General features: G+C 26.8%; 35 protein-coding genes and 1 pseudogene. 16 read left to right on the top strand and 20 right to left on the bottom strand.

Annotated features, from left to right (window positions below; genetic code table 11):
* The 5 genes and pseudogenes from F811_RS0106035 to F811_RS0106055 form a co-directional block, all read right to left on the bottom strand.
* A pseudogene (locus F811_RS0106035) lies at positions 1 to 693 on the bottom strand (glycosyltransferase); the annotation flags it as partial.
* Positions 694 to 701: 8 nt separating this feature from the next.
* Entirely contained in the window at positions 702 to 1,703 is a 1,002-nt protein-coding gene (gene gmd / locus F811_RS0106040; RefSeq protein ID WP_020004378.1) for a GDP-mannose 4,6-dehydratase, read from the bottom strand.
* A gap of 26 nt (positions 1,704 to 1,729) precedes the next feature.
* Positions 1,730 to 2,671, bottom strand: a complete 942-nt coding sequence (locus F811_RS0106045) for a GDP-L-fucose synthase family protein (protein ID WP_020004379.1) — start codon at positions 2,669 to 2,671, stop codon at positions 1,730 to 1,732.
* Between the two features lie 30 nt (positions 2,672 to 2,701).
* On the bottom strand, positions 2,702 to 4,372 hold the full coding sequence (locus tag F811_RS0106050; RefSeq protein WP_020004380.1) for a Na/Pi cotransporter family protein: 1,671 nt from the start codon (positions 4,370 to 4,372) through the stop codon (positions 2,702 to 2,704).
* Between the two features lie 127 nt (positions 4,373 to 4,499).
* Positions 4,500 to 4,703 (bottom strand): TM2 domain-containing protein, encoded by a 204-nt coding sequence (locus F811_RS0106055; RefSeq protein ID WP_013115149.1) that lies wholly within the window; start codon positions 4,701 to 4,703, stop codon positions 4,500 to 4,502.
* A 272-nt stretch (positions 4,704 to 4,975) separates the two neighbouring features.
* Between F811_RS0106055 and F811_RS0106060 the strand changes: the two genes are divergently transcribed.
* From F811_RS0106060 to F811_RS0106080, 5 genes are all read left to right on the top strand, one after another.
* Positions 4,976 to 6,580 (top strand): tetratricopeptide repeat protein, encoded by a 1,605-nt coding sequence (locus F811_RS0106060; protein WP_020004381.1) that lies wholly within the window; start codon positions 4,976 to 4,978, stop codon positions 6,578 to 6,580.
* 177 nt (positions 6,581 to 6,757) lie between these two features.
* Complete coding sequence (gene gyrB, locus F811_RS0106065; protein ID WP_020004382.1) at positions 6,758 to 8,671, top strand: DNA topoisomerase (ATP-hydrolyzing) subunit B; 1,914 nt, start codon at positions 6,758 to 6,760, stop codon at positions 8,669 to 8,671.
* A 97-nt stretch (positions 8,672 to 8,768) separates the two neighbouring features.
* Entirely contained in the window at positions 8,769 to 9,731 is a 963-nt protein-coding gene (locus F811_RS0106070; RefSeq protein WP_020004383.1) for an NAD(P)-binding domain-containing protein, read from the top strand.
* A 51-nt stretch (positions 9,732 to 9,782) separates the two neighbouring features.
* Positions 9,783 to 10,214: a PTS sugar transporter subunit IIA gene (locus tag F811_RS0106075; RefSeq protein ID WP_020004384.1), complete on the top strand. Its 432-nt coding sequence runs from the start codon at positions 9,783 to 9,785 to the stop codon at positions 10,212 to 10,214.
* A gap of 10 nt (positions 10,215 to 10,224) precedes the next feature.
* Positions 10,225 to 10,527 carry a PTS sugar transporter subunit IIB gene (locus F811_RS0106080; RefSeq protein WP_020004385.1) on the top strand — a complete coding sequence of 101 codons (303 nt, stop codon included), beginning with the start codon at positions 10,225 to 10,227 and terminating at the stop codon, positions 10,525 to 10,527.
* A 69-nt stretch (positions 10,528 to 10,596) separates the two neighbouring features.
* On the opposite strand, the gene F811_RS0106085 is transcribed toward F811_RS0106080, so the two are convergent.
* Positions 10,597 to 12,438 carry a bifunctional metallophosphatase/5'-nucleotidase gene (locus F811_RS0106085; protein ID WP_020004386.1) on the bottom strand — a complete coding sequence of 614 codons (1,842 nt, stop codon included), beginning with the start codon at positions 12,436 to 12,438 and terminating at the stop codon, positions 10,597 to 10,599.
* A gap of 57 nt (positions 12,439 to 12,495) precedes the next feature.
* On the bottom strand, positions 12,496 to 12,861 hold the full coding sequence (locus F811_RS0106090) for a hypothetical protein (protein WP_020004387.1): 366 nt from the start codon (positions 12,859 to 12,861) through the stop codon (positions 12,496 to 12,498).
* Positions 12,862 to 13,323: 462 nt separating this feature from the next.
* On the opposite strand from F811_RS0106090, the gene pepF reads away from it, so the two are divergent.
* Together pepF and F811_RS0106100 are read left to right on the top strand one after the other, a co-directional pair.
* On the top strand, positions 13,324 to 15,144 hold the full coding sequence (pepF, locus tag F811_RS0106095; RefSeq protein ID WP_020004388.1) for an oligoendopeptidase F: 1,821 nt from the start codon (positions 13,324 to 13,326) through the stop codon (positions 15,142 to 15,144).
* A 382-nt stretch (positions 15,145 to 15,526) separates the two neighbouring features.
* A complete protein-coding gene (locus tag F811_RS0106100) occupies positions 15,527 to 15,730 on the top strand; it encodes a TM2 domain-containing protein (RefSeq protein WP_013115159.1) in 204 nt (67 codons plus the stop codon).
* A gap of 96 nt (positions 15,731 to 15,826) precedes the next feature.
* Here the strand turns inward: F811_RS0106100 and F811_RS0106105 are convergent, their stop codons facing one another.
* The 3 genes from F811_RS0106105 to F811_RS0106115 all read right to left on the bottom strand — a co-directional run bounded on the left by F811_RS0106105 (position 15,827) and on the right by F811_RS0106115 (position 18,050).
* Complete coding sequence (locus tag F811_RS0106105; RefSeq protein ID WP_020004389.1) at positions 15,827 to 16,642, bottom strand: pyridoxamine kinase; 816 nt, start codon at positions 16,640 to 16,642, stop codon at positions 15,827 to 15,829.
* A gap of 11 nt (positions 16,643 to 16,653) precedes the next feature.
* A complete protein-coding gene (locus F811_RS0106110; RefSeq protein WP_020004390.1) occupies positions 16,654 to 16,878 on the bottom strand; it encodes a hypothetical protein in 225 nt (74 codons plus the stop codon).
* 125 nt (positions 16,879 to 17,003) lie between these two features.
* Complete coding sequence (locus F811_RS0106115) at positions 17,004 to 18,050, bottom strand: hypothetical protein (RefSeq protein ID WP_020004391.1); 1,047 nt, start codon at positions 18,048 to 18,050, stop codon at positions 17,004 to 17,006.
* A 463-nt stretch (positions 18,051 to 18,513) separates the two neighbouring features.
* On the opposite strand from F811_RS0106115, the gene F811_RS0106120 reads away from it, so the two are divergent.
* From F811_RS0106120 to F811_RS0106140, 5 genes are all read left to right on the top strand, one after another.
* Positions 18,514 to 21,150: a calcium-translocating P-type ATPase, PMCA-type gene (locus tag F811_RS0106120; RefSeq protein WP_020004392.1), complete on the top strand. Its 2,637-nt coding sequence runs from the start codon at positions 18,514 to 18,516 to the stop codon at positions 21,148 to 21,150.
* 229 nt (positions 21,151 to 21,379) lie between these two features.
* Entirely contained in the window at positions 21,380 to 22,786 is a 1,407-nt protein-coding gene (locus tag F811_RS0106125; RefSeq protein ID WP_026364368.1) for a tetratricopeptide repeat protein, read from the top strand.
* A 128-nt stretch (positions 22,787 to 22,914) separates the two neighbouring features.
* Positions 22,915 to 23,496, top strand: coding sequence for an SAM-dependent methyltransferase (locus F811_RS0106130; protein WP_020004394.1), 582 nt, complete (start codon positions 22,915 to 22,917; stop codon positions 23,494 to 23,496).
* Positions 23,497 to 23,519: 23 nt separating this feature from the next.
* Positions 23,520 to 23,942 (top strand): SoxR reducing system RseC family protein, encoded by a 423-nt coding sequence (locus F811_RS0106135; protein WP_020004395.1) that lies wholly within the window; start codon positions 23,520 to 23,522, stop codon positions 23,940 to 23,942.
* A gap of 19 nt (positions 23,943 to 23,961) precedes the next feature.
* The gene (locus F811_RS0106140) at positions 23,962 to 24,411 is read left to right on the top strand and encodes a hypothetical protein (protein ID WP_020004396.1); all 450 of its coding nucleotides are present in this window, start codon (positions 23,962 to 23,964) and stop codon (positions 24,409 to 24,411) included.
* A gap of 42 nt (positions 24,412 to 24,453) precedes the next feature.
* Here the strand turns inward: F811_RS0106140 and F811_RS0106145 are convergent, their stop codons facing one another.
* On the bottom strand, positions 24,454 to 26,754 hold the full coding sequence (locus F811_RS0106145) for a DUF3536 domain-containing protein (RefSeq protein WP_020004397.1): 2,301 nt from the start codon (positions 26,752 to 26,754) through the stop codon (positions 24,454 to 24,456).
* A 188-nt stretch (positions 26,755 to 26,942) separates the two neighbouring features.
* On the opposite strand from F811_RS0106145, the gene F811_RS0106150 reads away from it, so the two are divergent.
* Entirely contained in the window at positions 26,943 to 28,451 is a 1,509-nt protein-coding gene (locus F811_RS0106150; RefSeq protein ID WP_020004398.1) for a hypothetical protein, read from the top strand.
* 23 nt (positions 28,452 to 28,474) lie between these two features.
* On the top strand, positions 28,475 to 29,197 hold the full coding sequence (locus F811_RS0106155) for a TlyA family RNA methyltransferase (RefSeq protein WP_020004399.1): 723 nt from the start codon (positions 28,475 to 28,477) through the stop codon (positions 29,195 to 29,197).
* Here F811_RS0106155 and F811_RS0106160 read toward each other — a convergent pair.
* The 9 genes from F811_RS0106160 to trxA all read right to left on the bottom strand — a co-directional run bounded on the left by F811_RS0106160 (position 29,194) and on the right by trxA (position 39,906).
* Positions 29,194 to 30,399 (bottom strand): cyclic nucleotide-binding domain-containing protein, encoded by a 1,206-nt coding sequence (locus tag F811_RS0106160; RefSeq protein WP_020004400.1) that lies wholly within the window; start codon positions 30,397 to 30,399, stop codon positions 29,194 to 29,196. The genes F811_RS0106155 and F811_RS0106160 overlap by 4 nt on opposite strands.
* Positions 30,400 to 30,450: 51 nt before the next feature.
* Complete coding sequence (locus F811_RS0106165; RefSeq protein WP_020004401.1) at positions 30,451 to 31,611, bottom strand: cyclic nucleotide-binding domain-containing protein; 1,161 nt, start codon at positions 31,609 to 31,611, stop codon at positions 30,451 to 30,453.
* A gap of 182 nt (positions 31,612 to 31,793) precedes the next feature.
* Positions 31,794 to 32,948, bottom strand: coding sequence for a cyclic nucleotide-binding domain-containing protein (locus F811_RS0106170; protein ID WP_020004402.1), 1,155 nt, complete (start codon positions 32,946 to 32,948; stop codon positions 31,794 to 31,796).
* A gap of 109 nt (positions 32,949 to 33,057) precedes the next feature.
* Positions 33,058 to 34,212 carry a cyclic nucleotide-binding domain-containing protein gene (locus F811_RS0106175; protein WP_020004403.1) on the bottom strand — a complete coding sequence of 385 codons (1,155 nt, stop codon included), beginning with the start codon at positions 34,210 to 34,212 and terminating at the stop codon, positions 33,058 to 33,060.
* A gap of 85 nt (positions 34,213 to 34,297) precedes the next feature.
* Complete coding sequence (locus F811_RS0106180) at positions 34,298 to 35,455, bottom strand: cyclic nucleotide-binding domain-containing protein (RefSeq protein WP_020004404.1); 1,158 nt, start codon at positions 35,453 to 35,455, stop codon at positions 34,298 to 34,300.
* Between the two features lie 167 nt (positions 35,456 to 35,622).
* Complete coding sequence (locus F811_RS0106185; RefSeq protein WP_020004405.1) at positions 35,623 to 36,810, bottom strand: cyclic nucleotide-binding domain-containing protein; 1,188 nt, start codon at positions 36,808 to 36,810, stop codon at positions 35,623 to 35,625.
* A 79-nt stretch (positions 36,811 to 36,889) separates the two neighbouring features.
* On the bottom strand, positions 36,890 to 37,582 hold the full coding sequence (locus F811_RS0106190; protein WP_020004406.1) for a hypothetical protein: 693 nt from the start codon (positions 37,580 to 37,582) through the stop codon (positions 36,890 to 36,892).
* A gap of 36 nt (positions 37,583 to 37,618) precedes the next feature.
* On the bottom strand, positions 37,619 to 39,436 hold the full coding sequence (locus F811_RS0106195; RefSeq protein WP_026364369.1) for a glycoside hydrolase family 10-like protein: 1,818 nt from the start codon (positions 39,434 to 39,436) through the stop codon (positions 37,619 to 37,621).
* A 152-nt stretch (positions 39,437 to 39,588) separates the two neighbouring features.
* Complete coding sequence (trxA, locus tag F811_RS0106200; RefSeq protein WP_020004408.1) at positions 39,589 to 39,906, bottom strand: thioredoxin TrxA; 318 nt, start codon at positions 39,904 to 39,906, stop codon at positions 39,589 to 39,591.
* Between the two features lie 172 nt (positions 39,907 to 40,078).
* On the opposite strand from trxA, the gene F811_RS0106205 reads away from it, so the two are divergent.
* The gene (locus tag F811_RS0106205; protein ID WP_020004409.1) at positions 40,079 to 40,789 is read left to right on the top strand and encodes a hypothetical protein; all 711 of its coding nucleotides are present in this window, start codon (positions 40,079 to 40,081) and stop codon (positions 40,787 to 40,789) included.
* A gap of 18 nt (positions 40,790 to 40,807) precedes the next feature.
* Positions 40,808 to 42,028, top strand: coding sequence for an HsdM family class I SAM-dependent methyltransferase (locus F811_RS0106210; RefSeq protein ID WP_020004410.1), 1,221 nt, complete (start codon positions 40,808 to 40,810; stop codon positions 42,026 to 42,028).
* Positions 42,029 to 42,182: the final 154 nt, after the last annotated feature.

Genomic DNA, 42,182 nt, shown 5'->3' on the forward strand with positions numbered 1-42,182 from the left:
AGGGCAGCTTATATTATCTATTTTTGATATTTTATTATACATTTGTGTTCTTATATTGGTTGCATCATGACTAGCCACTAATGAAGCAAATTTATTTTTTTTGGATTTAGCACTATTAATATGATCTATAACTTTTTTAATATCATCTTTAGTATAATTTTTATTATCTAATATTCCAGGAAAATTATAAGATATCCAAAGAGGAAAACGCACATAATTGTTATATTTATTTTCATCAAGTCTGTCAAAACTGATAGATAAGTCAACATCATTAATACAGTTATCAGAATATTGTGCCCAAGTTTTATCAATAGCATTTTTAGATACGCATTCCCCAGTATAAAATATTTTGATTTTAGCTTTAGAATGCTCTAAAAAATATCTTTTTCCAACAGGTCCGAAATATTCTATATCTGGATTATAACCTATTTCTAAATCACTAATATAATATTTTTTTATTAAATTATAAAAACTATTTTGACTAAACTCTTTTTCATTTACAGACCAATCATTTCTGACAAAAAAAGTTTTTTTGTTTTTTATATAATTTTTATAATGATTATAATTTATTCTGTATCCAAAATCTTTTAAATAAATAGAATCTATTCTTATTTTGTTTCTTATACTTCTTATTGGAATAGGCCAAACTAAATACTCAATTAAATTCTTTTTTAATAATAATTTATCACTCATAAATAACTTTATTTTTTTAATTTATCTAAACTTAATCCCACACTATTTAAATCATATTCAAGCATTATCTTCACTAATTCTTTAAATGTAGTTTTTGGTTTCCAGCCTAGTTTTTCTTTAGCTTTTGTAGGATCTCCCAAAAGTAAATCAACCTCTGCAGGTCTGTAATATCTAGGATCTATCTCTACATATTTTTTCCAATCAAGACCAACAAGTCCGAAAGCTTCATCTAGGAATTCTCTTACAGAATGTGTTTCTCCAGTAGCTATAACATAGTCATCAGGATTTTCCTGCTGCAGCATTAGCCACATAGCTTCTACATAATCTTTAGCATATCCCCAGTCTCTTTTTGAATCCAAATTACCTAAATATAATTTATCCTGTTCTTTATTAAGAATTCTAGCAATGGCATGTGTGATTTTTTTGGTTACAAAAGTCTCACCGCGTCTTGGACTTTCATGATTAAATAGTATGCCATTACATGCATACATATTATAGCTTTCTCTGTAATTTACAGTAATCCAATAAGAATATAATTTAGCACATGCATAAGGACTTCTAGGATAGAAAGGTGTTTTTTCTGTTTGAGGAGTTTCAACAACTTTTCCGTATAATTCGCTTGTTGAGGCCTGATAGAATTTAGTTTTTATCTGTGTTTCTTTTATGGCATCAAGTATTCTTAAAGTACCAAGCCCTACTACATCAGCAGTATATTCTGGCATATCAAAACTTACTCTTACATGGCTTTGGGCTGCTAAATTGTATATTTCATTAGGCTGTATTTTTTCTAATAGTCTTGATAAATTAGAGCTGTCTGATAAATCTCCATAATGAAGGAACATTTTTACATCATTAATATGCGGATCTTTATATAAATGGTCTATTCTTTCAGTATTGAATGATGAACTTCTTCTTATTATGCCATGTACTTCATATCCTTTTTCTAATAAAAGCTCTGCCAAATATGAACCGTCTTGACCTGTAATTCCAGTTATAAGTGCTTTTTTCATTATTATGTCCTCATATATGCTAAAATCTATTTATTATAATTTTGCAAAAAATCATTGTACGCTGTTTTTAATCCGTCTTTAAGTTCTATTTTATATTTCCAGCCTAGAGCGTTTATTTTACTAACATCAAGCAGTTTTCTCATAGTTCCATCTGGTTTAGAACTGTCTAATTTTATTTCACCTTCAAAACCAACAGTTTCCTTTATCAATTGTGCAAGCTCTTTAATAGTAACTTCTTTTCCAGAACCTATATTAATAAACTTGCCTATGTTCTTGGCATTTTTATTTTCCATTAAATAAATGCAGGCCTCTGCTAAATCATCGGAGCACATAAACTCTCTTAAAGGAGTACCGCTTCCCCAGATAGTAGTTTCTTTTAAATTATTTATTTTTGCCTCATGAAAACGTCTGATGAGCATTGGTATAACATGAGCATTTTCAGGGTGATAATTGTCATTTATACCATAAAGATTGCATGGCATAACAGCAATGTAGTTTGTATCATACTGTCTATTGTAAGCATCGCATAATTCTATGCCTGCAATTTTTGCTAATGCATAAGGCTGGTTTGTACTTTCTAAATATCCAGAAAGCAGATATTCCTCTTTTATAGGCTGAGGGCATTCTTTAGGATATATACAGCTTGAACCTAAAAACATCAGCTTTTGAACATTATATTTATATGATGCTTCTATAATATTATTTTGTATTTGAAGATTATATAATAAAAAATCAACAGGGTAGGTGTTGTTTGCATATATTCCGCCTACTTTGGCTGCTGATAAAAATACCCACTCTGGTTTTTCTTTTTCAAAAAAATTAAATACCTTTTCTCTATCTCTTAAGTCTAGTTCTGAGTGAGTTTTTCTTATTATATTGTTATATCCATTTTTAGTTAGCACTCTGTCTATAGCACTTCCTACCAAACCTCTATGACCAGCTATGTATATTTTTATATTTTTATCCATAACTTAATTATGTCCTTTGAATTATAAAAATTATCTATCTTTTCCTGTTATAGCTTCTACTATATTTACAAGATTAGAAATTGAACGGTTAAAATATACTAATACATCTCCGTATAAATGAGCATTTAAAGCAGGTATTAATGATTTATCAACATTGTCATAATGTCTTTGTCTTGCTTCATAATAGAATGCTTTTATTTCATGATATTTCTGCATAGCTTCATCATATGTTTTTTCTTTGTTTAAAGAATAGTACTGAAGTATTAGTTCTGATAAATAGTCTATAAATTTTTTATTATTGTCTATCATTTTTAATATATCTGCTTTTTGTGTTTCATTAAACAAGGTCTTTTTTTCGCTTCCCTTTATAATTGCTTTGCCTAAATCTTTTAAATTATCTCCTAGATTTTCATAGTATGTGCTTATATTTATAAGAGAAGCGATATTTGCTGAGTTTAAAGTATTTTTTCCAAGCAGTTTAAGAAGGAATGAATGTATTTCCTGATCCGTATTATCAAGCATTTTTTCATGATCTCTTATTTTAGTAAGAAGTCTTTCGCTAGGGTTTTCAAATAGCTGTTCTATTCTTGAAAGCATTTTTTTAGCAATTTCGCCCATATAAGTTACTTCTTTTCTTACCTCTATTTCTGCGGATACTGGCATATTAAGTAATTTATCAGAAAGCACACTAACATGTTTTTCATCTTCTTTGTCTTTGATTAGGAAGCATACGATTTTTTCTAGTTTTTCTGTTAGGAAATAGAATACTATAACATTTATAATATTAAATATAGTATGAGCAGCTGCTATATAGAATGATATATTTATATATTTATTATTTACTACAAGATTAGGGTCTCCTATGTTCATAAGTCCTACAACTATATCAACCAATTTTATATAATACGGGAATAGGAAGAACATATATATAACACCGAATATATTAAATAAACAGTGAACTAAAGCAGCTCTTTTAGCATTTGTAGAAGCTCCCAAAGTTGCTAATACAGCTGTAATTGTAGTACCAATATTTTGTCCTAGTATTAATGCCACACCAGTAGGGTAATCTATTAAACCAACTGAAGCTAATGATATTGTAACACCTAAAGCTGCACTGCTTGACTGTATTATAGCAGTAACAATCATACCAATCATTACACATAAAAATCTGCCGTATATAGTATTAGCATTCGCTATTAAGAAAACTTTTTCAAAATCTTCAGATCCTCTTACTCCTTCAAAAGCCATTTTCATAAGAATAAGACCGTAAAATATCATACCAAAACCCATTAGTATTTCACCAAAGAATCTTAATTTTCTATTTTCTGAACCAAATATGACTATAATAGATCCTATTCCAAGAGAAGGCAAAGCTAGAACATCTATATTTAATGATATTATCCAGCCTGTAACTGTAGTACCTATATTGGCACCAAGTATGATATTTATTGCCTGAGAAAGAGTTAGAATATTAGCATTAACGAAACTTACAGTCATTACAGTAACAGCACTGCTCGACTGAACTATTGCCGTTATTAAAAAACCTAAAGCTATTCCGAATATTTTATTTTGAGTTAATTTGTGGAGGATTTCTTTTAGGGCATTTTCTGTACTTTCCTGAAGTCCGTCTGAAAATACCTTAAGACCATACATAAAAAGTCCGAATCCGCCGATTAAAGAAAAAGCTAGGTTTAAAAACATATGGCATATCCTACTATTTTATTAAGCTAGGCGTGCTTAGTATATTATAAATGTAAAAAAAGTCAATAAAAATAAATTATTAAGTTAATTGATTTTTATTGACTTTTAAGTTAATTTAATTAAAGCATTATTTTTTTAATTTTCTGCCTTCTTTATCAGTGAACTTATCTAATAGTATCATTACTATATCTACTATGTACCATATTCCAAAACCTCCAGCTGTTATCCAATATAATATACCAGTACCGATTTTACCAACATAAAATCTATGAACAGGTAAAAATATGGCTAATAGTAGAGTTATAATCCAACTTCTATCTGATACTTCCATAAAAAACCTCCTATAAGTATATAATTTTTGATAATTATAAATTATATGTAAAAAAAGTAAACAATTATTTTTTATAATAATAATTTTTTATAAAAAAATTAAAAAACTTTTTTAATATATTGAACTATTTTATTATTGTTTAATTAAAACTAGTTTTAAATTTATTAATATACTGTTTTTTACAAAATAGTTATATTTTGGTATTTATATAAAAAATAAGTAATATTATGTACTAATAGTTTTTCAAAACAGATATAATATAGGAGTTTATCATGTCATTATTATCAAAAGAAGATATAGAAACGTTAGAGTCATTTCATATCGGTAACGGCGGATATTTTTATAAAATGTTAAACTATTTGGAAGAGTTTATTGAAAATGGTATAAAAGAAAATAAATTTACATTAGAAGAGGCTAGGGAAGATTTGGATATAGCATTATGGTATTCTTATGCCTGCAATAATATAGGCGATTATGAACATTATTATATGTCTAAAGAGTTTATGAAATATTCTGAAAAAAATGCCAAAGGATGCGGAACTTGGTACTACAGATACACTGTTGCTCTTATATACTGCGGTAAACTGGAAGAGGCATTAAAATATTCTGAACGAGGTGTTATAGAGGAGCCTAATTATCCTTGGGGCTGGCTTGAGCTTGCTAAACTTAGACTTCATTTTGGAAATAAAGAAGGTGCTGTGGAAGCAAATAATAAAGGTCTTGAAATAGTGCCTAATGATTATGAGTTTTTAAGACAGGCTGATGAGATAGAGAATTATTATTCATTAGAGGCTTTGGAGTACCATTATATAAATGAAGAGAGTGATAAGAATTTACTGGAAGGGCTTGATTACGGAGAGGATAAACTGAATGCTATAGCTTATATATTATGTGATGAAGAAAAATTAAAAGCAATAAAAGATATTATTAATCCTACAGAATGGGAAGCTGATAGTCCGTATTGTAATTTTAAGTTTTATGTTGGAGATAAACTTATAGATGGTGTATTTACTATGAATGAAGCGGCTGTATCAAAATTAGATAAAGAGATGATAAAAAAATCTTTAGATGAACTCAAAGAAGTAAAAGAAATATTTAAAAATAATGAGAATGCTGAATTAATATCTGTAAAATTTGATATTGATTATACTATTGAAGCTGCATTTAAAAATAATGAAACAGAAAAGACTTTTTCTATTAGAAAAATGTTTAATGAAGATTCTGAATATAAAAAAGTTGCAGATGAAATTTTTGATTCCTACGGCATGCCTTTAGATCCTTATTTGGAAGAACTTCCGAATATTGTTACTATATACAAAAAAGAAGATAATTGTTTATATTATGCTGAATGCTGGATTAATGATGAGTTTATAGTAAAACATACTGGCATAGTAGGCGATAGAGGAAAAACTGAAGAATACAAATATGATAATCCAAGAGATTATAAAAAATTTTTAGACAGTTTTTATGAAGAATATAGTGACTATACAGAAATATCAAAAGAAGAATATTTTTATTTAATTTTGCAGTTTGAGATAGAGCCGTTTGAAGGTGAATTGCCTAACAAATATCATGATGCAGTGAATAATATAGGTAACACTTTACACTCTGTTTTAACTTGGAATGCTGTTGGAAGTCTTAATTCTTGTAATGTAGGAGAAACTGAAAATATAAAAGGAAAATATGTTATTAATTTCTTTTGTATTGTTATTAATACAGATATAGCATTTAGACTTATATTAAACGAGGTAATAGAAAATATAAAAGATGATATTGATTTATCTCATGTAAAAATAGCATCTATACCTTATATAGATAATGGAGAGGATTATAATTTATTGTATTCTTCAGATTCAAGTACAGATTTTTCTATATAATTATTAAAATATAAAGTATAACAATATAAACTATAAAAATTAGATAATTCTAACATTTTTATAGCTAAATACTGTAATTTAAATTTGTAATATTTAGTTATTCATTGTATAATATATACATTAAAATTTAAAAATATTATTAATAAATATTTAAGATAAAAGAGGAAAATTACAAATATGGCTGCTGCAGAAAAAACATATAGCTCGAAAAACATTCAAGTTTTGGAGGGGTTAGATCCTGTTAGAAAGCGTCCTGGTATGTATATAGGTTCTACAGGTGATCAAGGTTTGCATCACTTAGTATATGAGGTTGTAGACAATAGTATAGATGAGGCTATGGCAGGATATTGTAAGAATATAACTGTTACTATAGAAAAAGATAATATAATAAAAGTAGAAGATGACGGAAGGGGTATACCTGTTGATATGCATCCAAAGTTAAAAATTTCAGCTTTGGAAGTTGTTATGACTAAACTGCATGCTGGAGGTAAATTCGATAACGAAACATATAAAGTATCAGGCGGTTTGCATGGTGTAGGTGTATCTGTAGTTAATGCTTTAAGTACCGAGCTTATTGCCGAAGTTAGAAAAGACGGCAAATTGTACAGACAGGTATATCATAGAGGAGTTCCAGAAGAGCCTGTAAAAGAAGTAGGAACAAGCACAAAAAATGGAACTACTGTAATATTTAAAGCTGATGCTGATATATTTGAAACTACAATATATGACTATAAAATTCTTGCAAACAGATTAAGAGAATTAGCTTTCTTAAATAGAGGTATAAGAATAACTCTCACAGATAAAAGAGAAGCTGAAACTGTAAGCAATGAATTCTACTATGAGGGCGGTATAGAGATGTTTATTACTCACCTCAATGAAAATAAAAAAGCATTGCATGATAAACCTATTTATCTTCATAAAACAGAGGATAAAACTGATGTAGAAGTGGCTATGCAGTATGTTGATGCTTATAATGAAAATATATTTACATACTGTAATAATATTAATACAACAGAGGGCGGTACCCATTTAGTGGGATTTAGAACTGCTTTAACAAGAGTTTATACTGATTTTGCCAAAAAACTTGAATTAGATAAAAAAAATAAAATAACATTTATGGGTGAAGATACAAGAGAGGGACTAGTTGCTGTAGTATCTGTAAAAATACCTAATCCTCAGTTTGAAGGGCAGACAAAAACTAAGTTAGGTAATACAGAGGTTCGTGCTGTAACTGAAAAACTTGTAGTAGAAGGATTAAATGACTATTTCTCACAAAACCCAAAAGTTATAAAGGCTATATTAGAAAAAATAATATCTGCAGCAAATGCGAGAGAAGCTGCCAGAAAGGCTAGAGATTTAGCAAGAAGAAAAAATGCATTAGAAAGTGATTCACTACCGGGAAAATTGGCTGACTGTTCAGAGCAGGAAGTTGATAAATGTGAAGTATATCTTGTAGAGGGAGACTCTGCAGGCGGTACTGCTAAAGGCGGAAGAGACAGACATTTCCAAGCTATACTTCCTCTTAGAGGTAAAGTTTTAAATGTTGAAAAAGCTAGACTTGATAAAATTATAGATAATGAAAGTTTAAAACCTATAATTGCGGCATTAGGCTGCGGAGTAGGGGCTTCATTTGATATATCTAAAATAAGATACGGCAGAGTTATTATAATGGCAGATGCTGATATTGACGGCTCTCATATAAGAACTTTGCTTTTAACATTCTTCTTTAGATATATGCGTCCTCTAATAGACTTGGGACATATATTTATAGCGGTTCCTCCTCTATATAAAATAAGTTTTGACAAGAAAAATTTTGTATATGCTTATTCTGATGAGCAAAGAGACAAAATACTTGAAGAGAATAAGGATAAAAAATCTGATATACAGAGATATAAAGGTTTGGGTGAAATGAATGCTGATCAATTATGGGAAACTACTATGAACCCTGAAACTAGGCTTATGTATCAGGTATTAACAGAAGATGCTGAAAAAGCAGATCAATTATTCTCTATGCTTATGGGTGATGAAGTTAAGCCTAGACGTGATTTTATTGAGGCTAATGCAAGATACGTTAAAAATTTGGACGTTTAATCAATATTTTTTAATTTTATATTTGTATTTTTCTTAAATATTTTTATTTTTAATATAGGATAATTGTATAATTTTTTGAAAATAAGGAGTAAAATTTATGGATAATAAATATAATTTAATTATAGTAGGCGGAGGTCCGGGGGGTATTGCTGCTTCTGTTGAGGCTTCTATATTAAAAATGGACAAGGTGCTTTTAATAGAAAAAGGCGATAACCACTCAACTACTATTAGAAAATTTTATAAAGATGATAAAAGAGTAGATAAAGATTATAAAGGTGAAGCTTTAGATTTGAAAGGCAATATCAAATTTGAAACAGCAACTAAAGGTGATGTATTAGATTTATTTAGTGAATGTTTGTTCGGTAATTATATAGAGGCTATGTTTAATACTGAAGTTGAATCTATCAAAAAAAATGGTGAATATTTGGAAGTGACTACAGTTGACAATAAACAGTATCTAGCAAAATATGTTGTAGCTTCTATAGGCAAAATGGGAAGACCAAACAGACCTGATTATGCTATACCTGCAAGTCTTAATGCTGTTGTAAACTTTAATATCTATAAATGTAAAGAAAATGAAAAAATATTAGTAGTAGGAGGCGGAAACTCTGCTGTTGAATATGCTTACCTTTTGGGAAAAGATAATGATGTTACTATAAACTATAGAAAAGCAGAGTTTACAAGACCTAATGAAAAGAATTTAGAAACTATCAAAGAAGATATTGCAAGCGGAAAAGTGAAGGCAAGATTAGGGGTTGATATAAAATCTATAGAAGATAAAGAGGGTAAAGTATTAGTTCATTATACTGACGGTGTTGATGAAGTGTATGACAGAGTAATATATGCTTTGGGAGGAGTTGCTCCTATAGACTTCTTAAAAAGATGCGATATAGAATTAGATGAAGGCGGTGTTCCTATAGTTAATGATAAGCATGAAAGCTCTGTTAAAAACTTATTTATAGCTGGAGATATACTTTATAAATCTGGCGGTTCTATAGCTAAGGCTTTGAATGCTGGTTTTGATATAGTTGAACATATAGATAGTTTAATGAAAAAATAAGATATAGTTTTTTATAAGGGGCTTTTTATAAAGCTCCTTTATATAAATAAAATGTTAAAAGAGTTATTAAAAGATAATATACACATAATAGACAGTGTTTCTGATTGGCAGGAAGCATTATGTATAGGAGCTGACTGCCTGCTTAAAAAAGGCTTTATAAAGGAAGAATATATTAAGGCAATTATTAATGATGTTTATAAGTATGGTCCTTATATTGTTCTTACTGATTATGTTGCTATGCCTCATTCAAGACCTGAAAATGGTGTTATAAAAAAATCTATGAGTTTGCTTAAAGTAAGAAACGGAGTAGATTTTTATAAAACAGAAAAAAAAGTATATTTATTTTTTACTTTAGCAGCAGAAGATTCCAACAGTCATCAGGACGCTGTGCTTGAACTTGCTGATTTTTTATGTGATAATGAAAAGTTAAATAAACTTATAACAGAAGATTTAAATGAAAAAGAAATCTTAAATTTAATATAAGGAGTTAATTATGTTAAAAGTATTAGTTGCTTGTGCTAATGGAGCAGGTACTAGTTTAATGATGAAAGAGAAAGCTCAAATGGCTTTAATAACATTGGGAATAAATGATTTGCATATTGATCATTGTGATTTACATAGCTGTAAAATTGATGATTATGATTTGATATTTTGTCCTGTTGCTTTTATTGATGATTTTAAACATGCAGAAGAAAAAGGCATAAAAGTTATAGCTATAAAAAATATTCTTTCTCAAGATGAGTTTAAACAAAAACTTGAAAGTTCTGGATATTTAGAAGAGTTAAAAAAGAAATAAATTATAGTTTTAATAAAAAAGCAGAAGCTATTTTTTACTAGCCTCTGCTTTTTTGTTATTCACTATATTTTAGTTATTCGGATATAAAAGTTTATAGTCTTTTTTTATCCCACTTTGAAGATAATCATCAGGTATTACTTTCCAGTTATTGAGTTTCTCTACTGTAATAGCTCCATTCTGTGCTTCAAACCAATTTATTATATAATATCTTAAATCTTTATCAGTAGATTTTAAAACTAAATCCATGTTCTGTAAAGTTTTTAAATCTATCCCAGCACCTTGTGTAAGATGTCCTCCTCCTCCGCTTCCTCTGTATGAATTGATAGCAACTTTATATTCTTTATCTAATTCAAAATCTCTTCCATCGCTTAATGATTCTATAATAACTTTTTCTCCTCTTGGTTTTGTTACATCAACGGTATAATTTAGTCCTCCTACACTGTCATAGTTATATGTAGGTGTGAGAGTGTCATAAGAGTTGTATCTGCTATTAAAAATTAATTCTCCGTCTGAATCTTTTTTGAAAAATATTATATGATCATTAATATTTGTCATAGTATTAAACCATCTGCCATAAGAATATTCCATAATATCTTTTATCTGTTTTCCTGTTAATTTAATCACATAGAAGAAATTTTCATAAGGATATAAATTGAACATATCTCTTACTTTTATAGTACCGCTATTTAAAACAGCGTCTTTACTTAAAGGAGCTGCAAATGAAAGATCTGCTTTTTCTCCTAATTCTTTTTGAGCTATTTCAAATTGAAGTTTATGTATGAAACTTAAAAAATAACTGTCGCCGAATATTGCTTCATCGGAAGTGAGTTTTGTATTTAAAGTTCCTATATCTCTTGACACCCATTTAATTATACTCTCTTTAGAATTATTAAATTTGTCTAAAAACTCTTCATCAGGCTCAAAAGAAGAAGGATCTAATAGTTCTCCATCTAGTTTCATATCCCATTCTTTTTTATCTTTATTATACTGCATACTTACATCAATAGAAACTATAGCTCTGGCTGCATTAATGCCCCCATATATAGGAACTATCTTTCCGCTTGGACTTTTTACTTCCTTAGTTTTTTGTCTTGTTTTTTCATCATAGCCCAATCCAGACCAGCCTTGATGATCATGCCCTACAAGTATAATATCAAAACCATCTACCTGCTCAGCTACTAACTGACTTGCATTTTCATTTTTATATTTTTCTTTATCTTCTGTATAATTAGCTCCAGAATGAAAAAGCCCTATAATAATATCTGGTTTTTCTTTATCCTTTATAACCTTTATCCATTTTTTAGCTGATTCAACCATATCTTCTGCTTCTAAACCTTCATATAATACTTTAGGAAGTTGTCTTTCTATAGCAGGTTCAGTAAGTCCGAGTACTGCTATTTTTATATTATTTTTTTCTATTATGGTGTATGGTTTGAAATAAGGTTCTTTTGTATTTTCATTTACTATATTTGCAGATATTAGAGGAGATTTTAATTCTTTTGATAATCTGTCATAAACACTATGTCCAGCCTCTATATCATGATTTCCAACTCCTACAGCATCATAATTCATATAGTTTAAAACTTCTGACCATATATGAGGTTCATTAGTAGCAACAAAATTATAATAGTATACTGTAGGCTGACCTTGAAGTGAATCTCCATTATCAAGAAGTAAAATAGTTTTTCCTTCATTTTTAAGCTGTTTTAAATATGAAGATACATGTGCCATAGATGTACTTTCTTCTTCATCTGTAATAAAATTATATGGAAAAATCATTCCATGAATATCAGTTGTTTGTACTATAGTAAAGTCAATTTTACCTTCTGGGTAAACTCTATCTTTATTAGCATTACAGGATACAAGTAATGTTGATAAAAAAATACTCATTATTATATAACCCCTTCTCATACATTCCCCAATATTTAATTTAGTTATTATCAAGTAAGTATAACATATATATTACAACTATTCAATTTTTAAAACTTTTTTTACTATATCAATATTGGCAATCATAAAATTAATAGAGTTAAATATATAATATAATGTAAATACAATGAGAACTATAAGAAAACCTCTTTTAAATATTGTTCTTCCTTTACTGTCTTTATCTTCAGTCCAAAATAAATCAATTATATCTTTCTTTTTTCTTTTATTTTTTGATTTATTTTTTTTGTTATTTGTTTGATTTGTATTATCTGTTTTTTTATTTTTTGATAATATTCTAAATATTAAAGAAATAATTATATATATAATACATGCAAATATTACAAAATTAAATATTAAATAAAAGGTCATTATTTGTTCTATATCGTTTAAATTTAAATTTTCCATTTTTTATTCTCCTTAAATCTTTAACTAATATATACCTAAACAACTATAATTTGTCAAAAATTAGTTTTTATATTTCGGGGACTAGCCCTGCGAAGCACACAGTCGTGCCGAACCCCAACTTCTTTTCCTGCGGCAGCGAAAGCTAAATTTAGTAATTTATTCTAAATGTAAAATATAAATTACTACTATTTAGAATTATTTTTATACTTGCACTTTTTGGTTCTTTGACGCTGTCGGCGGGAAAAAGAACAATAAAAAATTTACAAACTAAAAATTTTTGGTATATTTATAAATTCCGCTAAATTATAGTTATTAAGTTTTATTAATAATAAATACTATTAAATTATATAATTATTTTTTATTTTGTAAAATATAATATTATGTTATAATTTACAAACATTGATTATATATGTTTTTATATACGTTTTAATAGAAAATATTATTTTAAGGAGAAAATATTATATGAGTAATGAAAATAAATTAAACACTCTAATAGAAAGAAAGGATGTAAAAATAGATGATACTTGGGATTTGAGTTTATTATATAAGACTGATGAAGAGTTTGAAAAAGATTTTAAGTTAATGGAAGAGTTTTCTAAAGACGTTTCAAAGTTTAGAGGAAAATTATCAGATTCTGCAAATGAATTAAAAAATATATTAGATACCATAATGAAAGCCTCTATAACTTTAGAAAAATTAGGCTCTTATGCTTTTTTAAGACAAACAGAAGATTTAACTAATAATGATTCTAATGTGAAAGTTGCTAGATTTGCAAAACTCTCTTCAGAAATTTCTGCAAATATGAGTTATTTTGAACCAGAGCTAATGAGTATAGATGATGAAAAAATGAATAGTTTTTTGAAAGATGAAGTATTAAAAGATTATTTAATTTATTTAAATAAAATACTAAAATACAAACCTCATACATTATCAGAAAAAGAAGAGAGAATATTGGCACTTCAAAGCGAATTATCTTCAACTGCTTCAAATGTATTTGATACTTTAAATGATGCTGATTTGAATTTCGGGGAAATTGAATATAACGGAGAGAAAACTCCATTAACACATGCAACATTTTCTAGTTTTCAGGAAAGTGATAATAGAGAATTAAGAAAAAATAGTTATGAAAAATTTTATAAAGAATATGATGAGCACAAAAATACTTTAGCAGAACTTTATGCAAGTCAAATCAAGCAGGATATATTTGATGCTAGAATAAGAAATTATAATAGTGTACGTGAAATGGAATTATTCGGCGATGATATACCAGTGAGCGTTTATGATAGCTTGATTGAAAGTGTGCATAATGCTTTGCCTGCAGTACATAGCTATTATAAATACTGTGCAGATAAATTAGGAATTACTGATTTCAGACAGTATGACAAATATGCTCCAGTAGTAAAAGATATTAAAATAAATCATACATTTAATGAGGCAGTAGAAGTTTTAAAAAATGCTTTATCTCCATTAGGTGATGAATATGTATCTACTCTTGTAAAAGGTCTTAATTCAAGATGGGTGGATAAATACGAAAATAAAGGCAAATCAAGCGGGGCATTTTCTGCTGGCTGTTATGTATCAGAGCCTTATATATTGATGAACTTCAGAGATGAAAGTATTGAATCAGTATTTACATTGGCACATGAGGCTGGACATAGTATGCATAGTTATTACAGCAGGAAAAATAATCCTTTTCAGCATCATGATTATAGTATATTTGAGGCGGAAGTGGCATCCACTTTTAATGAAAAACTTTTATTTCATTATTTAATGCAAAATGAAAGTAAGAAAGAAGTTAAGGCATTTTTACTTAATAAGGATATAAACGGATTTGTTGCTACAGTATTCAGACAGACTATGTTTGCAGAGTTTGAGCATATTATTCACAAAGAAGCTGAAGAGGGTAATCCTACAACATTAGAGCTTATAAGAACAGTTTATAAAGATTTGCTTAAAAAATATTTTGGAGATAATGCTGTACTTGAAGATACAAGTGATTTAGAGGCTTTGAGAATACCTCATTTTTACCGTTCATTTTATGTTTATAAATATGCTACTGGTATGTCAGCTGCTGTTGCTTTATCTAATGGAGTGCTTGAAGGCAATGCTAAGAATGATTATACAAACAGAGATAATTATTTGAAATTCTTAAAAAGCGGAGGAAGCAGAACTCCTATAGAGAATTTAAAAGTTGCTGGCGTTGATATGACAAAACCTGAAGTAGTGGAAAGTGCTTTAAAACTTTTTGCTAAAGAGGTTGAGGAATTGAAAGCATTGAACTAATTAATTATTAGTTATTAAAATTGCAAAGGCTGGTATTATAGACTTTTTTCAAAAGTACTTGACAAACAATTTTATAAATTTATTATTTTATGCTAAATTAAATAATTTAATTATTTTTAAAATACATGTTTTATATGTTGTATAAAATATGTATTTAAGTTATAAAATGCAGTTTTTTTGGTTCTTTTATACCAATAAAAGAACTGGGGTTTGGGGCAAAGCCCCAACTATAATTAAAAAATATTAAATAAAAAATTGTAAATATTAAGAAATTGAGTTTTGAAACAAGTCTTATATTTGATACTAGCCTTTTATTTTAGGTATTGCATTTTTTTATAATATAGTATACACTGGTATGGTAAATAAATTTTAAGGAGAGTTTATGGAAGTTTCAGAAAAGAGCTGGGTTGTTACATTAATTTTAGCAATATTTCTACCAGTTCATAGATTCTATGTAGGAAAAATAGGAACAGGTATATTATATCTGATTACTGCAGGCGGATTTGGTATATGGTACATTATAGACATTGTAATGATAATATTAGACAAATTCACCGATAAGGAAGGCAGGAAATTAAAAAGATAATGTAAAAATGGTAATTGAAGGAGAGAGTTAATTATTTTTTGACTCTCTTCTTTTTTTATATACATATTTTAATACTAATCAATATTATATTATTTTTTAATCGTCAAGCAAATGAAGTCTTTTTTCTATAGATATGCCGTAGAGTCTGTCATCATTATCTTTTACTGATAGTTCTACCGCTTTGTATATAAATTTTGTAGCTTTTTCTAATGCTTCTTTTATTGAATACCCTTTAAGTATATATCCTAATAAAGAAGAGCCAAAAGCATCTCCAGTACCAGGTATCATTATATTTATTTTAGGGTAATAGCTTGTAATGAAATTATTATTGTCATAGCATAGGCAGCCTACATATTCATCTTTTAATACGCTTGTAACTATTACAGTTTTTGGTCCCATTTTTGAAATATCTTGAGCCATTTGTTTTACTTCATCTTCTGAGTATTTATTTGAAGGGTCTTTATCTAGTAATACAGCTAACTCTGTTATATTCGGTGTTATTATATCAGCATGCTTTATTATGTTTTTCATAGATACAACATGCTCTTTTGACATAGAAGGGTATAATTTACCATTATCTCCAAGTATAGGGTCTATTAAAATAGTGTTTATATTAAAATGCTTTATAATATCTATTACAATATCAGGCTGTTTTCCAGAAGATATCCAACCAACATAAAAAGCGTCGAATTTTGGATTTCTTAATTTTAATTGTTCTATTATTTTTTCTAATTGATCTGTTAAATCAAAAGCACAGAAAGATTCAAAAGCAGTATGATTTGAAAGAAGAACACTTATAAGCGGCGAAACTTTTATTCCAAAATATGATAATACTGGTATATTAACAGTTAAAGAAGCCTTTCCATATGAACATAAATCATTAAGAAGAAGTACATTAAAATCTTTTTTCATAATACTATTTATTATTTAAATATTATAAGCGATTTGCTGTCAGCAAGCACTTTGTAACCTGCAACTTGAGCAAAATATGCAAACTGGTCCAGAGTTATATCGTATCTATCTTCTATTTCTTCTTTAGTAACTTTCATTTTCTTAGTTCCAGATAAGAAAGAATTAAGTTCAAATCCGCTGCTTCCAAATTTTCTTTCTACTTCTTTTTGAAACGGATTTTTTTTACCTCTTCTCATTTATTACTCCAAAAAGAATATTATTATTTAGGATATCATATAATAAATTTTTTTTCAATTATAAATTTTATTAAAAAACCTATACATATTAATTTATGAATAGGTTTTATTTAATAATTTATTTATTATTCTTGTTTTGTTAATACTATAGTTCCACCTCCGTCTGGTTTGGTATATACGGCTTGAGTTTTATCATCGCTAAATACTATTTTATGTTCTTTAGTAGGGTATCTTGAAGAGTATTGATATATGGTTAAAGTATTTCCAATAATTACAGGGGTATCATATCTGCTTAAAGTACTTAATGTTATTTGTTCTGCTTTAACAGTTAATGTAGTATTTTTGTCATCAGATACATATGTTCCAGTATATGTGCTGAATAAATCATGTTTTATCAATTTTTCATACTGAAGTTCATTATTTATATAAGTATTTCCGTATATTAATTTATTATTATAGAAATATAAATCTTGTTTACTGGTTATACCTCCAAACTGAGTATATGTTATTGTTAAGACGTTTCCATTAGTTAATGAAGCTCTTGAATAATTTATACCAAAGTTATCGTCCATATATATTTGCCCAGATGTATCTATAAGTATATAGTATTTTTTACTGTCATCGTAGTCATAATAGTAATAATTGGCAGAATATGTTTTTAATCCATCTATAGGCTCTCCAATAGTTGTTTTATATCCTTCTGTTGCTAAATATGTTTCACTATCAAATACCGCATTTGCAAAAAGATAAATATTTCCGTCTTCTCCAAAGTTTAAAGTATACATTTCATTATTCTTATCGTATCCTGAAGCAGTATTTTGAGCTCCTTCTTTGTATATCTGAAGTTTGTTTTCAAGCAATACTCTAGTTGTTGCATCTATTAATGTTCCATATCCATTATATATTGTGTCATTATCTATTATGTATCTCACACCAAGGCTTCCGTCTTCATATTGGGCATAATATACTCCGTTATGCTGTTTTAAAAATTCGCTTATTATAGCTTTATCTTCAGTTGCCTGAGGTTCTTTTGCTGGCTCTATAACATCACCGTTTCCTATAATCTCCTCATTGCTTAGAGGCTGTGTTGAATCTACAATAGAAGCAGAACAGCTTATAAAAAATAATATAGATAATAAACTTAATAATATTGATGAAAATTTTTTAATCATAATATTTCCCTGTTTGTTTAATTACAGATTGTTTTTAGATTTTGTTTTCATATGATATATTTATAAAGATATCGTAAGTATATAAAAAATCAATACATAACATATATTTTTTTGTAACTATATATTACTTTTTTATATAATTTAATTGATTTGTGTAAATATATTAAAAAAATTGTGTTTTTTATTTACAAATATTGACATTATTTTTTTTTATGTTATCATAACCGACATACATAATTAAATACTCATGAGGGAGTAATTGGCGTATTTCACGCGGCAAAGCCAACATCGCAGCTCTTAATTAGTAGAGTTTGGTTAGCCTTAATTAATGAGACTCAAGTATAAGTAAATTTTTAAAGATTAATGCAATCTTATATCCTTTAATGATTTACTTATACATGGGTCTTTTTTTATGCATTTTTAAAAATAATTAAATCAAAAATAATTAAATGAGAGGTAATTAATGAACGGTTTTTTAGGAAGTAAAGATGATATTCTTAAAACGCTTAATGTTGATCCTAAAATCGGATTAAATGAAGAGGGAAGAAAGGCTAGTTTTGAAAAGTATGGTGCTAATAGTTTTACAAAGGAAAAAGGTGCTACATTATTTCAAAAAATATTAGAAGCATTGAAAGAACCTATGATATTAATGCTTATATTTGCTGGTATTATAGCTATAGCAGTTAATACAGTAGCGTACTTTAACGGTGGACATGCTGACTTTTTAGAGTGCTTGGGTATATTTTTGGCTATAAGTTTATCTATTACTATTACCATAGTTATGGAAGGTAAAAGTGCCAAAGCATTTGAGGCATTAAATAGCATTAATGAAGATATTAGAGTAAAAGTTATAAGAGACAGAAATATAGAAATAATCAATCAAAAAGATTTGCTTGTAGGTGATATTGCTTTTATAGAGACTGGAAATAAACTTCCAGCTGACGGCAGATTATTGGAAAGCGTATCTCTTAATATTGATGAATCTGCTTTAACAGGTGAAAGCGAGCCTGTAGAAAAAGATGCTGAAGCTATACTCACAGATGAAAAAACTCCAGTAGCTGAAAGAATAAATATGGCTTATTCTGGATCATTTGTTACTACTGGAAATGGTAAAATGGTAGTTACTTCTGTGGGCGATGCAACAGAGTTTGGTAAAATAGCAAGAGAACTTTCAAAAACACAGAAAACTTCTACACCATTACAAGAAAAACTTGCTCTTTTAGGTAAAAGAATAGCTATATTTGGTATAACTGCCGCTGTAATAGTCTTTATTATTCAAGTAGTTAATTTTATAAGAACAGGTAATGCTAGTTTTGATACTATTTCTGAAGCATTTATTACAAGTATAGTATTGATTGTAGCTTCTGTACCAGAGGGACTTCCTACAATAGTTGCCGTTTCACTTTCTATAAATATTATAAAAATGGCAAAACAAAATGCTCTAGTAAAAAAGATGGTTGCATGTGAGACTATAGGAAGTGTTAATGTTATTTGTTCTGATAAGACTGGTACTCTTACAGAAAATAAAATGACATTAAATAAATTATTTGCTAATGGTGAATATATAGAGCCTGAAAATATAAAAAATGAAAAGATTATAAAAAACTTTGCTGTCAACTCTACTGCTGATGTTGATTACAAAGATGGTATTGCTAAATTTTTGGGAAACCCTACAGAATGTGCATTACTAGTGGCAGCGAGCAAATCTGGATTTAATTACAAAGAGATAAGAGAGAAATCAAAAATAATATATGAATATCCTTTCTCATCAGATACAAAAAACATGACAACAGTTGCCAAGATAGATAATGAAACTATTGTATTTACAAAAGGAAGCCCAGAAAAAATAATGGCTATGTGTAGTATAGGAGAAGCTGAAAAAAAGGGTATTGAAGAGGCAATAGAAAAATTCCAGAATGAAGCGAAAAGGGTAATAGCATTTGCTCACAAGATAGTTGATGATAATGTTGAAAATGTTAGAGAAAAACTTGAAAGCAATATGATATATGACGGATTTGTAGCGATATCAGATCCTGTTAGAAAAGAGGTTTATGATGCAGTTGAACAATGCAGAAGTGCTGGAATAAACATAAAAATGCTTACAGGTGATAATATAGTTACAGCGACTGCTATAGCGAGAGAATTAAAAATACTTAATGAAAACAGTATAGTTCTTGAGGCAAAAGATATTGATGCTATGGACGATAATACATTAAAACAAAATTTAAGCAAGATATCAGTTATAGCAAGAAGCACTCCTACAGTAAAAATGCGTGTAGTTAATGCCATAAAAGAGATGGGAAATGTGGTTGCTGTTACAGGAGACGGTATTAATGATGCTCCAGCAATTAAAAATGCTGATGTTGGTGTAGCTATGGGTATAACAGGTACCGAAGTATCAAAAGAGGCTAGCGATATAGTTCTTCTTGATGATTCATTTGCTACTATTGTTAAAGCTGTTCAGTGGGGACGCGGAATCTATGATAATTTCCAAAGATTTATACAGTTTCAGCTTACAGTTAATTTAGCTTCTGTAGTAGTTGTTCTTATTTCTACATTAACAGGTTTTAAATCTCCATTTTCTGCTATACAGTTATTATGGATAAACATCATTATGGACGGACCTCCAGCTATAGCTTTGGGGCTTGAACCTATAAGAGATAACTTGATGAAAAGAATGCCTACAAAAAGAAATGCAAGCATAGTAACTAAAAAGATGATATTTAAAATAGTGTTCTCAGCAGCAGTAATGATTACATTATTTATGCTTCAAAGCAAATTAAATATACTTAATGTTACAGAGGCTGAGCAGCCCACTGTATTATTTGCTATGTTTGTAATGTTCCAGATATTTAATTCATTCAACAGCAGAGAATTGGGTTTTGACAGTGTATTTAAATATTTTTTGAATAACAAACTGATGCTTTTGAGTATGGCCGTTACTTTTGTACTTCAAATACTAGCAACTCAGTATGCAGGAGGATTTTTCAATACTGTTCCTTTAAGTTTAAATACTTGGCTAAAAATTATAGGAGTATCATTAATTGTTATTATAGCCGCTGAAATTTTGAAAATATTTATAAGATTGTTTAAAAGATAATTTGGTTTAATATTTATGTTTGAGTAAAATTGATTTGCAGTTATGGGTAATTATTCTCATAACTGCTGGTTTTATTTTTGATATAAAAAGTTAATATTATATTATTTTACATAATTAAAAAAATTGAGTTTTTATAGGAAAATTATTTTTAATAGTTTAAAAATATTGTAAAAAAATCCGAATTTATTTATAGTATATTATATAGAAAAATAATAAAAAAGAACAGAGTATGAACTATAGTATTTATATTTTAGTATTTATATGTGTATTCGTTACACTACTTCTTATATTAAAGAAATTTTTCTTCGGCAGTAAAATGTCTAAAGGTTCTGATATAGATAAAGTTAATTCATTTATATCAGAAGGAAAGAATGATATGGCTTTACTTAAGTTAAAAGATATTTTAGCTAAAGATAAGTCTGGTACTAAAAGAGCAAAAATACATGCTATGATAGGAGACTGCTATGCCAATATGGAAGAGTATTCCTTTGCCATAGTAGAATACAGACATGCTATAGATGACGGATATAATACTCCAGAAACTATTTTATCATTGGCTAGGGCTTTGGATAAAATAGATAGAAAAGAGGAGGCTTTGGCTCAGTATCTTACTTTATTAAAAGAAGATGATTATAAATTAATAGTTGATATAGAAATAGGTACTATTTATTATAAAAACAGACAGTATGATACAGCTATAAAATACTTCTCTGATGCTATAGATATACAGCCTAATAATTCGGAAGCTTTAAAATATAAGGGTTTTTGTTTTGTAAATATAGGCAATTATAATGAAGCTATATCTATTATGAACAATGTATATAAAAAAATGCCTGATGACCCAATGTTAAACTATAATTTGGGAAGGGCATACAAAGGCAGAGAAGATTATAAAACAGCTATTAGATATTATTCTGTTTCTTATAAAGATAAAGAATATGCTGTAAAATCATTGTATGAAATGGGGCTTTGTTATCTTAAACTCGAAAATATAGAATCTGCTATAAAAACTTTAGAGAAAGCTATAAATTATGAAAGCTATGATAAAGATTTGAATTTATCTATACTTTATACTTTATCAGAATGTTATGATATGGTAGGCAATATTAATAAATCTATGGAAATATTGGAAGGCATCATAGTAATAGATCCTAATTACAGAGATGCTAACGAAAAGCTTAATAATTATAAAGATTCCAGATACAGCGAAAATATTAAAAAGTTTTTCAAATTGGAAGGTGATGACTTTATCAATATGGCTTTAAAAATTACAGCAAGTATAGGGCTTATACCTTATTCATTAAAAACTACAGATAAAAAGTATTTAATAGTTTTTGCTAAAGAAAGCAACAGTCTTCATTCTCCAAAGAAGATAATATATTTTAGAACATCTTACAGCCCTATATTTAATGATGAGCTTGTGCATTTGTATGAGTATGCTGTAAATGCTAATATTTCTAATGCTGTACTTATAACCTGTGCTATGGTAAGTCCAGATGCGATAAGGTATGCTGCTATGTCTAGGATAGATATAGTTGGAATAAAAAGGCTTGAAAATTTATTAGAAAAAGCTGCTCTTACCAATTTGCCTGTAGGAGTTACTAGAACAGAAGAGAAATTGAATTGGGTATTATAAAGTTTATTATAAAAATATTACAGAGATTATAAAGAGCAATAGATATTATTCTATTGCTTTTATTTTTTTTATATTATAATATCTTATCATATTGCTGATTGATTATTAATTACAGGTTGAATTTCACAATGAAAAAGGTACAGGATTTTTATTTTAAAAAGGCTAAAGAGGAAAACTATAAAGCAAGAAGTGTTTTTAAATTAGAAGAGGCACAAAATAAATTTAAGTTTATAAAATCATCTGATATAGTTCTTGATGTAGGCTGTTCCCCGGGCTCTTTTAGTCAGTATATGCTTAATAAAATATTAAAAACAGGATCTGTTGTAGGGGTTGATATACTTCCTAATTCATTTGCACATCAGAGATTTACTTTTATACTGGGCGATATAAAAGATATGGATGCTTCAAGTTTTAATAATACATTATTTGATGTTGTTGTAAGTGATGCTATGCCAAATACCACTTCAGATAGAGAAACTAATCATTTTAGATCTGTTTCTTTATGTAGAGCTATATTTAATTTGGCTAAAGAAGTATTAAAAGATGGCGGGCATTTTTTTATAAAGATATTTGATGGAAAAGATTTGCAGATGTTCAAAAAAGAATTGTCCGAATATTTTGAGAGTGTAAATGTATTTAAGCCTAAAAGCTCGAGAGATGAGAGTAGGGAAGTGTTCTTATTTTGTAAAAATTTTAAGAAGATTATTTAATTAAACATAAGGATATAATAAAAATGAGAAGAGAATTTGCTTTGGTATTAGAAACTTATAATAATAATGTAGCTAAAGTTGAACTTCAAAGAAGTGCAAGCTGTGATGGATGTACTATGTGTTCTAAAGGTAAACCAATTGTACTTAGAGCTTTTAACAATATAAATGCTGATAAGGGAGACAGTGTAGTTATAGAGGTAGAAGAATTAAAAAAGGGAACTAATTTTTTTGTTTATGTTATTCCTTTGATATGTCTTATAGCTGGGTATTTTATAGGTGCATATATAACAAAATTGGCAAATATAGAACATGATCTTGGACCTATATTTTCTTTTGTTGTATTTTTTATATATGTTATTTTTGGTATATTAAGATTGAAAAAAGACAATAAAATAATAGCTAATATTATTTGCAAGAATGACGTTATTGAAAACTATAGCAAATAATATTTTAAGGCTTTTATAAATGAAAAAAATAATATCTACTGTAATAACAATTGTTTTGGTATCAATTATAACATATCTATTTATTTCTAAGGATAAACCTTATGAAGAATTTTATACTATAGGAGATGATGCTGTTTCTTCTGTTAATAAAATTACTGGTCTTAAAATTCACCCAAGAACGGATATATCAGATGAAGGCGATATAAAAATATTAACTTTTAATAAAGTAGACGATGTTCTTGCTTATAGTGTAAGATATGCTGATTATCTATGGAAAAATGAAGGCTACTATATTACAACGAATTATAAATTTGGAAAAGAAGATTACGGAAAAGTCGAATTAGCTAAAAATTCTTCTGAAGCGGGTAAAGTCATTAGAATAAATGTTGACTGCAATACTAATAATTCTTTTAAAGTTGTTTTGAGTTTAATTAATGGAAGTTTAATAATGAGAAACACTAATGAGTAATAATATTTATTATTAATTTTATTATTACTCATTAGATTAATTTTATATATTATCCATATTAAAGTTGAGCCAATATCCGAGCTCTTTAAATGATTTTTTCTCTTCATCTCTATCAAATTTTATATCGCCGCTTTTGTATTTTAGAAGTATTTTATAAAAAATGTTTTCAAACGTGTTTCTGTCTATAGGCATGTCATTATTTGATAAAAATTTTATATCTCTAAGAAGATCATGAGTTATAAACGGATTTCCAGTATTATATAATTCATTTAATGCTGTTTTTATATTGTCTCCTATCAAACTTGATATACCGCTGTTTGATATAAATATTCCAGCATTTCTAGCATCTTTCAAATCTTCAGAAACTTCATCATAAGCATCGCGTCCTCTTTCAGTAATTTTTTCTCTGAGTATAGGTGAAGCCATAGCACCCATTATTCTTCTGTAGTCATAGTCTGGAGTTATGCTATTTAAATTAAAATATGTAAATAGTTTTCTGTATTCTGGGTATATTTGATGCATTAAGGTATCTAGTTTTTTGATATCATCTTCAAATAAACTGTCTGCTAATTTATCTCTTATATCTGAGGTTAGATCTTTTAAATACATTGTGTAAATTGTAGATTTATCTAAATTATCATAAACTTCGGATATTTGAATTTGATTTTTAAACTCATGATTTTCTTTAATCATATGAACTTTGAAGTATATATCGGCTGCTATATTGTCTATTAATATACCTTCTACATAATTTTTTTCTATTTTGGTTGATTTTATTTCATGTTTGAAAATATTTATATTAATATCTCTGTATTCAGAAGCTGCAAGATTAAATATAAAATAGTTTATAACATAAAGTTTTGTAAATACATCAACTTTAGCTTCTTTCTCATAAAAATATCTTGCATTATGATGTTCAGGTTTATTGCTTATAGATTTTTCTAATGTTTTTAAAAACTCTTTATGTGCTTCATCTACAAAAGAAACATTTTTATCTTTTACTAATAATCTAGCATAATGGAAAGACTGCTCAGCATACTGCATATTTTTTATAGGCTCAAGTCTTGATACATCTTCAAAGAACCAGCCGCATGAAGTATACGAGAATAATGAATATTTATAAGATTCCATCAAAAATACAAACTCTTTAAATGATATATATTTGCTGCATATTTCGTATAAATCTTTTGCATCCAAGTCATTATATATGGCACGTACATATTCTTCTCTTAAAGAATTTCTAGTGTCATCAGTGAAGTCTAAAAACTCTGCAAATAATTTATCCTGCATTTTTCTTAATATGTCGAAAGCATCGCGTAAAGGACCTCTCCAAGATAAATCAAGTCCTTCCCAGCCTCCGCATCCGCAGTTACTTCTCCACCTCTCAACGCCATGTGAACAGCTCCAAGATGTACCTCTTCTCCCAGTACCTTCATGGAGTATAACCTCTTCCATAGGAGGATACATACTTAAATAATGTTCATAATTAGTAGGAGTAATATTGTCATAGTATACATTTTCTTTAAAATACCTTGCTAAACACATGTCAGCAAATGGCTCATGGTGTCCGTAAGTTTCTCCGTCAGTTGCTATATTAACAAGTCTTTTTTCTCCGTATGCATTTCTTATTCTCTCTGCGAGTTTATCTGAAGAGGTGAGTAAATGTTCAAATGCTATGGACTGAGATATGTAATGATCATAGAAAAATACAGCAACTCTTTTTCCATTATGTCCGTAAAGCCAATAAGGTTTTGATGTATCTATTTTTGCACCTGAAACATCTGTAGTGGTGATATTTTTTACATAATGTGCCTGATAAGGTGAAAGTATTGTAAACTTAACTCCGCAGTCATATAAAGCATCAACCACATCCAAATTTATAGCAGTTTCTGAAAGCCACATACCGCTGGATTTTCTTCCGAAATATTTTTCAAAGTTATATAATCCCCATTTTATCTGCACTCTCATATCTTCTTTTTTTGCTAATGGAAGTATTATATGATTGTATACCTGAGCAATAGCGTTACCATATCCTAATCTTGCTATACTTTTTTTATCAGCTTCTAATATTCTTTTTAAAAGATCTTCTCTTGTTTTTGCTATATAATCAATAAGTGTAGGTCCGAAATTAAAACTAATATATTCGTAGTTATTGGACATATCAGTTATTCTGCCGTATCCGTCTAATATTCTGGAATAGGCATTAGGACTGTAGCATTCATTTGTTATTCTTTCATTCCAATCATGAGCAGGTGCTGCACTTGCTTCCTTCTGTATTTCACCCAGAAAAGGATTTTCTCTAGGCGGTTGATAGAAGTGTCCATGCAATATCAGATATCTCATAATTTGTCCTGTAAAAATAAAAATTTAAAGTAGATTTAATGATTATAAGTAATTTATATATATTTGCAAGATTTTTTTATATTATATCAAAATTTTTTATTTCTAAATTTGATTATACTTGACTTTTAATTACAGTCTAATATAATATGTAATAGGTAATAATATAACTTTTGAAGGAGCCATTCATTATGAAGAGAGTAGTATTAGCGGCATTATTTTTATTGATGATATTTAGCACATTTATATATGCTGTAGATAAAAAATATATACCTAACAATGCTGATAGTGTTTTTTCCCTAAATGCAGATATGCTAGCTCAGAAATCTGAAATTAATTTGCAGGAGCTTTTAAATAAATGGTTTATGCAGAAATATGCTGACAGATATTTAGAATATAGAGATGATGAGTTTGTAGCTGAGGCTATGACAAACAGATTAAATGATTATATTGATTTTTCCAAAACAGCGAGAGTGGTTTTCTTCAATGGATATCAGCAAATGTCTATAATACTTGATGTAAAAGATATTACCGAACTTGATAAATTAATGATTAAAATGTCTAGCCAAGAAGATAAACTTGTTTCTGTGGCTGATAATGCTGCATACAGGTATTTAGCTTTAGATGAATATAATTTAATATCTTGGAATAAAGAAATATTTACAATCAATTTAAAATTAAAAGATAATTATTGGTATAATGAAGAATTAAATAAAGATGATATAACAAATATAGCTAATTATATATTTATTAATAATACCCCTTTAGATAATGAAACTTTTTTGTCATTAGAAAATGAAACTAATGATGTTTATGTTTGGGCTAATTTATCAATATTGGCTGATGATACTTCTGACTTTGCTAGATTTTTATTTGGAAGAAGTTATGACGGCATACCAAGAGATAGTTATAAAGATGCAATTCTTACTACAAAAATGAAATTTGATAATGGGGAAGCAAATGTAATTGTTGATAGTTATACTCCAAATTATCCTTATGATGCTTCGCTTCTAAAAAAACAATTAGCTGATAATATATATAGTTTTGCTAATGGCGAAAATAATTACGGCTTTCTTTCTTTGGCATTCAACAGTAAGGAACTTGCAAATCATATGAGAAGTATTATGGGAGATATAAATAATCTTCCATTTGAGGAAGAATTAAAAGTTTTGGAAGAATACAACATTGATGTTTATAAGTTTATAGAACTTTTAGGAGGAGATATATTTGTATCTGTATGGGATAATCCTGATAATAATACAGATCCTAATATACTTGCTTCTATTTCTATAACTGATACAAATTCTGTTGAAATGATACTTAAAAGTTTATCTGAAGATTCTGCTGATGGTATTTATACAATAAGCGGATATTTATGTTATATAAAAGATTCTATATTATATGTTTCAAGTAATTCTGATATTATAGATTCTATTATTAATGGAGAGCTTCCTGCTTCATCAATAGCTAGTGATAAACTTGATTTGGCAAAAAATAATACTATGTCTTTATATTTAGAGTTTAATCCTAATTTATCATTATATGGAGTAGGTGATGACTATACAGAAGCATTTGAATCAGCATATTTTACTTCTAATATATTGGATAATAATCATACTCAAATGATTTTCAAAATTAATACAAGAGATAAAGAAAGAAATTCACTTTATATAATAAAATCTTTTTTTGGATTAGAATAATATTATATTTTTCTGTATAATATATGAGATTAGATGAATATGTTTATAAAGAGGGATACACAGAAAGCAGATCTAAAGCACAGGATATAATACTTGCTGGCTGTGTATTTGTAAACGGTGTAAAAGTAACTGCTAAGGCTCAAAAGATAAAAGATACAGATAATATAGAAGTAATTCAAAATATAAAATATGTATCTAGAGCTGGTGATAAACTTGAAAAGGCTTTTTCTGTATTTGATATATCTGTAGAAAATAAAATATGTTTGGATATTGGGGCATCTACTGGAGGTTTTACAGATTGTTTACTTCGATATGGGGCTAAAAAAGTTTATGCTTTAGATGTCGGGCATAATCAGCTTGTTTATAAACTTCGTTCTGACAGTAGGGTAGTTTCTATAGAAGATTTTAATGCCAAAGATATTAAAAGAGAGATGTTTAATGATGAAATACCTTCTGTGGTAGTGAGTGATGTTTCTTTTATATCAGTTTCTAAAATAGCACCTATAATATTTAAAGAATTAAATGATTTAGAGTTTTGGATTAGTTTAATAAAGCCTCAGTTTGAAGCAGAACGCGGCGATGTATCAAAAGGAGGTATTATTAAAGACGATATTTTAAGAGAAAAGATAGTAAATAATGCTATTGATAGGATTACTAAATGCGGATTTAAAGAGATAAACAGAACAGTATCTCCTATAAAAGGCTCTAAAGGAAATATAGAATATTTAGCACATTTTGTTATTTAATTATTATTTTCTATTTTATATGAGTTTCTTTGTTTGTATATATCATATTCTTTATAAAACTCATCTACATTATTAACAACCAAATAACCGCCGTCTAGTACACTTAATGCTTTTATTTTTTTCAAATCATCTTCTATATTTGGTTTGTATTCTATACCTATCATAGAACATATATCATTTATATTATATTGAAAACTTATTCTGCTTAAACTTTTAAATAATAGTTCATTTTTCATTAATGCTTCTATAATGATTACAAATTTACTTACTATATTATTAGCTTTAAATGCCCTTATTCTTGAAATTGTACCGTATATTCTCATACTCATCATTTTTACAAAATATAATCTAAGATTTCTATCCGACTGTACCAAATTAACAGCATCTTCTTTTTTTATTAATTCTATTATAGAGTCTTGAAGCACTATTGCAGTTGTTAAAAGTAATTTATTTTTTGAAAGCGGAGAATATCCGTTAAGAACATCATTTGTAGAGAGCACTCTTCTTGTAACCTGCCTATTATCAAATATATTATAAACCCCAATCTGCCCGTACTTTATAACATATAAATAATCACTTGCCTGAAGCTCTGTATAAATACAAGTTCCTTTTTTGTATTTATATATATTATCTTCAATGTTTTCTGCTTCTTCTATAGGTTTTATATTTCCAAATAGATTATCAAGCTCTTTTATTTTATCTTCATTATTAGGATATAATTCAGCGTATTTTTTGTATAATTTATAAGCAGCATCTTTAAATCCGTTTTTAGAATATATTTTACACATTTCTATTATGTTGATATTACTCATTCTATTGTGATGGCTATTATAGTATGGATTGTTTTCTTTATTTAAAAAATAATAATATCTGTTAAGCCATCTTTCTATGTTAATTAAAAGATAATCGTATATTTTATTAATAAGATTTAAATTATCTATTTTCTCTATTTCATTAATATTCATCTCTATTACTTCTACATCTTCCAAAGCCTTAACAGTTGAAAAATAAGGTTCATTTAAAACAGCATTAAATAATACTATGATTTCTCCTTCTTTATACTCTATAGTATAATTGTCAGCAAAATAACTGTACACAATAACGCTTCCTTTTTTTATTATAAAGAAAGTATATTTAGGTTCTTGCCCCTCTATAAAAATAGTAGCAGATTTATTAAATTTAATAGTATTATAATTTAACATAGTTAATCCATATATAGTTTGTGTAATATTTTAATACATTTATAGCGTATGTCAATAATTATTTTTTTGATATTCATGATATTCTTTGAAAAAATTATTTATATTAGTTATTTTTATGTATTTATCTTTTACAATTTCTACAGATTTAATTTTTCTTAAATTATTAAGAATATCATCTTTAGATATATTATTTACAGAGTTTTTTACATCGTCTATGGTATGAGATAACAGTATACTTTCTGATTCTTCAAATAATATTTCTATTTTTAATATAGTAGATATTATTATAAATAGTTTTAAAGTTATATTTTCTTCTTCTATAGCTCTTATTTTATATAAAACATTGATAATTTTTACAGACATCATTTTTATATTGTATGATCTTAATTGTTTATCTTTGATAATCATCTCTAAAAACTCTTCTTTTTGCAAAGTTTTTACATAGGAGGTTTCTAATGCTATTGCTGAGGTTAATAGTGGTTTATAATCTGACTTTGGCCCGTATCCGTATAATATATAATTTTTTCCATATGCTTCTCTTAATAAAAGCTCTCCGTTAATTGCATTATAAACGCCTATTTTTCCAGACATTATTATATATAAAGAATTGCTTGGTTTTAATTCTGTATAAAGACAGCTGCCTTTCATATATAAATATATATTATCTCTAAATTGTTTAGGAGGAGGCATGGCTTGCAATTTTGATAATTCTATTTTTACGCCTTCAACATCTTCTGCATAATCAAATTCTTTTATATATTCATCATATAATTTATAAGCAGCATCATAAAATTCATTTTTTTTATATATTTCTGCTATAACAAATATGCTCTCCTTATAATATAAATCTAGTTTATTTTTTACCAAATTACTATAGTATTTAGAAAGCCAAGTTTCAAATGTAGAGTTTAAATAATCATATATTTTTTTTATCAAATCTGTGTTAGTTAAATTTTTTACATCCGCAAGATTCATTTCTATTACTTCAGTATCTTCAGCTGCTTCTATTGTTACAAAATAAGGTTCATTGGTTGCTAAATTCATAAGTCCTATAATAAACCCTATATTATATTCTCTTTCATAATTTTTTGAATTACTTGAATATGATTTGGCTTTTCCCTTAGTTATTATGTAAAATACATCTTTAGGATAGTTACCTTCTTCATAGATTAAATAATTTTTTGGAAATTTTGAAGTCTTGTAATTATTCATTTTGTAATATTTATGTTAATTATTTTACTCCTTTTAATTATAATTCTTTTTGAAAAAAAAACAAGAAAATTTAATATATTACTAAAAATATTATGCTTTTAATATTTTTGTTGTTTTGCATATTGTATTTTATTCTATGTGTTATTAATTAAAAATATTTATATTTAGAGGATAAATATTTGTTAAACCGTATATTTTTTGTATTCTTCAAAATAGCTTTGAAAATTTGATACTCTTATACTATTAGAAGAATCTAATTCCAAATATTTTATTTTATTGAGTGAGTCGCTTATTTCTTTATTACTATTTTCTATATTTAATATATTTTTTAAATCTTCTATTTTATAAGGCAGATTAACATATTTAGTTTTATTAAATAAGGTTTCTATTTTAAGAATAGAGTATATTAAAATAATTAATTTCATATTTAATTCTTTTGAATTTACAGCTTTTATTTTCAAAATAGCACTATTAATTTTTGTTGCTGTAATTTTTATATAATTAGCTTTAAACTCTGGGTCTGTATTTATTATATTCATTAAATTTTCTTTTTGCAAAACTTCGATTGTAGAATCTTCAAGTACTATAGCTGTTGTGAATAGTGCTTTATATTCTAAAACTGGTCTGTAGCAATTTATGATATAGCCAGAAGGATAAATAAGTCTTACAGTTTGTTTTGAATTCACAATACTGTAAATTCCTACTTTTCCAGACTTGATAATATATATATTGCTGCTTGGTTCAAGTTCTGAATATATGCAGTATCCTTTTTTTACTTTATAAATATTTTCTTTTATTTTTTGAGGTTTATCTGCAGGTCTTGTATGAAGTATTAATTTTTTAGCATCGTTTATATTGGAATCATCTTCAAAGAGTCTTATACAACTGGAACATATTTTATATGCGGCATCAGAAAAATTATTATTATTATAAATATTTGCCATAGTTAATATATCTTCTTTATTATACAAATCCACCTTATTTTTTGTGATTATAGTATAATATTTACTTAGCCAGCTTTCCAATATATAAGAGAAATAATTTGAAATTTTATCTATTAAATTATAATTATCTATTTTGATAAGATTTTCTACTTTTATTTGTAAAAGTTCTGAATCCTCTATTGCTTCAACTGTTGAATAATATGGTTCGCCTGTTATTGCTGAGATTAATCCTATTATATCGCCTTCTTTATAATAACTTGTATGTGTTTCATAAAATTTATTGTATGCGGCAGCTTTTCCTTTAACTATTATGTAGAAATATTTTTCAGGTTCTTGATTATCTTTAAATATGATATCCGATTTTTTAAATTGTACTTTAGTATACTGTTCCATTTTTCTCTATTATATTTGATATATTACTATTATAATGTACGATATAATTATGTCAATAATAAAAATTAGATTATAACCATTTTATAATATAGCAATAATAAAAAACTAATCATTTTGTACAATCTTCATATTCTCTAAAATAATTTTCTGTATCAATTACTGTAATATTATTAAAAGAATCTAATTCTATATATTTAATTTGGGATAATTCGGAATATATAGTATTATTTTCTATATCTGTATTTATCATGTTTTTTATATCTTCTATTTTGTATATAAGTTTTATAGATTTTGGCATAATAAATAATGTTTCTATTTTTAGAATAGAATATATAATTAATATAAGTTTATATCTAATATTTTCTCTTTTTACAGCCTTAATTTTTAATATAGTGCTTATAATTTTTATTGAAGTCATTTTTATAAATTTGATTCTAAGTTCTACATTGCTGTATAAAGTTTTTATAAGTTCATCTTGATTTATGATTTCGATTACAGAATCTTCTAAAGCTATTACAGTTGTAAGAAGCGGTTTGTATTCCAGTATTGGACTATAACCATTTATAATATAGCCTTCAGGATAAACTGCTCTTGTAACATATCTTTTATTCATTATATTATATACCCCTAATTTTCCAGATTTTATATAATATATATTATTACTTATTTCTAATTCGCTATATATGCAGTATCCTTTTGTTATTTTAATAGAATTTTTTCCTATAGATTCTGCCTTTTTAGCTGGGGTTAGAAATTTTATAAAATCTCTCACTTTATCAGTATTAGTATCTTCTTCAAATGAATTTATATATGTTATACAAAGTTTATAGCTTGCATCTTCAAATCCGTTTTCTTTATAAATACTTGCCATAGTTAAAATATCTTCTTTATTGTAAAGATCTATTTTATTTTTAGTGATTATTGAATAGTATTTGCTAAGCCAATTTTCTAATATAAAAGACAGGTAATTTGATATTTTATTTATTAAATGCTTATTATTTAATCTGTTTATATTTTCTATTTTTATTTGCCACAGTTCACAATCTTCGGCTATTTCGGATGTGGAATAGTAAGGCTCACCTGTGATTGCCTGTATTATTCCTATGATACCGCCTTCATTATATGTAATAGTGTAATTATCGCAAAAATTATTGTATGATAATATTTTTCCTCTTGATATTACATAGAAATAATCTTTTGCCTCTTCTCCGTTTCTGAATATAACGGTTCCTTTTGTATATTTAACTAATCTGTATTTATCCATATACTTAATATGCGTATAAAATATTTACAATTAGATTATAATACTTAGATAAATTATGTCAACTAAAATATTTTTTAATAATATATTAAAAAATGTAATTTTTATATTCTTCTATGTAATTTTTAACATCTGATATATTTATATTATTTAATGAATCTATTTCTATGTATTTGACCTTTTCTAGTTCTAGACATATATCCTTATTAGACATTTTTATATTAAGCATATTTTTTATATCATCTATTTTATATAATGATTTCAATGTTTTTATATCATTATTAAATAGTGTTTCCATTTTTATTATAGAGTAGATAATAATTATTAATTTTTTATTTAATTCTTTTGTATTGATAGATTTAATTTTTAATATAGCATTATGAACTTTTATAGATGCCATTTTAATAAAGTCCATTCTTAATTCTCTATCTTTATTTATCATTTTTACTAATTCTTTTTTGCTTATAATATTAATCACTGAATCTTCAAGAATGATTGCCGTAGTTAGAAGGGGTTTATATTCAAGAGAAGGTGGGTATCCATTTATAATATATCCTTCTGAATAAATATTTCTAATAATTTGTTTTTCATTTAAAATACAATAAATGCCTACTTTACCTGATTTAATTATATATATATGATTGCTGGAAGATATTTCTGAGTATAGACAGTATCCCTTTTTAAACTCAAAAGATGTTCCGATTATATGTTTAGGTTTTTCTAAAGGCTTTATATCGTTTAATATTTTTTTTATTTCATCAGCATCATCAGTGTCTGGAAACATATGCATATATTTAGAAGCCATTTTATGAACAACATCTGTATAACCATTATTTTTATAAATTTTTATCATAGTTAAGATATCATACTTATTATACAAATCCACTTTATTTTTAGCGAGAATAGTATAATATTTGCTAAGCCAAGTTTCTAAAATGAGATAAAGATAATTATATATTTTATCAAGCAATTCTTCGTTACTAATATTAATTATACTGTCTGTTTTTATTTTTATTACTTCTGTTTCTTCTTCTGCCTCTATAGTAGAAAAATACGGCTCATTTATAGTAGAAGATACAAGACCTAAAATGCTTCCTTTCTCATTATTATACTTATAAGACTTATAAAAATCATTGTAACATGTAGTTTTGCCTTTAAGTATTATATAAAAATGATTTAAAGGTTTTTCTCCAGACTTTATAATAATATCATCTTTATTAAATTTAATGGTATCATATTTAGACATAATACTCCTATAAAAAACATTATTATTTTTTGAAATTACACTATTATCAATTATTCACACTATATCAGGCGGCTATTATAATATAAAGGGTAATTATGTCAATATTTTTAAAAAAAATTTAATATTTTTTATATTTTTAAAACAAAAATTAAGAATTTTACAAAATATCATTCTACTATATTTGGAGTAGAGTTCCTTTTCATATACATATTATACTCGTTAAAGAAATTCTGTACATTCGGAATAATTATTTTGCCTTCTCTTGAAAATAATATTATTTTAGTTTTATTCATTTCTGATTTTATATAATCTGTATTTTCAATTCCAACCATAGCACATATATCATTGGCGGTATATGGAAGCTCCAAAAAATCGGCATTTTTATCAAATAATAATGCTGTTTTTGTAAATGAATATATCATATTGTAAAATTTACCCACTCTGCTTTTTATGCTTATACTGTAGCTTTTTATAACTGTATTGTATATTCTTCTAGCCATAATATTTACTAAATGATACTGAAGTTTGGTATTGGTAGAAGCAAGTTTCAAAAAATCTTCTTTATTGACTATCTGTAAAACGGTATCTTCTAATACTATGCATGTGGTAAGTAAAAATTTATTTCCAAGTATAGGCTTGTATCCTATAATATTTCCGCTTGGGAATATAATTCTTGTTATAAGCCTTCCGTCAAACACACTGTATACTCCTACTTTGCCGTCTCTTATTACATAAAGTTCGGTATTACTTTCCAATTCAGAGAATATACAGCTTCCAGCCTTATACTCAAATAAATTATTACTTATTTGTAATGGAGCTTCTATTTTTACATCTCTTTCTATTGATAATATTTTGTTATTTACTTCGCTATGATCCTTATCTGGGAACATTTCTATTATTTTTTTATACATATATAGGGCAGCAGATTTAAGTCCATTTTTTTCATATATTTCTGCTATTTCAAAAGCATTATTTTCTTTGTAGCTTCCTATGTTTAATGTTTCAGCCAATTTATAAAAATATTTTCCAAGCCATATTTCCATAAACTTTATTAAATGCTTATATATACTTTCTATTATTTTAGTATCTTCAATAGCATATATATCTTTTATATGTATTTCTATTAATACGGCATTTGTTGCAGCAATAGCGGTTGAATAATAAGGTTCTGATAATATAGCTGGAACTATTCCTATTATCTCTCCTCTTGTAAATTCAAAATTTGTATTTTCTATAACGTAATTTTTGTCTATTATAGTACCTTCTTTAATTATATAAAATACATCTTTTGAATTTTCTCCAGCCACAAATACGGCAGAGTCTTTTTTAAACTCAACAACATTAAAATCTATCATAATAATAACCCCTAAACTTGATTATTATATTATACTTTATAATTTTTATATAACAAGAATATATAATTATTTTTTAATATTAAAAATCATTATATTTGAGAGTAAATGTTTTGTTATTGAATGAATCTTCTACTATTATGTTATCTTCTTTGAAGTATGCCTTATATGTAAAATACAAATCATGATTATATTTATCTAATATTAATTGTCTTATACTAACTATATTAATATAATTTTGGCTTTCAAATATATTATTAGAAAAGTTGTACAGCATATAATCAAATACTCTTTTATATGCTCCGTTCTCTTCTTTGGTGATATAAAAACCATAGAAAAGTATTTTATTATTATAGCATTCAAAGTCTATAAAAACCCAAATACCATTAAACTGACTATTATTATATAATGGTTTATTATGATAAAAATTGAATATTTTATTTTGATTATTTAAATCTAATATTGAAAAACCAGATAAATCTCTATTAAATACAAAATAATCATTATTATCAGTATATTTTATTATTTTATACATACGAGAATCATCACTTTTATAATTATAAATTAATTCATCTTTTTTATTATATAAAGTTCTATCATATCCTATAATATCCTTATTATGAATAAATCCAGTATATTTTTTATGAATTAGATAATAATCATCATTTAATATAGTTTTCTTTTCTTTTTTGAAATATTTATCTTCAAATAAGATACCATATTTAAGCCAATGGTTTTTATAAGATTCTGTATAGTATAAATTTTCTAATATCATATTATAATTATATTAATAATAGTTGTATTTGTCAAATTAATCATTTATTATTTTTAAATATTTGCTTTCATTATGTATTCTATCTAGTGCTGTAACATAATATATATATGTATTTTTTGAGTTTATAGTTTTATCTTTATAAATTACTTTAGAGTTAATATTAAAATTTGTTCTTCTTATTTTATCTATCAATTCTATACCACTTTCACCTATAGTTTCTCTATATATAACATAATATGATGACACAGAAGGCAATACATGTCCGTATTTATCAGTTTTGTATTCGTTAGGGTCTGTAAATGATATTTCTATGCCTCCGAAAACTTTTTTTATAGAAGGATTTTCTAATTTCATAGGGGCTTCACTTATATTTTTCATTGTATTCATAGTTGGTACTATTGCTTTGAATATATAATTATTCTCTTTTATATATTTTAATGCTAAATTTCCAAAATCTCCGCTGTCTCTATCTTTTTTGTACATACTATGCATAGTAAAAAAAGATGAACCTTTTATATAACCTCTGCCTATTTTTCTTATATAATCTATTTGTTCAGACATAAGTTCTATATTCTGCCAAGGTTCTGTATTAGTTTCTCTTCCCATTTTATATAATGCATGTCCTATATATAAATCAGCAGTATTTGTCCCTCTTGCTTTTTTATATTCATTGACCCACCAATCAGTTATAACATCAAAAGGAGCTGTTTTATGAGAAGAGCTCCAATATACTTGTGGTATTACAGCATCTACATACATTCTGTTTAATCCGTCCTTATCCGAAGCCTTTTCTAATGAAGATGTCTTTTCTCCGTTAAGAAGCCATAATAAAACATCAGCATGCAAAGCGTCAAAATTAGGATTATATGATTTTGTATCACTTCCGTATTTGCTTCCTATATATTCAGAAAGTTTTGTATTATTTCTCCAAACTCCCGCAGGTGATATAGTCCATTTTACATAAGGCTTTCTTAATTTTATTTCTTTATATAAATCACTCACAAGTCGGTTTATATTATCTCTTCTCCAAGCATAAAGCCCATTCACACCATAATCATCATAAGAGGTATTATTAATATCGTATCCTCTTTTTGAACCGTACTTTTCTGCACTTACTCTATCAGGCCAATCCTTATATGTTTTGCCTCCTGCAGCATTTTGGTAAAAATAATCATCAAAGTGTATGCCGTCAACATCATAATTCTCAACTACTTCAATAACAGAATCTATTATATATTTTGAACTTATAGGCTCTCCGGGGTCTAAATATATTCTGTTATCGTACCAATGTATAGGCTTAAGATTATTAGATACATATGTGTGAATAAAGTTTTTTTTAGAAAATTGTTCTTCATAAGTTTTATTTTTATCATAAGTCAAAGACATTCTATACGGATTAAACCATGCATGAACTTCTAAATTTCTTTTATGTGCTTCATCTATTATATACTCAAGCATATCAGTTTTGAAAGGGTATTCGTCTTTTTCATATTTTGAATCGGTACCAAAAAAATATCTTGTTGTAGGATTAATTTTTGATGGGAATATTACCCCAGCATCTGGTTTTACCTGAACAAACACTGCATTAAAATTATTTTCATATAATGTGTCTAAATGTTTTATGATAAGTTTTTTCTGTTCATTTTCACTTCCGCCCTTTACAGGCCAATCTATATTAGCAACAGTAGAAAACCATGCAGCTCTGAACTCTCTGTATAATGGATTTAGACTTCTGTCTTCTTCCATATTTTTTATAAGCATTGTTCTTAATTTATCTGGTAGGGAAATATTTACAGTTTGACATGATGATATTAAGAGTACTGTAAGGGATATTAATATAATGATTTTCTTCATACTTAATTCATTTTTCTTATTGAAATATTTTTTAGATTATATATTTAATATAGATAACAGTCAATATATAGATAGATTTTGATAAAAATAAAAAAGGGACTTATAAAAAGCCCCTTTATTAAATTCTAAAATATAAGTTAATATTAAAAGTATTATAGCATACTGTCTACCATAGCTTTAATGTTTTCAATAGTAGCTTCTTCTTTAGTAACTTCTTTAACTTTAGCACCATCTTTATAAACAGCTATTGTAGGAAGACCTAATATTTTTTCACGAATAGCTAATCTTCTAGCTTTAGAAGTATTAAAAGAATAGAATGGTACTTTTCCTTCATATTCTTTAGATAATTCATGAACATGAGGCATTAATGCTTTACAAGGTTCGCAAGTATCGCCAAAATAGTCAACTAAACATAAATCCTTTGAATTAATAACTTTTTCATCAAAATTGTCTTTATTTAATTCTTCCATTATAAAACTCCAGAGATATATTTTTATAATATACATTATATAAAAAAAATATTCTTAGTCAAGTTAAAAACATACGATTTTTTAAAAAATCTACTTATTTACTATGTAAATTTAAGTTATTCAATTTTGGTTTCATCTTGACAATTTCTAACATTATGAATATATTAATACAATGCTTAGCGATATTTTTATAGACATACAGAAGAATAAAAAGGAATGGCTGAAAAGCAAAGAGGGTAATGAATTTGAAGATAGATTTGAAGCCTCTTTGAAACGCTATGGTTTTAATAGAAGAATAGCAAGCGATAAAGAAATTAAAGATATACTTTTATCTCTAAAAAATGATGTTTTAGATAAAAGCTCTGATAAAATAATAGATAATATTTATGCTTTAAAAGATAAAAGTATGGAAAATTGTTTTATATGTCAGCCTTATGGAAGTCAGAATTTCCCAGATTTTTTAATATTTACAGATAAAAAAATCATTGCTGTAGAGATAAAATACAGCAGCGGTAAATCATCTAACCCTATGTGGAATAGTAATTTGCCAAAGGCTAATGCAATTTATATATTTGGCTCTTACGGAAGAGGAGATGTTACTTTTTTTATTGGAGCTGATGTTCTTCCTATGAATGAGAGAATTGAGCTTATAGAGTTTTTTGAAGAGATAAAAAAACTTGAAGATGATTTCAAAATTAAAATGAAAAAAGAAAGTAAAAATAATCTGTTTGCATATAAATTTGACAGGGGCTTTAATGTATATGTTAGGCGTGCTTATGAACAGAATAAAACTATAAATGATAATGCAAAAATAGATTATTTTCTTCATGAAGATAGAATAAAATGCGAAAATAATGTAATAGAGTTTTGTAATAGTTTATAATTTTGTAAGAGAGATATGATGCAGGAAGAGTATACAAAAGAAAGTTTTGATTATCTTAAGAATACTGATATAGAAAAAAGAAAAAGACTAGGACAGTATTTTACGCCTAAAAGTATAAGAGATTTGCTTTTAAAAAAATTAATATCCATTTCGGATAAAAAAGACAATGTAAAAATATTAGACCCAGCATGCGGAAGCGGTGAGTTTCTTCTATCTTGCAGAGAATATTTTAATAATCACACTCTTTATGGTTTTGAGATTGATGATAGTTTAGTTTCTATTTCAAAAAAATTAATAAATAATGCTGATATAAAATGTATTGATACTTTAAAAATAGATACGGAAAAATCTGTAAAATATGATTATGTTATAGGTAATCCTCCTTACTTTGAGTTTAAACCAGATAAAGAAACAAAGAAAAAATATTCTGATATAATAAACGGAAGGCTTAATATATTTTCCATATTTATAAAACTAGGTTTAGAGATTTTAGAAGATGGCGGATATTTAGCATATGTTGTGCCTCCTTCTATGAATAACGGAGCTTTTTTTAGTAAATTAAGAGAGTATATAATTAATAACAGCAGTGTTGAATACTTGCATATTGTAGAGGGTTCTGATAATTTTTATATGGCCAATCAAAAGGTTATGCTTTTAATACTTAAAAAAATTAATAATCATAAAAATAAAAAATATATATTTTCAAAAAATGGTATTACAATATTCACAGAGGATAAAACTTTTTTAAACAATGCCTACAAAAATACTGTAAGTTTAAAAGATATAGGATATGCTGTAAAAACAGGAAGCATTGCTTGGAATAAATATAAAGAAAATCTCACAGAAGATAAAAATGATTCTATACCTTTAATATATTCATCAAATATAGTTAATGGAAAAATAGTTATACCAAATAAAAGAAAACTTCAGTATATAAAAAATATTTCTAGAGAGTTGATAATAAAAAATAATGTTATAGCGGTTAATAGAATAACAGGCTCTCATAAAAACATTAATATAAAATCGGCAATAGTAAAAGAAAAAGAGTTTGTATGTGAGAATCATGTTAATGTTATATATCCTTTAGAGAGTTATAATAAAGATTATAGTTTAGAATATATTTATAATGCTTTAAATGATGAAACTAATACAAAAGTATTAAGTCTTATAACAGGAAACACTCAGGTATCAAAAACAGAATTGGAAAGGCTTCTTCCAATAAAAATTATTGCGTTATAATTTTTTATTAATTTGACAAAATATGTTTTTAATGATATAATGAAAAACAGATTAAAGAGAAACTCTAAACTCTAAACTCTAAACTCTAAACTCTAAACTCTAAACTCTAAACTCTAAACTCTAAACTCTAAACTCTAAACTCTAAACTCTAAAC

It is taken from the genome of Brachyspira innocens ATCC 29796 (genome assembly GCF_000384655.1).
GTDB lineage: Bacteria > Spirochaetota > Brachyspiria > Brachyspirales > Brachyspiraceae > Brachyspira > Brachyspira innocens.

Coding starts and splice junctions, on each gene's coding strand:
- gmd (WP_020004378.1), bottom strand. CDS start 1,703: ATGAAAAAAGCACTTATAACTGGAATTACAGGTCAAGACGGTTCATAT.
- F811_RS0106045 (WP_020004379.1), bottom strand. CDS start 2,671: ATGGATAAAAATATAAAAATATACATAGCTGGTCATAGAGGTTTGGTA.
- F811_RS0106050 (WP_020004380.1), bottom strand. CDS start 4,372: ATGTTTTTAAACCTAGCTTTTTCTTTAATCGGCGGATTCGGACTTTTT.
- F811_RS0106055 (WP_013115149.1), bottom strand. CDS start 4,703: ATGGAAGTATCAGATAGAAGTTGGATTATAACTCTACTATTAGCCATA.
- F811_RS0106060 (WP_020004381.1), top strand. CDS start 4,976: ATGTCATTATTATCAAAAGAAGATATAGAAACGTTAGAGTCATTTCAT.
- gyrB (WP_020004382.1), top strand. CDS start 6,758: ATGGCTGCTGCAGAAAAAACATATAGCTCGAAAAACATTCAAGTTTTG.
- F811_RS0106070 (WP_020004383.1), top strand. CDS start 8,769: ATGGATAATAAATATAATTTAATTATAGTAGGCGGAGGTCCGGGGGGT.
- F811_RS0106075 (WP_020004384.1), top strand. CDS start 9,783: ATGTTAAAAGAGTTATTAAAAGATAATATACACATAATAGACAGTGTT.
- F811_RS0106080 (WP_020004385.1), top strand. CDS start 10,225: ATGTTAAAAGTATTAGTTGCTTGTGCTAATGGAGCAGGTACTAGTTTA.
- F811_RS0106085 (WP_020004386.1), bottom strand. CDS start 12,438: ATGAGAAGGGGTTATATAATAATGAGTATTTTTTTATCAACATTACTT.
- F811_RS0106090 (WP_020004387.1), bottom strand. CDS start 12,861: ATGGAAAATTTAAATTTAAACGATATAGAACAAATAATGACCTTTTAT.
- pepF (WP_020004388.1), top strand. CDS start 13,324: ATGAGTAATGAAAATAAATTAAACACTCTAATAGAAAGAAAGGATGTA.
- F811_RS0106100 (WP_013115159.1), top strand. CDS start 15,527: ATGGAAGTTTCAGAAAAGAGCTGGGTTGTTACATTAATTTTAGCAATA.
- F811_RS0106105 (WP_020004389.1), bottom strand. CDS start 16,642: ATGAAAAAAGATTTTAATGTACTTCTTCTTAATGATTTATGTTCATAT.
- F811_RS0106110 (WP_020004390.1), bottom strand. CDS start 16,878: ATGAGAAGAGGTAAAAAAAATCCGTTTCAAAAAGAAGTAGAAAGAAAA.
- F811_RS0106115 (WP_020004391.1), bottom strand. CDS start 18,050: ATGATTAAAAAATTTTCATCAATATTATTAAGTTTATTATCTATATTA.
- F811_RS0106120 (WP_020004392.1), top strand. CDS start 18,514: ATGAACGGTTTTTTAGGAAGTAAAGATGATATTCTTAAAACGCTTAAT.
- F811_RS0106125 (WP_026364368.1), top strand. CDS start 21,380: ATGAACTATAGTATTTATATTTTAGTATTTATATGTGTATTCGTTACA.
- F811_RS0106130 (WP_020004394.1), top strand. CDS start 22,915: ATGAAAAAGGTACAGGATTTTTATTTTAAAAAGGCTAAAGAGGAAAAC.
- F811_RS0106135 (WP_020004395.1), top strand. CDS start 23,520: ATGAGAAGAGAATTTGCTTTGGTATTAGAAACTTATAATAATAATGTA.
- F811_RS0106140 (WP_020004396.1), top strand. CDS start 23,962: ATGAAAAAAATAATATCTACTGTAATAACAATTGTTTTGGTATCAATT.
- F811_RS0106145 (WP_020004397.1), bottom strand. CDS start 26,754: ATGAGATATCTGATATTGCATGGACACTTCTATCAACCGCCTAGAGAA.
- F811_RS0106150 (WP_020004398.1), top strand. CDS start 26,943: ATGAAGAGAGTAGTATTAGCGGCATTATTTTTATTGATGATATTTAGC.
- F811_RS0106155 (WP_020004399.1), top strand. CDS start 28,475: ATGAGATTAGATGAATATGTTTATAAAGAGGGATACACAGAAAGCAGA.
- F811_RS0106160 (WP_020004400.1), bottom strand. CDS start 30,399: ATGTTAAATTATAATACTATTAAATTTAATAAATCTGCTACTATTTTT.
- F811_RS0106165 (WP_020004401.1), bottom strand. CDS start 31,611: ATGAATAATTACAAGACTTCAAAATTTCCAAAAAATTATTTAATCTAT.
- F811_RS0106170 (WP_020004402.1), bottom strand. CDS start 32,948: ATGGAACAGTATACTAAAGTACAATTTAAAAAATCGGATATCATATTT.
- F811_RS0106175 (WP_020004403.1), bottom strand. CDS start 34,212: ATGGATAAATACAGATTAGTTAAATATACAAAAGGAACCGTTATATTC.
- F811_RS0106180 (WP_020004404.1), bottom strand. CDS start 35,455: ATGTCTAAATATGATACCATTAAATTTAATAAAGATGATATTATTATA.
- F811_RS0106185 (WP_020004405.1), bottom strand. CDS start 36,810: ATGATAGATTTTAATGTTGTTGAGTTTAAAAAAGACTCTGCCGTATTT.
- F811_RS0106190 (WP_020004406.1), bottom strand. CDS start 37,582: ATGATATTAGAAAATTTATACTATACAGAATCTTATAAAAACCATTGG.
- F811_RS0106195 (WP_026364369.1), bottom strand. CDS start 39,436: ATGAAGAAAATCATTATATTAATATCCCTTACAGTACTCTTAATATCA.
- trxA (WP_020004408.1), bottom strand. CDS start 39,906: ATGGAAGAATTAAATAAAGACAATTTTGATGAAAAAGTTATTAATTCA.
- F811_RS0106205 (WP_020004409.1), top strand. CDS start 40,079: ATGCTTAGCGATATTTTTATAGACATACAGAAGAATAAAAAGGAATGG.
- F811_RS0106210 (WP_020004410.1), top strand. CDS start 40,808: ATGCAGGAAGAGTATACAAAAGAAAGTTTTGATTATCTTAAGAATACT.